The 55,186-nt window shown below is 64.3% G+C and carries 60 protein-coding genes and 1 rRNA gene (1 of these 61 cut by a window edge); 25 read left to right on the top strand and 36 right to left on the bottom strand.

Annotated elements, in window-relative coordinates; translation table 11 throughout:
- From pflA to ercA, 7 genes are all read right to left on the bottom strand, one after another.
- Positions 1-197: the beginning of a pyruvate formate-lyase-activating protein gene (gene pflA / locus BO74_RS06825; protein WP_496441027.1), read on the bottom strand. Its footprint begins 565 nt before the window's first position; only the first 197 of its 762 coding nucleotides appear in the window; it begins with the start codon at positions 195-197; its stop codon lies off the left edge, out of view.
- A gap of 100 nt (positions 198-297) precedes the next feature.
- Positions 298-2,631, bottom strand: a complete 2,334-nt coding sequence (gene pflB / locus BO74_RS06820) for a formate C-acetyltransferase (protein WP_496441026.1) — start codon at positions 2,629-2,631, stop codon at positions 298-300.
- 58 nt (positions 2,632-2,689) lie between these two features.
- Positions 2,690-3,529, bottom strand: a complete 840-nt coding sequence (locus BO74_RS06815; protein ID WP_496441025.1) for a formate/nitrite transporter family protein — start codon at positions 3,527-3,529, stop codon at positions 2,690-2,692.
- Positions 3,530-3,819: 290 nt separating this feature from the next.
- Entirely contained in the window at positions 3,820-4,989 is a 1,170-nt protein-coding gene (locus BO74_RS06810; protein ID WP_496441024.1) for an MFS transporter, read from the bottom strand.
- A gap of 24 nt (positions 4,990-5,013) precedes the next feature.
- The gene (locus tag BO74_RS06805; RefSeq protein ID WP_496441022.1) at positions 5,014-6,213 is read right to left on the bottom strand and encodes a class I SAM-dependent rRNA methyltransferase; all 1,200 of its coding nucleotides are present in this window, start codon (positions 6,211-6,213) and stop codon (positions 5,014-5,016) included.
- 60 nt (positions 6,214-6,273) lie between these two features.
- Complete coding sequence (locus BO74_RS06800; protein WP_496441020.1) at positions 6,274-8,433, bottom strand: putative bifunctional diguanylate cyclase/phosphodiesterase; 2,160 nt, start codon at positions 8,431-8,433, stop codon at positions 6,274-6,276.
- Positions 8,417-9,574, bottom strand: a complete 1,158-nt coding sequence (ercA, locus tag BO74_RS06795) for an alcohol dehydrogenase-like regulatory protein ErcA (RefSeq protein WP_496441018.1) — start codon at positions 9,572-9,574, stop codon at positions 8,417-8,419. The genes BO74_RS06800 and ercA overlap by 17 nt, the downstream gene beginning before the upstream one ends.
- Positions 9,575-9,748: 174 nt before the next feature.
- Between ercA and BO74_RS06790 the strand changes: the two genes are divergently transcribed.
- The 7 genes from BO74_RS06790 to meaB all read left to right on the top strand — a co-directional run bounded on the left by BO74_RS06790 (position 9,749) and on the right by meaB (position 19,331).
- Positions 9,749-10,585 carry a pyridoxal phosphatase gene (locus tag BO74_RS06790; RefSeq protein ID WP_496441017.1) on the top strand — a complete coding sequence of 279 codons (837 nt, stop codon included), beginning with the start codon at positions 9,749-9,751 and terminating at the stop codon, positions 10,583-10,585.
- Positions 10,586-10,721: 136 nt separating this feature from the next.
- Complete coding sequence (gene tkt, locus BO74_RS06785; RefSeq protein ID WP_496441016.1) at positions 10,722-12,725, top strand: transketolase; 2,004 nt, start codon at positions 10,722-10,724, stop codon at positions 12,723-12,725.
- 75 nt (positions 12,726-12,800) lie between these two features.
- A complete protein-coding gene (locus BO74_RS06780) occupies positions 12,801-13,787 on the top strand; it encodes a 1-phosphofructokinase family hexose kinase (RefSeq protein ID WP_496441014.1) in 987 nt (328 codons plus the stop codon).
- An 80-nt stretch (positions 13,788-13,867) separates the two neighbouring features.
- Entirely contained in the window at positions 13,868-15,052 is a 1,185-nt protein-coding gene (locus BO74_RS06775; RefSeq protein WP_496441013.1) for an iron-containing alcohol dehydrogenase, read from the top strand.
- Between the two features lie 14 nt (positions 15,053-15,066).
- Positions 15,067-15,867 carry a sulfite exporter TauE/SafE family protein gene (locus BO74_RS06770; protein ID WP_496441012.1) on the top strand — a complete coding sequence of 267 codons (801 nt, stop codon included), beginning with the start codon at positions 15,067-15,069 and terminating at the stop codon, positions 15,865-15,867.
- A gap of 270 nt (positions 15,868-16,137) precedes the next feature.
- Positions 16,138-18,303, top strand: a complete 2,166-nt coding sequence (gene scpA / locus BO74_RS06765; protein ID WP_496441010.1) for a methylmalonyl-CoA mutase — start codon at positions 16,138-16,140, stop codon at positions 18,301-18,303.
- Between the two features lie 20 nt (positions 18,304-18,323).
- The gene (meaB, locus tag BO74_RS06760; RefSeq protein ID WP_496441008.1) at positions 18,324-19,331 is read left to right on the top strand and encodes a methylmalonyl Co-A mutase-associated GTPase MeaB; all 1,008 of its coding nucleotides are present in this window, start codon (positions 18,324-18,326) and stop codon (positions 19,329-19,331) included.
- Here meaB and BO74_RS06755 read toward each other — a convergent pair.
- A complete protein-coding gene (locus tag BO74_RS06755) occupies positions 19,328-20,425 on the bottom strand; it encodes a sensor domain-containing diguanylate cyclase (RefSeq protein ID WP_496441006.1) in 1,098 nt (365 codons plus the stop codon). The two genes, meaB and BO74_RS06755, sit on opposite strands and share 4 nt — an antisense overlap.
- A 113-nt stretch (positions 20,426-20,538) precedes the next feature.
- Between BO74_RS06755 and BO74_RS06750 the strand changes: the two genes are divergently transcribed.
- The 3 genes from BO74_RS06750 to BO74_RS06740 are packed head-to-tail and all read left to right on the top strand — an operon-like array spanning position 20,539 to position 22,414.
- On the top strand, positions 20,539-21,363 hold the full coding sequence (locus BO74_RS06750; RefSeq protein ID WP_496441005.1) for a mechanosensitive ion channel family protein: 825 nt from the start codon (positions 20,539-20,541) through the stop codon (positions 21,361-21,363).
- Positions 21,360-21,878 carry a nucleoside 2-deoxyribosyltransferase gene (locus BO74_RS06745; protein WP_496441004.1) on the top strand — a complete coding sequence of 173 codons (519 nt, stop codon included), beginning with the start codon at positions 21,360-21,362 and terminating at the stop codon, positions 21,876-21,878. The genes BO74_RS06750 and BO74_RS06745 overlap by 4 nt, the downstream gene beginning before the upstream one ends.
- 8 nt (positions 21,879-21,886) lie before the next feature.
- Positions 21,887-22,414 (top strand): HD domain-containing protein, encoded by a 528-nt coding sequence (locus BO74_RS06740; RefSeq protein ID WP_496441002.1) that lies wholly within the window; start codon positions 21,887-21,889, stop codon positions 22,412-22,414.
- A 22-nt stretch (positions 22,415-22,436) separates the two neighbouring features.
- Here BO74_RS06740 and BO74_RS06735 read toward each other — a convergent pair whose 3' ends face one another.
- Complete coding sequence (locus tag BO74_RS06735) at positions 22,437-22,925, bottom strand: hypothetical protein (RefSeq protein ID WP_496441001.1); 489 nt, start codon at positions 22,923-22,925, stop codon at positions 22,437-22,439.
- A gap of 123 nt (positions 22,926-23,048) precedes the next feature.
- Positions 23,049-23,564 carry a M48 metallopeptidase family protein gene (locus BO74_RS06730; protein ID WP_496441000.1) on the bottom strand — a complete coding sequence of 172 codons (516 nt, stop codon included), beginning with the start codon at positions 23,562-23,564 and terminating at the stop codon, positions 23,049-23,051.
- Between the two features lie 338 nt (positions 23,565-23,902).
- Between BO74_RS06730 and BO74_RS06725 the strand changes: the two genes are divergently transcribed.
- Entirely contained in the window at positions 23,903-24,109 is a 207-nt protein-coding gene (locus BO74_RS06725) for a cold-shock protein (RefSeq protein WP_305075729.1), read from the top strand.
- Positions 24,110-24,215: 106 nt separating this feature from the next.
- Positions 24,216-24,476, top strand: a complete 261-nt coding sequence (infA, locus tag BO74_RS06720; protein WP_496440999.1) for a translation initiation factor IF-1 — start codon at positions 24,216-24,218, stop codon at positions 24,474-24,476.
- A gap of 27 nt (positions 24,477-24,503) precedes the next feature.
- Here the strand turns inward: infA and thpR are convergent, their stop codons facing one another.
- From thpR to napF, 16 genes are all read right to left on the bottom strand, one after another.
- Positions 24,504-25,025 (bottom strand): RNA 2',3'-cyclic phosphodiesterase, encoded by a 522-nt coding sequence (gene thpR, locus BO74_RS06715; protein ID WP_496440997.1) that lies wholly within the window; start codon positions 25,023-25,025, stop codon positions 24,504-24,506.
- Between the two features lie 23 nt (positions 25,026-25,048).
- The gene (gene mog, locus BO74_RS06710) at positions 25,049-25,612 is read right to left on the bottom strand and encodes a molybdopterin adenylyltransferase (RefSeq protein ID WP_496440996.1); all 564 of its coding nucleotides are present in this window, start codon (positions 25,610-25,612) and stop codon (positions 25,049-25,051) included.
- Positions 25,609-26,868, bottom strand: coding sequence for a molybdopterin molybdotransferase MoeA (locus BO74_RS06705; protein ID WP_496440995.1), 1,260 nt, complete (start codon positions 26,866-26,868; stop codon positions 25,609-25,611). Before BO74_RS06705 ends, mog begins: the two co-directional genes overlap by 4 nt.
- Entirely contained in the window at positions 26,865-27,464 is a 600-nt protein-coding gene (gene mobA, locus BO74_RS06700; RefSeq protein WP_496440994.1) for a molybdenum cofactor guanylyltransferase, read from the bottom strand. Before mobA ends, BO74_RS06705 begins: the two co-directional genes overlap by 4 nt.
- Positions 27,461-27,955: a molybdopterin-guanine dinucleotide biosynthesis protein B gene (gene mobB / locus BO74_RS06695; RefSeq protein ID WP_496440992.1), complete on the bottom strand. Its 495-nt coding sequence runs from the start codon at positions 27,953-27,955 to the stop codon at positions 27,461-27,463. Before mobB ends, mobA begins: the two co-directional genes overlap by 4 nt.
- An 8-nt stretch (positions 27,956-27,963) precedes the next feature.
- A complete protein-coding gene (locus tag BO74_RS06690) occupies positions 27,964-28,389 on the bottom strand; it encodes a molybdenum cofactor biosynthesis protein MoaE (protein WP_496440991.1) in 426 nt (141 codons plus the stop codon).
- 1 nt (position 28,390) lies between these two features.
- The gene (locus BO74_RS06685; protein WP_496440989.1) at positions 28,391-28,633 is read right to left on the bottom strand and encodes a MoaD/ThiS family protein; all 243 of its coding nucleotides are present in this window, start codon (positions 28,631-28,633) and stop codon (positions 28,391-28,393) included.
- A complete protein-coding gene (gene moaC, locus BO74_RS06680) occupies positions 28,630-29,145 on the bottom strand; it encodes a cyclic pyranopterin monophosphate synthase MoaC (RefSeq protein WP_496440988.1) in 516 nt (171 codons plus the stop codon). The genes BO74_RS06685 and moaC overlap by 4 nt, the downstream gene beginning before the upstream one ends.
- Positions 29,146-29,161: 16 nt before the next feature.
- Positions 29,162-30,199, bottom strand: a complete 1,038-nt coding sequence (gene moaA / locus BO74_RS06675; RefSeq protein ID WP_496440986.1) for a GTP 3',8-cyclase MoaA — start codon at positions 30,197-30,199, stop codon at positions 29,162-29,164.
- Positions 30,200-30,297: 98 nt separating this feature from the next.
- Positions 30,298-30,951 carry a NapC/NirT family cytochrome c gene (locus BO74_RS06670; protein WP_496440985.1) on the bottom strand — a complete coding sequence of 218 codons (654 nt, stop codon included), beginning with the start codon at positions 30,949-30,951 and terminating at the stop codon, positions 30,298-30,300.
- A gap of 21 nt (positions 30,952-30,972) precedes the next feature.
- The gene (locus tag BO74_RS06665; protein ID WP_496440984.1) at positions 30,973-31,455 is read right to left on the bottom strand and encodes a nitrate reductase cytochrome c-type subunit; all 483 of its coding nucleotides are present in this window, start codon (positions 31,453-31,455) and stop codon (positions 30,973-30,975) included.
- On the bottom strand, positions 31,455-32,303 hold the full coding sequence (gene napH / locus BO74_RS06660) for a quinol dehydrogenase ferredoxin subunit NapH (protein ID WP_496440983.1): 849 nt from the start codon (positions 32,301-32,303) through the stop codon (positions 31,455-31,457). Before napH ends, BO74_RS06665 begins: the two co-directional genes overlap by 1 nt.
- Positions 32,300-33,202 (bottom strand): ferredoxin-type protein NapG, encoded by a 903-nt coding sequence (gene napG / locus BO74_RS06655; protein ID WP_496440981.1) that lies wholly within the window; start codon positions 33,200-33,202, stop codon positions 32,300-32,302. The genes napH and napG overlap by 4 nt, the downstream gene beginning before the upstream one ends.
- A gap of 148 nt (positions 33,203-33,350) precedes the next feature.
- Positions 33,351-35,891, bottom strand: coding sequence for a nitrate reductase catalytic subunit NapA (gene napA, locus BO74_RS06650; RefSeq protein WP_496440979.1), 2,541 nt, complete (start codon positions 35,889-35,891; stop codon positions 33,351-33,353).
- On the bottom strand, positions 35,888-36,187 hold the full coding sequence (locus BO74_RS06645; RefSeq protein WP_496440977.1) for a chaperone NapD: 300 nt from the start codon (positions 36,185-36,187) through the stop codon (positions 35,888-35,890). Before BO74_RS06645 ends, napA begins: the two co-directional genes overlap by 4 nt.
- A complete protein-coding gene (gene napF / locus BO74_RS06640; RefSeq protein ID WP_496440976.1) occupies positions 36,184-36,696 on the bottom strand; it encodes a ferredoxin-type protein NapF in 513 nt (170 codons plus the stop codon). The genes BO74_RS06645 and napF overlap by 4 nt, the downstream gene beginning before the upstream one ends.
- Before the next feature lie 198 nt (positions 36,697-36,894).
- On the opposite strand from napF, the gene BO74_RS06635 reads away from it, so the two are divergent.
- A complete protein-coding gene (locus BO74_RS06635; protein WP_496440975.1) occupies positions 36,895-37,242 on the top strand; it encodes a hypothetical protein in 348 nt (115 codons plus the stop codon).
- Here BO74_RS06635 and ggt read toward each other — a convergent pair.
- Positions 37,236-39,035: a gamma-glutamyltransferase gene (gene ggt / locus BO74_RS06630; RefSeq protein WP_496440974.1), complete on the bottom strand. Its 1,800-nt coding sequence runs from the start codon at positions 39,033-39,035 to the stop codon at positions 37,236-37,238. The two genes, BO74_RS06635 and ggt, sit on opposite strands and share 7 nt — an antisense overlap.
- 75 nt (positions 39,036-39,110) lie before the next feature.
- Entirely contained in the window at positions 39,111-39,233 is a 123-nt protein-coding gene (locus BO74_RS06625) for a hypothetical protein (protein ID WP_496440973.1), read from the bottom strand.
- Between BO74_RS06625 and BO74_RS06620 the strand changes: the two genes are divergently transcribed.
- The 7 genes from BO74_RS06620 (at position 39,232) to arsC (ending at position 45,594) form a co-directional block, all read left to right on the top strand.
- Positions 39,232-40,392, top strand: coding sequence for an efflux RND transporter periplasmic adaptor subunit (locus BO74_RS06620; RefSeq protein WP_496440972.1), 1,161 nt, complete (start codon positions 39,232-39,234; stop codon positions 40,390-40,392). The genes BO74_RS06625 and BO74_RS06620 overlap by 2 nt on opposite strands.
- Positions 40,389-41,084: an ABC transporter ATP-binding protein gene (locus tag BO74_RS06615; RefSeq protein WP_496440971.1), complete on the top strand. Its 696-nt coding sequence runs from the start codon at positions 40,389-40,391 to the stop codon at positions 41,082-41,084. Before BO74_RS06620 ends, BO74_RS06615 begins: the two co-directional genes overlap by 4 nt.
- A 139-nt stretch (positions 41,085-41,223) precedes the next feature.
- Positions 41,224-42,429 carry an ABC transporter permease gene (locus tag BO74_RS06610; RefSeq protein WP_496440969.1) on the top strand — a complete coding sequence of 402 codons (1,206 nt, stop codon included), beginning with the start codon at positions 41,224-41,226 and terminating at the stop codon, positions 42,427-42,429.
- Positions 42,430-42,439: 10 nt separating this feature from the next.
- Positions 42,440-43,642 (top strand): ABC transporter permease, encoded by a 1,203-nt coding sequence (locus BO74_RS06605; RefSeq protein ID WP_496441063.1) that lies wholly within the window; start codon positions 42,440-42,442, stop codon positions 43,640-43,642.
- Between the two features lie 20 nt (positions 43,643-43,662).
- A complete protein-coding gene (locus BO74_RS06600; protein ID WP_496440968.1) occupies positions 43,663-44,511 on the top strand; it encodes an HTD2 family dehydratase in 849 nt (282 codons plus the stop codon).
- A 44-nt stretch (positions 44,512-44,555) separates the two neighbouring features.
- Positions 44,556-45,203 carry a CBS domain-containing protein gene (locus tag BO74_RS06595; RefSeq protein ID WP_496440967.1) on the top strand — a complete coding sequence of 216 codons (648 nt, stop codon included), beginning with the start codon at positions 44,556-44,558 and terminating at the stop codon, positions 45,201-45,203.
- A gap of 22 nt (positions 45,204-45,225) precedes the next feature.
- The gene (gene arsC, locus BO74_RS06590) at positions 45,226-45,594 is read left to right on the top strand and encodes an arsenate reductase (glutaredoxin) (RefSeq protein ID WP_496440965.1); all 369 of its coding nucleotides are present in this window, start codon (positions 45,226-45,228) and stop codon (positions 45,592-45,594) included.
- A 30-nt stretch (positions 45,595-45,624) separates the two neighbouring features.
- On the opposite strand, the gene BO74_RS06585 is transcribed toward arsC, so the two are convergent.
- On the bottom strand, positions 45,625-45,954 hold the full coding sequence (locus tag BO74_RS06585; RefSeq protein WP_496440963.1) for a DHCW motif cupin fold protein: 330 nt from the start codon (positions 45,952-45,954) through the stop codon (positions 45,625-45,627).
- Between the two features lie 26 nt (positions 45,955-45,980).
- A complete protein-coding gene (locus BO74_RS06580) occupies positions 45,981-46,364 on the bottom strand; it encodes a nuclear transport factor 2 family protein (protein WP_496440961.1) in 384 nt (127 codons plus the stop codon).
- 176 nt (positions 46,365-46,540) lie between these two features.
- Here BO74_RS06580 and BO74_RS06575 point away from each other — a divergent pair, with 176 nt between their 5' ends.
- The 3 genes from BO74_RS06575 to BO74_RS06565 are packed head-to-tail and all read left to right on the top strand — an operon-like array spanning position 46,541 to position 48,452.
- Positions 46,541-46,735, top strand: coding sequence for a hypothetical protein (locus BO74_RS06575; RefSeq protein ID WP_496440959.1), 195 nt, complete (start codon positions 46,541-46,543; stop codon positions 46,733-46,735).
- Positions 46,736-46,764: 29 nt separating this feature from the next.
- Positions 46,765-47,622 (top strand): KPN_02809 family neutral zinc metallopeptidase, encoded by an 858-nt coding sequence (gene ypfJ / locus BO74_RS06570; protein WP_496440957.1) that lies wholly within the window; start codon positions 46,765-46,767, stop codon positions 47,620-47,622.
- Positions 47,619-48,452, top strand: coding sequence for a peptidoglycan DD-metalloendopeptidase family protein (locus BO74_RS06565; protein ID WP_496440956.1), 834 nt, complete (start codon positions 47,619-47,621; stop codon positions 48,450-48,452). Before ypfJ ends, BO74_RS06565 begins: the two co-directional genes overlap by 4 nt.
- A 20-nt stretch (positions 48,453-48,472) precedes the next feature.
- On the opposite strand, the gene BO74_RS06560 is transcribed toward BO74_RS06565, so the two are convergent.
- From BO74_RS06560 to BO74_RS06545, 4 genes are all read right to left on the bottom strand, one after another.
- On the bottom strand, positions 48,473-49,291 hold the full coding sequence (locus BO74_RS06560; protein WP_496440954.1) for a DUF4824 family protein: 819 nt from the start codon (positions 49,289-49,291) through the stop codon (positions 48,473-48,475).
- The gene (locus BO74_RS06555; RefSeq protein WP_496440952.1) at positions 49,288-50,364 is read right to left on the bottom strand and encodes a DUF2157 domain-containing protein; all 1,077 of its coding nucleotides are present in this window, start codon (positions 50,362-50,364) and stop codon (positions 49,288-49,290) included. Before BO74_RS06555 ends, BO74_RS06560 begins: the two co-directional genes overlap by 4 nt.
- Positions 50,365-50,439: 75 nt before the next feature.
- Complete coding sequence (locus BO74_RS06550; RefSeq protein WP_496440951.1) at positions 50,440-51,483, bottom strand: pseudouridine synthase; 1,044 nt, start codon at positions 51,481-51,483, stop codon at positions 50,440-50,442.
- A complete protein-coding gene (locus BO74_RS06545) occupies positions 51,483-51,827 on the bottom strand; it encodes an FKBP-type peptidyl-prolyl cis-trans isomerase (RefSeq protein WP_496440950.1) in 345 nt (114 codons plus the stop codon). Before BO74_RS06545 ends, BO74_RS06550 begins: the two co-directional genes overlap by 1 nt.
- Before the next feature lie 135 nt (positions 51,828-51,962).
- On the opposite strand from BO74_RS06545, the gene BO74_RS06540 reads away from it, so the two are divergent.
- Positions 51,963-53,069, top strand: a complete 1,107-nt coding sequence (locus BO74_RS06540; protein WP_496440949.1) for an HD-GYP domain-containing protein — start codon at positions 51,963-51,965, stop codon at positions 53,067-53,069.
- Positions 53,066-53,854, top strand: a complete 789-nt coding sequence (gene tcdA, locus BO74_RS06535; RefSeq protein WP_496440948.1) for a tRNA cyclic N6-threonylcarbamoyladenosine(37) synthase TcdA — start codon at positions 53,066-53,068, stop codon at positions 53,852-53,854. The genes BO74_RS06540 and tcdA overlap by 4 nt, the downstream gene beginning before the upstream one ends.
- A 4-nt stretch (positions 53,855-53,858) precedes the next feature.
- Here tcdA and BO74_RS06530 read toward each other — a convergent pair whose 3' ends face one another.
- Together BO74_RS06530 and rrf are read right to left on the bottom strand one after the other, a co-directional pair.
- Positions 53,859-54,815 carry an MBL fold metallo-hydrolase gene (locus BO74_RS06530; protein WP_496440947.1) on the bottom strand — a complete coding sequence of 319 codons (957 nt, stop codon included), beginning with the start codon at positions 54,813-54,815 and terminating at the stop codon, positions 53,859-53,861.
- Positions 54,816-54,941: 126 nt separating this feature from the next.
- A 5S ribosomal RNA gene (gene rrf, locus BO74_RS06525) occupies positions 54,942-55,055 on the bottom strand.
- Positions 55,056-55,186: the final 131 nt, after the last annotated feature.

The raw sequence follows: 55,186 nt of genomic DNA, 5'->3' as shown, positions 1-55,186 counted from the left end.
AGGTCGGCCGAGGCCACCAGCCGCCCCTGTTTCAGGCGCCAGCTGTCGGGGTTGTGGCAATACAGGCAGCGATGCGGACAGCCCTGGGTGAAAACGACGAAGCGCACGCCCGGACCATCGACGGTCCCCAGCGTCTCGACCGAGTGGATATAGCCATCGACCGATTCGGTCTGGCGCGGACCGGAGCGAATTCTCATGGATCGTTCTCCCGAATCTCCAGAAAGACCGAGGCCGGTTGAGCCTTTGCGTTCAACCGGCCTCGAACAGCCTTACTTTAACAACGGATCAGCGTACCGATCAGACCAGCGCCGGCGTCGACAGCTTGTCGTGGAAGGTCCGGGTGATCACGTCGAGCTGCTGCTCGCGCGTGAGCTTGATGAAGTTCACCGCGTAGCCCGACACGCGAACGGTCAGCTGCGGATACTTCTCCGGATGATCCATGGCGTCCTGCAGCGTCTCGCGGGTGAACACGTTGACGTTGATGTGCTGGCCGCCTTCGCCGAAGTAGCCGTCGAGCAGGCCGACGAGGTTGCCGACGCGCTCCTGGCCGGTCTTGCCGAGAGCCTTCGGCACCACCGAGAAGGTGTAGGAGATGCCGTCCTGCGCATGCTCGTAATCGATCTTGGCGACCGAACGCATCGAAGCCATTGCGCCCTTCTTGTCGCGGCCGTGCATCGGGTTGGCGCCCGGCGCGAACGGTTCGCCGGCCTTGCGGCCGTCCGGCGTGTTGCCGGTCTTCTTGCCGTAGACGACGTTCGAGGTGATGGTCAGCACCGACTGGGTGTGCATCGCGTCGCGGTAGGTCGGGTGCTGGCGCAGCTTCTCCATGAAGCTCTTGACCACCGACGTGGCGATCTCGTCGACGCGGTCGTCGTCGTTGCCGAACATCGGGAACTCGCCGTCGATCTGGTAATCGACCGCCAGGCCCGTCTCGTCACGGATGACATGCACCTTGGCGTACTTGATCGCCGAGAGCGAGTCGGAAACGACCGACAGGCCGGCGATGCCGCAGGCCATCGTGCGCAGGATGTGCATGTCGTGCAGCGCCATCTCGATGCGCTCGTAGGCGTAGCGATCGTGCATGTAGTGGATGACGTTCAGCGCGTTCACATAGGTGCCGGCCAGCCAGTCCATCATGTGCTCGAAGCGCTCCATCACTTCGTCGAAGTTCAGCACGTTGGCGGTGATCGGGGCGAACGGCGTGGTCACCTGCTTGCCGGAGATCTCGTCGCGGCCGCCGTTGATTGCGTACAGCAGCGCCTTGGCCAGGTTGACGCGGGCGCCGAAGAACTGCATCTGCTTGCCGGTGCGCATCGCCGAGACGCAGCAGGCGATCGAGTAGTCGTCGCCCCAGTACTGACGCATCAGGTCGTCGTTCTCGTACTGGATCGAGCTGGTTTCGATCGACTGCTTCGCGCAGAAGTCCTTGAAGCCTTGCGGCAACAGGTGCGACCAGAGCACGGTCAGGTTCGGCTCGGGCGCTGCGCCGAGGGTGGTCAGCGTGTGCAGGAAGCGGAAGCTGTTCTTGGTCACCAGCGGACGGCCGTCGATGCCGATGCCGCCGATGGCTTCGGTCACCCAGGTCGGGTCGCCGGAGAACAGCGCGTTGTAATCGTGGGTACGCAGGAAACGGACCATGCGCAGCTTGATGACCAGGTCGTCAACGAGTTCCTGTGCGTCGAGTTCGGTCATCAGCCCTTCGGCGATGTCGCGCTCGATGTAGATGTCGAGGAAGGTGCTGACGCGGCCCAGCGACATGGCGGCGCCGTTCTGCTCCTTGACCGCAGCGAGGTAGCCGAAGTAGGTCCACTGCACGGCTTCGCGGGCGTTGCGCGCTGGTTTGGAAATGTCGTAGCCGTAGCTGGTGGCCATCTGGCGCAGTTCTTCGAGCGCCATGATCTGGCGCGACAGCTCTTCGCGCAGACGGATCGTTTCTTCCTTGATCACGTCGAGGCGCAGCTCATGCTTCTGCGCGTGCTTGTCCTGCAGCAGACGGTCGAGGCCGTACAGCGCGACGCGGCGGTAGTCGCCGATGATGCGGCCGCGGCCGTAGGCATCCGGCAGACCGGTGATGATGGCGGAGCTGCGGGCGCGCAGCATGTCTTCGGTGTAGGCATCGAACACGCCCTGGTTGTGCGTGCGACGATATTCACTGAATACGCGCTCGATTTCCGGGTCGATCTTGTAGCCGTACTCTTCCAGCGCCTGCGCGGCCATGCGGATACCGCCGAACGGCATCATCGCGCGCTTCAGGGGCTTGTCGGTCTGCAGACCGACGATCTTCTCCAGGCTCTTGTCGATGTAGCCCGGCGCATGCGTCGCGATGTTGCCGACGATATGCGTGTCCGCGTCGATCACGCCGCCCTTGGCCAGCTCCTCTTTGTACAGCTCGAGCACCTGGTTCCAGACGTTCAGCGTGCGCTCGGTCGCCGGCGCAAGGAAGGTGTCGTCGCCGAGGTACGGCGTGTAGTTGCGGTGGATGAAGTCACGGACGTTGATTTCCTTCGTCCAGGTCCCCGCCTCGAAACCTTCCCAGGCGTTTTCACGCACCGGCGCGGCTTCTGGCGCCAGCGCGGCATCCGAATCGGGAACGACCTTTACCTTTGCTGCTGACTTCGTGCTTCTCGCCATGACTTACTCTCTCCTTAGCAGAAAACCTCGCCACACGATGTGGACGTTCAAAGTTTCTCTATTTCTGGATTCGTTTGATCCCGGCATGCGTCACCGCAGCGACGACCGGATCCTTGTGTTCGTTGGCGGCCTCCTCGGCCATTGACGGGCGCGAGGCGTACCAGTACGCAGCGCCCATGAGCAACGCTCCGCTAGCGGTATTGCCCAGGGTCGCCCAAAAGATGTTGTGGATCCAGCCCGCCATATTGACGGTCGGATCGCCGCCGCCCATCACGCCGAGGGTCAGCCCGGTCATGTTGGCGACGCTGTGTTCGTAGCCGCTGGCGATGAAGCCGAGCAGGCACCAGAAGATCAGGATGCACTTGGCCGCGTCGTTGGTCGTCCGCGCCGCCATCCAGATCGACAGGCAGACGAGCCAGTTGCAGAGCATGCCCTTGGTGAAGATCTGCAGCGCGGAGCCGTGCATCTTGTGCCCGACGATGTCGTACAGTACCGTCCCGTCGACCAGGTTGCCGCCACCGGAAACAACGAATAGCGAGGTGACAAGCAGCGCGCCGGCAAGATTGCCCAGCCAGACGATCGCGCACATCCGGATCGAATCGGGCAAGGAAGTGCGCCCGCGCAGCCAGCCGAGCGCCATGTACATCGTATAACCGGTAAAAAGTTCGGAACCCGCGAAGATGACCAGTGTCAGAGAGATCCCGAAACAGGCGCCCATGACCAGTTTGCGGATCGACGGATCGACGTCGTTGCCGAGCGTAAAGATCAGGATGATCGACAGCCCGACGTATGCGCCGGCCATCATCGCGCCGACGAAGAACCCGCCCGGGGATTTTTTCTGGTAGCTGACCTTCTTGGCTGCGGCTTCCGCAAACTTGTCTACGGTTTCGAGATACATCTGAATTCCTGTAGGGGCGTTATTGCGCCCGTCCGCGACACTTCCGCGACGACGGGCTTGGTGCCATCGTTGAACACAAAAAGCAGTGCTGGCTGTACCTGAAAGGTTCGCACAAGCGCGCGAAAACCCATTAAATTCAGATACAAATCAATCACTTACCCGACGGGCTGTGGGGGCAACCGCAGAAACGGGCTATCGAACGCGCGGCATTCTACCTGAACAGTTTATTTTTCGCCATACGAAAAGGCGTTTTTATATGTGAAAAATTTACACGACTGCTTGAGCTCTATTCATTCAGCCCGCGACCAGTATTTGAGCTTCCACGCCGCCCGCGTACAGCCAAGCACGCCGGCGCTCACGGCCCAGAAAACGCTGGCCACGCCGATCGCCGAACCGACGGTGCCGAACACCATCGGCATCAGGATGCTCGACACGTTGATCGACATCAGGCGCAGGCCGAGCGCCTCGCCTTGCCGATGCGGCGGCGTGATCAAATGCAGGGCGCTCATGATCATCGGCTGCACCGAGCCGAGCGACAGCCCGAGCAAAACCGAGCAGAGGAACATCGCCCACGGTGACTGCAACAGCGGATACACGGCGTAGAGTGCCGAAGCGCACAGCATCGCCCCTGCTATCACCGCCCACTCCTGCAATCGGGAGGCGATTATCGGCATGACCAGTCGGACCACCGTAGCGGCGACAGCGAAGGTACCGAGAATGGCACCGATTACCGAGGCGCTGAGTCCGCGTTCATACCCGAGTATCGGCAGGACGAAAGTATGCACATCCCAGCACGAGGTGAGAATCCAGTTGATCAGCAAGAGCTGGCGCATGCGCGGCTCGGCGAGCAGATCCCAGGAGCGGGAAGTTCCCGCAGCCTCCTGCTGCTCCTGCAAAGGAGTATCGCCGGTGGAACGCACCAGCCACCACGAGCACAGGGCCAGCGCGGCCATCGTCAGGAAGCTGGCGCGAAAACCGGCGTGATCGATCACCAGCCCGGCGACGAACGGCCCGACGAAATTGGCGATCGACGGCGCGATGGCCAGCCAGCTGAACACCTGTTTGATCTGCGTCGGATCGTCGGCGAGCCGCCCAGCGTGCCGCTGCAGGGTAATCACCGCCGCGCCGGTGGCGCCACCGGTGAGCAAGGCGGCGACACAGAGCACGGGAAAGATCGGCCAGGCTGCTACCAGCACCGCGCCGAATACGGCGGCGATGGTGCAGAACCCCACCGGACGCTTGAGCGTATTGCGATCGGCGTAACGCCCGGCCGGAATGGCCAGGAACAACTGCACGAAGGCAAACAGCGCGAGCAGGATGCCGACTGTCGCCGCACTGTAGCCAGCGCGCAGGGCCAGCAGCGGCGCCGCCATGCGGATTCCGGCCATGCAGCCGTTCATGCAGATCTGCACGCCGATCAGGCGCAGCAGCGTGGCGTTCAGACGGATAGTGGACTTCATTGTCTATGGCCGATCAATGCGCGCTCAGTCAGCCTGGATCAGCAATCCCTTGAGATACTCGCCCTCAGGAAAATGCAGGGCGACGGGGTGATCGGGGCCGGCGGAGAGCCGGCGCAGGATGCGCGCGTCGCGCCTCGCATCGACCGCCGCGCCGGCGACGATCTTCTGAAAGAGTTCCAGCCCGATACCGCCCGAGCACGAATAGGTCAGCAAGTAGCCACCCGGATTGAGCAGCCGGAAACCGAGCAGGTTGATGTCCTTGTAGGCGCGCGCGGCGCGGTCGGCATGCGCGGCCGACGGCGCGAACTTCGGCGGATCGAGGACGATCAGGTCGAAGCGGCGCGCCTCCTTCCGGAACACACGCAGCGCCTCGAAGACGTCCGCTTCGAGCCATTCGGCGCGCGACGCGTCGAGGTGCGGATTCATCGCCAGGTTGGCCCGTGCGCCAGCCAGCGCCGGTCCGGACGAATCGATCGACAGGACTTGCTCCGCACCGCCAGCCAACGCCTGCAGCGAGAAGCCGCCGGTGTAGCAGAAACAATTGAGCACGCGCTTGCCGGCCGCCAGATCGCGCGTCAGCAGACGGTTGTCGCGCTGGTCGAGGTAAAAGCCGGTCTTGTGCCCGCCGACAACGTCGACACCGAGACGCACCCCGTTCTCGTCGATCGACAGACTGCTTTCCGGTGCCTCGCCGTAGGCCCAGCCGGTGACGGGCTCCAGCCCTTCGAGACCGCGCACGTCGGAATCGGAACGCTCGTAGATGCGGGCGACACCCAACGCCTCGGTCGCCTTGACCAGCGCACCGACGATGGCGTTACGCCACTTGTCCGGGCCGGCGGCGGTCAATTGCAGGCAGATCGTGTCGCCGTAACGGTCGGCGATCACCCCCGGCAGCCCATCCGATTCGCCGTGAATCAGGCGCATGCCGTCCTGACCCGCCAGTTGCGGCATAGCCTGCCGACGCGCCACGGCATCGGCGACACGCCGCTTGAAGAAGGCATCGTCGATAATCGCCTCCGGATCGAAGCTCCACACGCGCGCGCGAATCTGCGACTTCGGACTCCACGCCGCCCGCGCCAGCCGGCGCCCGTCGGCGTCGATCACGTCAACCGTATCGCCCGGCCGCGCGCGACCGTTCAGGCGGGCGACCGAGCCTTCGAAAATCCAGGGATGACGGCGAAAGAGCGAACGCTCCTTGCCGGGGTTGAGTATGAGTTCAGGCATGGGCGGCATTCTACGCCGACGCAGCCCCGTCGTTGTGCCGACGTTACGCCAATGCGGCGCTCAGCGTCCGGTCAGAAACTCCCGGAATGCCGCCGCGGCCATCGGGCGGCCGCAGTGGTAACCCTGAACCTCGTCGCACTCGATCAAGCCGAGCAGATCAAGCACGTGCTGGCTCTCGACGCCTTCGGCGATCGTCTTCAGCCCGAGGCTGCGCGCCATCTGGATGATCGCGCGCACGATCGCCGCATCTTCCGAATTGGGAACCAGATCACGCACGAAGGTCTGGTCGATCTTCAGCTTGTCGACCTCGAAGCGCTTCAGGTAGGCCAGGCTGGAGTAGCCCGTGCCGAAATCGTCGATCGACAGCTTGACGCCCATCTGCTTGAGCCGTTTCACCGCCGCGAGGACGTTTTCGCTGTCGCGGATCAGGATCGATTCGGTCAGCTCCAGTTCCAGCAGATGCGGATCCAGGCCGCTTTCCTCCAGCGCCCGCGCGACGGACTGTTCGATGTCGCCGCGCTTGAACTGGATCGCCGAGAGATTAACCGCCACGATCAACCCACCTTTTCCGGCCTCGCGCCAGCGCATCGCCTCGCGGCACGCCTCGCGCAACACCCAGTCGCCGATCTGCACGATCAGCCCCGTTTCCTCGGCGACCGGGATGAAGCGTCCCGGCGAGACCAGGCCGAGATCCGGATGGCACCAGCGCAGCAGCGCCTCCGCGCCGATCAGCCGGCCACTGGCAATTTCGATCTGCGGCTGGTAGTGCAGGACGAACTGTTCGGCTTCCAGCGCCCGCCACAGGCCGGCATGAATGGTGATCTGCTCGACCGCGTCCTCGTTCATTTCCTCGTTGAAGAAGCGGTACGTGTTGCGGCCGGCGTCCTTGGCACGAAACATCGCCATGTCCGCCTTCTTAAGCAGCGTCTCGAAATCGGCGCCGTCCTCCGGAAAAATCGCCACGCCGACGGAAACCGAGGTGGTCAATTCCTGGCCATCGATCCGGAACGGCTGCTGCAGGTCATCCATCAGCTCGCCGAGAAAGGTCACGATCGCGTCGGGTTCGGAAAGGTTGGAAAGCAGCAGATGGAACTCGTCTCCCCCTTGCCGGCTCAAGGTATCGGTACTCCGCACATGCGTCGAGATTCGCCCGGCGAGGTCGACGAGCAGGCGATCGCCAGCGGCGTGGCCGAGGAAGTCATTGATCGTCTTGAACCGGTCGAGGTCGATGATCATCAGCGCCAGTTTAGTGCCGCTGGTATGCGCAAAGGCCATGGCCTGCTGCATGCGGTCCTTCAACAGCGCCTGATTGGGCAGGCCGGTCAGCGCATCGTGGTACGACAGGTACTCGGCCCGGGCCTCGGCCTGTTTGCGCTCGGTGACGTCGGAGATGATCCAGATGCTGCCCAGCTCCGGTTTGGCCGGATCGACACAGCGCCCGGCCAATTCGCCCCAGAAGGTGCTCCCGTCGACCCGCGCCATCAACTCCGCGAAGGAATAGCTCTGCCCGGCGTCGAGCTGGGCATAGGCATCTTCACCGCTCTCCGCGAAGGCTGCATCGCTGGTGTACAGAATCCGTGTCGATCGCCCGACCACCCTGCCCGGCGGCAAGCCAAGCATTTCTTCAAGGCGCCGGTTGCACGACACGAACACCCGCTCGCGCACCATGGCGATGCCGACCAGCGCGTTGTCGAGCAGGGCCTCCTTTTCGGCAAGGAGCGACGCCACCATTTCGTGCGCCCGCTTCCGCTCGGTGATATCGCGCCCGACGATGACGCCGTAGCTGCGGCCTTCGAGCGTCGCCAAGCGATAGGTCAACTCCAGCCAGACCGACTGTCCGTCACGGTGGAACTCGGTTACGTCGGAATGCGAGGGTATCGCGCCGGAATCGCGCTCCTGACGCGACTCGACGCTCAAGGTCTCGACGATTTCAGCGGCATCCCCCAGCCCCAGCGCCACGAACGGCTCGCCGACCAGCGTCACCGAGGAGCGCCCGAGCAGTTGCCCGAGCGCCGCATTGGCATCGCAGACCGTTCCGTCCGGTAGCGAGATCAGGACCACGCAGTCGCTCGTCCGGTCGAGCAGGGTGCGAAAGCGCTCCAGCCGGTCGAGGTTTTCCCGCAACTGCGGGTAATAGCTTTTGCGGAACGAACGCTCCCCCAAGCCGACGATTTGGCTCTTCTGTTCCTCCCAGTCGCGCGGATCAGAGGGCTTCGCCATAAATCGCCTTGACATCGCCGACGACAACGCGGCGCGGGTTGGTCACGATGCATGCATCGTTGATCGCGTGCCGGGTCAGTTGTGGAATATCCGTGACGCTGACCCCACGCGCCGCCAACGCGTCGACGATGCCGACCCGCCGGCGCAGCGACGACAACGCTTCCGTGATTCTCCGTGAGAGTTCCTGCTCCCCCATTCCGCGCGAATCGATCCCGATCGCCTCGCCCACCCGGCGGAAGCGCTCGATCGCCGCTGTCATGTTGAACCGTGTGACATGCTCCAGGAGCAGGGCATTGCACTCGCCGTGCGGCAGGTCGAGATAGCCGCCGAGGGAATGCGCCAGGGCATGCACCGCCCCGAGGCTCGCGTTGGAAAAAGCCAACCCGGCCTGCAGACTGGCCAGCAGCATGTTTTCCCGCGCTTCGACCCGATCCGGAGACAACACCGCCTGTTCAAGGTTGTTCCAGACCAGCCGGATGGCCTCCAGCGCATGCACATCGGCCACCGGGGAACTGGCGGTTGACACGTACGCCTCGATGGCGTGCGTCAACGCATCGAGCCCGGTACACGCCGTCAGGTACGGCGCCATGGTCGTTGTCGTTTCAGGGTCGATCAGCGCGACGTCCGGGACAACGGTCTTGCTGATGATCGCCATCTTGTAGCGCTCATCCGAGTTCACGATGATGCAGAACTGCGAGACGTCGGCGGCGGTACCCGCGGTGGTCGGTATGCAGATCAGCGGCGGACCGGGAAGCTCGATCTTGTCGATGCCCTCGAACTCGCGCACATCGATCTCATTGGTATGCACGACACCGATGGCCTTGGCACAATCGATCACGCTGCCGCCACCGAGCGCCACGATCACGTCGCACCGCTCCCGCGCGTACAACTCGGCACCGGCCATGACCTCGTAGTCCTTCGGGTTGGGCGTCAGATCCTTGAATACGACCGACTCGATGCCGAATTCGGCGAGATCGTCCTGCACGTCCTTCAGCCAGCCGGCGGCGATCACCCCGGCATCGCTGACGACAAGCACCCGCCGCGCCATCATGTTCTTGGCGTAGAAGCCGACCCGCCGCCGCGATCCGACTCCGAAGATGAACTCCGGCGCGACGAACTTGCGCATCTCGTAAAGTGCCATTGTTCAAGCCTCTGCCCGTAAAGCCTCCGGCTGAGAACGCCGGAAGTATTTATCTTTACCCTGTTTCAATACTAGCCTCCGGAAATACGAAGGAGCAAGCCGGCTTTGCCTGTCTTTACCGGTATACTCGTCGGTTGTGCCATCCCCGCGCGCACTTCTTACTCCGGAGACCCCATGACGTTCCGCCTGGTTGCCCTCGATCTGGATGGCACGCTGCTCGACAGCAACCTGCAGATCCGGCAGCAAACCCTCGACGCTCTGCAACACATCCGGAAACGCGGCGTGCAGGCCATGATCGTCACCGGCCGCCACCACACGGCAGCCCGCGCCTACTGGCACCAACTGAATCTGGAACTGCCCGCAATCTGCTGTAACGGCACCTACGTCTATGACTTTAGTAATAATAAGCCACTCACCGGTAATCCACTAACCCGCAACGAGGCCCGCCTGCTGCTTTCGATCGTCCGCGAGCATCCGGTGCACGCCATGATTTACATCGACGAGGCGATGACCTACGAGACGCACGGCGCGCACATGACCGGCCTGCTCGGCTGGGCGGCCACGCTCCCCGAGCCGCTCCGCCCACGGGTCGAGCCGGTGGATTCCTTCGAGCGGGTGATCGACGAGGCCGGCGTGCTCTGGAAATTCCTGGTCGCCAGCGAAGACGTCGCCGCACTCGAACATTTCGAAAAGGTCATCCGCGGCCGCCCCGAACTGAGCTGCGTAAGATCCGCGGGCAATCGCCTCGACATCTCCCGCGCCGGGATCAGCAAGGGCCACCGCCTCGCCGAATTCATCGCTCAGCGCGGAATCGAGGCGCACGAAGTCATCGCCTTCGGCGACCAGAACAACGACAAGGAGATGCTCGAACTCGCCGGTCTGGGCGTCGCCATGGGCAACAGCCGCCAGGAAGTGCGCGACAGCGCCGACTGGGTGACCGGCTCCAACGACAGCGACGGCATTGCCGACGTGTTGCACCGTTTTGTCCTGGAGACCGCCGAGGCTTGCTGACAAGACAGTAACATTTGGATAAAATAAAATACTTTTGTAAAGCCACAAATCGTTAGCCTGGCCGATCCGACATCGCGCTGTTTTCGAACGCCGGCGGCCTGTTCCGTTTTCTTTCTCGCTTCAGGAGTGATGACACATGGTTTCTCAGGCTTCGCTGGCGAACGCCATCCGCGTTCTGTCGATTGACGGTGTACAGGCAGCCAACTCCGGTCACCCGGGCGCCCCGATGGGCATGGCGGAAATCGCGGTGGCGCTGTGGAATCGCCACCTGCAACACAACCCGGCCGACCCGAAGTGGGCCGATCGCGACCGCTTCGTTCTGTCGAACGGTCACGGCTCGATGCTCATCTACTCGCTGCTGAACCTGACCGGCTACGACCTGCCGCTCGACGAGCTGAAGAAATTCCGCCAACTGCACAGCAAGACCCCGGGCCACCCCGAAGTCGGCCACACCGCGGGCGTCGAAACGACCACCGGTCCGCTCGGTCAGGGCATCAGCAACGCCGTCGGCATGGCGCTCGCCGAGAAGCTGCTCGCCGCCGAGTTCAACCGCGACGGGCACGCGATCGTCGACCACTACACCTACACCTTCCTCGGCGACGGCTGCATGATGGAAGGCATCTCGCATGAAACCTGTTCGCTGGCCGGCACCTGGAAGCTATCCAAGCTGATCGCGCTGTACGACGATAACGGCATCTCCATCGACGGCCACGTCGACGGCTGGTTCACCGACGACACGCCGAAGCGCTTCGAAGCCTATGGCTGGAACGTCATCCGCAACGTCGACGGCCACGATGTCGACGCCGTCGACCGCGCCATCGCTGCCGCCAAGGCGCAGAACGACAAGCCGACGCTGATCTGCTGCAAGACCGTCATCGGCAAGGGCTCGCCGAACAAGGCCGGCACCCATGACGTGCACGGCGCCCCGCTCGGCAAGGACGAAGTCGCCGCCACGCGTGCGGCGCTGGGCATCACCGACGGCCCGTTCGAAGTGCCGCAGGACGTCCGCGCCGCGTGGGACGCACGCGACTCCGGCGCCAAGGCCCAGGCCGTGTGGAACGAGAAGTTCGCCGCCTACCGCGCCGCCTTCCCGGAACTCGCCGCCGAATTCGAGCGCCGCATGAAGGGCGAACTCGCCGCCGACTACGCTGCCAAGTCCGCCGAGACCCTGAAGGCCATCGTCGAGAAGGCCGAAGTCATCGCCACTCGCAAGTCCTCGCAGAACGCCATCCAGGCGCTCGCGCCGCTGGTTCCGGAATTCCTTGGCGGCTCGGCCGACCTCGCGCCGTCCAACCTGACAATGTGGAAGGGTTGCCGCGACGTGACGCCGGGCAGCATCGACCAGGGCGGCAACTACATCCACTACGGCGTGCGCGAATTCGGCATGGCCGCGATCATGAACGGTGCCGTCCTGCACGGTGGCTTCCGCCCCTACGGCGGCACCTTCCTGATGTTCTCCGAGTACGCCCGCAACGCCATCCGCATGGCCGCGCTGATGAAGATCAACCCGATCTACGTGTTCACCCACGACTCGATCGGCGTCGGCGAAGACGGCCCGACGCACCAGCCGGTCGAGCAGACCGCCACCCTGCGCATGGTGCCGAACCTCGACGTCTGGCGTCCGTGCGACAGCGTCGAAGCCTTCGTCGCCTGGCAGGTCGCCCTGGAGCACCAGCAGACCCCGACCGCGCTGATCCTCACCCGCCAGAACCTGGCACACCAGGCACGCGATGAGGCGCAGATCGCCGCCATCCGCAAGGGCGGCTACGTGCTGAAGGACTGCGCGGGTACGCCGAAGGCGGTGATCATCGCCACCGGTTCGGAAGTCTCGCTGGCCATCGAAGCACAGAAGGCACTCGCCGAGAAGGGCGTGCCGGTGCGCGTCGTCTCGATGCCGTCGCCGTTCCTCTTCGACCAGCAGGACGCCTCCTACCGCAGCGACGTGCTGCCGCGCGGCGTTCCGCGCGTCGCCGTCGAAGCCGGCGTCACCGGCTACTGGCGCCAGTACGTCGGCCTCGAAGGCGCGGTCGTCGGTATCGACCGCTTCGGCGAGTGCGGCCCTGCCGCGCAGGTCTTCGAATACCTCGGCGTCACTGCCGCCAAGGTCGCTGAAGCAGTCGAGGGCGTGATCGCCGCCTAAGGCAACGACAGCTCCGCTGCAAAGACCCGGTATGTTTTGCCGGGTCTTTTTTCATCCAACACACGGAATCTCTTCATGATTCTTTGCATCTGCCTCAGTCCCGGCCTGCAACGCACCGTAACGATCGACGCGCTGACTCTCGGCGAGGTCAACCGCCTGCAAAACGTCGTTGTGGACGTCGCAGGCAAGGGAGTCAATGCCTGCCGGGTACTCCAGCGCCTGGGACGGAATGCCGTCTGCCTGGGCCAGGGAGGAGACAACGGCGAGGAGATCCTAGCCCTCGCCGGCAAGGAAGGCCTCAACCTCCGACTGGTTCCGGCGTCCGGCATGCTGCGCACCTGCACCTCGGTCATCGAGATGAACACGAACGGCGGACGGCGGGTAACCGAACTCGTCGAACCCACCGCCCCTGTCGATGAGGCAAGCGTCAGGGCGATGGATGCCGCCTTCGCCGAACTGCTTCCCGACACGGGAGCGCTGATCATCGCCGGTTCGATGGCCCCCGGCTTTCCCGCCGGCTACCAGACACGTCTGGCCGAGCAGGCCCGGGCACGCAGCACCCCCGTCGCCATCGACCTGCAACAGGCGGCCCTGCGCGATGCGATGCAGACCGAGCCGGCATTGGTCAAGATCAATCTCGCCGAGTTCGCCGCCGCCTTCCTCGATGCGTCGTTCGCCGGCGGGGAGCACAGCGGCGTGCTGGCCGACACCACCCTCGCCCCGGAACTGGCAACGGCCGTAGCCGACGTCTCCCGCTGCTACCCGGCAACCACCTTCGTCCTCACCCGCGGCGCCAACAGCGTTCTCGCCGCTTCGTGCGGATGCCTGCGGGAGCACCCTGTACAACCGCTACCCGTCACGGAAACGCTCAGCACCATCGGCTGCGGCGATACTTTCCTGGCCGCACTGGTGTCCACGCTGCTTGCCGGGAACCAGCTGTCCGGCTCGCCCATCCCCGAAACCACGCTCGCCGCCGCCATCGACTTCGCCGCACACTGCGCCCAGTCGAGCGCGCGCACCCTGCGTCCCGGGTTCATGGAAGCGGGATTTCCACCCGCATGAGTGCGTCCGCGCCGGGCGCACATGACATAGAATCCCGGGCTTCCCCCGGATTTTTTTCAGCCTTTCACACTGTGCCCACCATGATCGACATCGCCGACTTCAGTTTCACCCGCATGCCGGAAATTCATTTCGGCCCCGGAAGACTTTCACTACTGCCAAGACTGATCGCCCAACACGGCAGGAACGTTCTGCTGGTCACCGGATCAACATCCTTCCTGCGTTCTGGCCACCATCAACGCCTTACTGACGAAATCGCTGCGGCCGGCATCCAGGCCCACCACTGTGCGGTCACCGGCGAACCCTCTCCCGAGTTTGTCGACACGACGGTCGCCAGTTTCCGCGACGCGCACATCGACTGCGTCGTCGGCATCGGTGGCGGCAGCCCGCTGGACGCCGGCAAGGCCATCTCGGCCATGCTGCCGCAGGAGGGGTCGGTCGTTCCGTTCCTCGAATGCGTCGACACGCGAAAACACGACGGGCGCAAGACTCCCTACATCGCCGTGCCGACCTCGTCCGGAACCGGTGCCGAGGCAACCAAGAACGCGGTACTGAGCAGCATCGGCGCGGACGGCTACAAGAGTTCGCTGCGCCACGACAACTTCGTCCCGGACATCGCCCTCGTCGATCCGGAGCTGACACTGAGTTGCCCGGCCGATGTCACCGCCGCCTGCGGTCTCGATGCACTGACCCAACTGCTCGAAGCCTATGTGTCGAGCAAGGCCTCGCCGATGACCGACGCCCTGGCGCTGAGCGGGCTGGAACACGTCGCCGCGGGATTCCTTCCAGCATTTGAAAATGGCGCGAACGATCTCGTCGCGCGCAGCCACATGGCCTACGCCGCCCTGCTCTCGGGCATCGTGCTGGCCAACGCCGGACTCGGCGTGGTGCACGGTTTCGCCGGGCCGATCGGCGGCTTCTTCCCGATTCCCCACGGCGTCGTCTGCGGCACGCTGATCGGCGCCGCCACGCAGGCCAACCTCCAGGCCCTGCGCCGTGATCCTGCAACAAACCGGATCGCGCTGGAAAAGCACGCCCGGGCCGGCGCCATCCTCTCGGGTGAAGCGCCGGCGACCACCGAAGCCGGCTGCGACCTGCTGCTGCAGACGCTCGACCGCTGGATCGCCGCCACCGGCATCGCAAAACTATCGGCCTACGGCGTCAGCCGCGACGATCTGCCGCGCATCCTCGACAAATCGAACAACAAGAACAGCCCGATCACGCTCGACCGTATGCAGATGCAGGCGATCCTCGAAGCCCGGCTGTAACGACGGAGAACACGATGGAGTGGTGGCTGGCCTACGTTGGACTGGGCGTTTTTTCTGGATTTTCAGCGGGGTTGCTGGGCATTGGCGGCGGACTGATCATGGTCCCGACCCTGACCATGATCTTCGCCTCGCAGAGCGGCTTCCCTGCCACCGAAGCCCTCCATATGGCGCTCGGTACCTCGATGGCCGCCATTCTGTTCACCTCGATTTCGAGCCTGCGCGCCCATCACCGGCACCGGGCCGTCCTCTGGCCGGTCGTCATGCAGATTGCCCCGGGCATCCTGGCCGGCACGCTGCTCGGCACGCAACTCGCTTCACGCGTGCCCTCGCGCCCACTGGCGATTTTCTTCACCGCCTTCGTCTGCTTCGTCGCGGCGCAGATGATCCTCAACCTAAAGCCCAAGGCGGCGAGGGAATTGCCCGGGCGTTTCGGGGTTTTCTGCACCGGCGTCGGCATCGGCTCGATTTCCTCGCTGGTGGCAATCGGCGGCGGCGCGCTGACCGTACCTTTCCTGAGTTGGTGCAACGTCAAAGTACAAAAGGCGATCGGCACCTCGGCCGCCGTCGGCTTCCCGATCGCCGCCGGCGGCTCGCTGGGTTATATCTACAACGGCTGGAGCCAACCGCAGTTGCCACCAGGCAGTTTTGGCTACATCTACCTTCCGGCACTGCTCTGGATGATTCCGTTCAGCATGCTCGCCGCCCCCTTCGGAGCGCGGACAGCGCACCGTCTCCCGGTCGCCACGCTGAAGCGGATCTTCGCCGGACTGCTGATCGTTCTGGCCGGACGCATGTTGTGGAAACTTTTCGCCTGAACGTGTAGTCCACCCGGCTCATCGTTTCCGCAAGATCATTATTCGCGCGACTACCGAATCGCTGCCTGCACGCCCATCTTTACCTACTTCGGATTTCCGCATTTGCTTGCTGGAGACTGGCTTTCGCCTTGCCTCACCCCACCCGGAAGAGTAGCATTGCGGGCTCACGGCGAGGTTTCAACCGCGTTACGGCGCCTGCTGCATCCGACTGACGACCGCATTTCTGGTTGAAAAAACGCCCAAAGTTTTTACTTCCTGAAAGGTAAAGTCATGTCCACCGAGAACAAGCCAGTCTTCGCGGATTCGTCGAATCTGGATGCATGGAAAAAAGCCGCATCGAAAACCGCTCCCGGCGGTGACGTAGAAAACATCAAGTGGGTCACCTCCGAAGGCATCACGGTCAAGCCGCTGTATACCAAGGCTGACGTTGCCGACTTGCCCTACACCGACACGCTGCCGGGCCTCGCCCCGTACATCCGCGGCCCGCAAGCCACCATGTACGCTGGTCGCCCCTGGACGATCCGCCAGTACGCGGGCTTCTCCACCGCCACCGAATCCAACGCGTTCTACCGCAAGGCGCTGGCCGCAGGCGGCCAGGGCGTCTCGGTCGCTTTCGACCTCGCGACGCACCGCGGTTACGACTCCGACAATCCTCGCGTCGTCGGCGACGTCGGCAAGGCCGGCGTGGCGATCGACTCGGTCGAGGACATGAAGGTGCTGTTCGACGGCATCCCGCTCGACAAGGTCTCCGTCTCGATGACCATGAACGGCGCCGTTCTCCCGGTCCTCGCCGGCTACATCGTTGCCGCCGAAGAGCAGGGCGTTCCGCAGGACAAGCTGTCCGGCACGATCCAGAACGACATCCTCAAGGAGTTCATGGTTCGCAACACCTACATCTATCCGCCGAAGCCGTCGATGAAGATCATCTCGGACATCTTCGGGTACACCGCGCAGCACATGCCGAAGTTCAACTCGATCTCGATCTCCGGCTACCACATCTCCGAAGCCGGCGCCAACCAGGCGATCGAACTGGCCTTCACGCTGGCCGACGGTAAAGAGTATGTCCGCACCGGTATCGAATCGGGTATGGACGTTGACGTCTTCGCTGGCCGCCTGTCGTTCTTCTGGGCCGTCGGCATGAACTTCTACCTCGAAATCGCCAAGATGCGCGCCGCCCGTCTGCTGTGGCACCGCATCATGTCCGGTTTCGGCGCCAAGAGCCCGAAGTCGATGATGCTGCGTACGCACAGCCAGACCTCCGGCTGGTCGCTGACCGAGCAGGATCCGTACAACAACGTGATCCGCACCACGATCGAAGCCATGGCAGCCGTCTTCGGCGGCACCCAGTCGCTGCACACCAACGCGCTCGACGAAGCGATCGCCCTGCCGACCGAATTCTCGGCACGTATCGCCCGCAACACGCAGATCGTCATCCAGGAAGAAACCAAGATCTGCAACGTCGTCGATCCGTGGGCCGGCTCCTACATGATGGAAAAGCTGACCCAGGAAATGGCCGACAAGGCGTGGACGATCATCGAAGAGATCGACAAGATGGGCGGCATGGTCAAGGCGGTCGAATCCGGCTGGGCCAAGATGGAAGTCGAGAAGTGCGCGGCCGAAACGCAAGCGCTCATCGACTCCGGCAAGAAGGTCATCGTCGGCGTCAACAAGTACAAGCTGGCCAAGGAAGACGCGATCGACATCCTCGACATCGACAACCACGCCGTGCGCGAGTCGCAGATCGCCAGCATCAAGAAGATCCGCGAAACGCGTGACGCCGCCGCCGTTCAGGCAGCCCTCGACGCACTGACCAAGTGTGCCGAGACCGGCGAAGGCAACCTGCTCGACCTGACCGTCAAGGCCATGCGCCTGCGCGCCACGGTCGGCGAAGTCTCGGATGCGCTGGAGAAAATCTTCGGTCGCTTCCGCGCCAACAACCAGACCATTTCGGGTGTTTACGGAGGTGTCGTGCAAGGTATCGAAACCTGGGAATCGATCAAGGCGGATGTCGAGCAGTTCGCCGCCGAGCACGGACGCCGTCCGCGCATCATGATCGCCAAGCTCGGCCAGGACGGCCATGACCGCGGCGCCAAGGTGGTGGCTACGGCCTATGCCGACCTCGGCTTCGACATCGACGTCGGCCCGCTCTTCCAGACTCCGGAAGAAGCCGCCCGTCAGGCCATCGAGAACGACGTGCATGCCATCGGCTGTTCGTCGCTGGCCGCCGGTCACAAGACCCTGGTCCCGCAACTCGTCCAGGCTTTGAAGGATCAAGGCGCCAACGACATCATCGTCTTCGCCGGCGGCGTCATCCCGGCACAGGACTACGATGCACTGTTCGCAGGCGGCGCCAAGGCCGTCTTCGGACCGGGTACCCGCGTCGAAGATTCCGCCCGCAAGGTTCTGGAAGAAATCAAGAAGGCCGCCAAGGCCTAAGCAACTAGGAGTAGCAGCAGATGGACGCGAGTGTTTCGACCACAGGCACACTGGAGGCCGCCGACCAACACCTGGTAGACGGCGTTCTGGCAAAACAGCGGCGAGCACTCGCTAAAACCATCACTCTGATCGAGTCTACCCGGGCGGATCACCAGCGGCGCGCGCAGAAAGTCATCGGCGCGCTGCTGCCGCACACGGGGCATGCCATCCGCGTCGGCATTTCCGGCGTTCCTGGCGCCGGGAAATCGACGTTCATCGAAGCCCTCGGCAATTACCTGATCGATCGGGGCCATCATCTCGCGGTTCTCGCGGTTGATCCTTCTTCTTCGGTTTCCGGGGGTTCCATTCTCGGCGACAAGACGCGCATGGAGTCCCTCTGTCAGCGCGTCGAGGCGTTCATCCGGCCCAGCCCGTCAGCGGGCTCGCTCGGCGGCGTCGCAGAAAAGACCCGGGAAGCCATGCTGGCCTGCGAAGCGGCCGGCTACGACGTGATCATTGTCGAAACGGTCGGTGTCGGGCAAAGCGAAACCACCGTCGCCGGCATGGTCGACATCTTCACGCTGGTCCAGTTGCCGAACGCCGGCGACGACCTGCAAGCCATCAAGAAAGGCATCGTCGAAATCGCCGACCTGGTGGCCATCAACAAATGCGACATCGATCCCAAGGCGGCAGCCGTCGCCCGCGCGCAATGGAAGCAGGCACTGCACATGCTGCGCCCCACGTCGCCCAACTGGCGCCCGCCGGTCATCGGCGTCAGCGCGCTCCACAAGGAAGGCATGGCCGAATTCTGGGGCGAAATCGAACGCTACCGGGAGATCACCACCCAGACCGGCGAACTCGCGACCAAGCGCCAGAAACAGGCGCTCGACTGGATGTGGAGCCTGATCGAATCCGGCCTGCATCAGATGTTCAAGCATCACCCGCAGGTGCACACGGCACTGCCGAAACTGTCCGCGCAGGTCGCCGACGGCGTCACCACGCCGAATGCCGCGGCACAGCAGTTGCTCGCCTACCTGGCCAAGCCCTAGCGCACGGCGCCAGGCTGGCCGGCGCCCACTCCATGCATCGCCTGACTAACTGACGATGGCATCTCGCCGCCGTCGCTGATGCAAACACGGTTGCGTCCCGACTGTTTCGCCCGGTAAAGCGCATTGTCTGCGCGCAATAGTGCCGCCTCGATGGTCGTTTCATCCGCCCCTACGCGCGACACGCCAATGCTGACCGTAATTTCCGGTAGTCCGCCGCCGAAATCGTGCGAGGCGATGGTCTCGCGCAGTCGCTCGGCGTGATGTTCCGCCGCAACGATGTCGGTTTCAGGCAGCAGGACCGCAAGTTCTTCGCCACCGATCCGCGCGGCCAGGTCGGTGTGCCGCAGGTTATCGCGCAGGATACCGGCGATCGCCCGGATGACGTTGTCGCCGGCGGCATGGCCGAAACGGTCGTTGATCGACTTGAAGTGGTCGATGTCGAGCATCTGCAAGGACAACGGATGGCGATAGCGCCGCGCCCGGAGAACTTCGGCACCGGCCTGCTCAAAAAAACACCGCCGGTTGGCGAGCGCAGTCAGACTATCCGACCGCGCCAGTTGCTCCAGCACGCGGTTGGCCTCGCGCAAGTCGGCATTGGCCTGGTTCAGCGCCTGCGTCCGCTCGGCCACGCGCGCCTCGAGCTGCTTGTTCAACGCTTCCAGGGCCCGTTGCGCCTGCAGGAACTGGCTCAGATCGCGCCCGGTCCCGCAGATGTGCGTCACCCGCCCCCGCGCGTCGGTCACCGGCACCAGCAGGGAGTGGAAGAGGCGCTCGACACCATTGATGACGGCTTGCTGACGAAAAAGCACCGTCCGGGCAGTATCACGGCATTCGAAGTAACCGGAAAGCAACTCATCCGCCTCACTGCCTTCGCCGAAGTAGGCGCGAAGCGACAGGCCCGGAACGATGCTTGCGTCGACCAGCCCTTCGGCCGGATTGACCGCAATGACCACGAAATCGTCGCCGACACATTCGCATAACCAGAATGGATCGTTCGATTTCTCCCACAGCTGGCGAAAGAAATCGAGCTCGACGTTCTGAGCCAAAGGGAAGTCCATGATTGCAGGAAGCACGGTCCGTTGTTTTTCCGCCATGATCGTTGTTTTGCCGTGGTCTGGCAACCTGACTGTCGACCGCAGCACCGGCACGGCCTCATCCAGCTGCGCTACACTTGCATCCTGCATTCTTCCAATAAAGGGCAAACATCATGGGAGACCAATTCCATTCGCTGGATCAGGCCAGGGCGTCCGCCATCGACATGGCGGTCAAATTCGGGCCGAAGCTGCTCGTCGCGGCCCTGATCCTTTTCGCCGGCTACCTTGCCGCCCGCTGGTGCGGGAAAATGACCGGCCGTCTGCTTGAGCGTTTCCGGCTCGAATTGCCGGTACGCGCACTGTTCGAGCGCATCGCCGAGATCGTGGTGTTCGGCCTCTTCGTGATCATGGCCATGCAGAACCTTGGCGTCGAACTCCTGCCGCTGGTCGCCGGCCTCGGTGTTGCCGGCGCTGGCGTCGCGCTGGCCCTGCAGGGCGTGCTCGGCAACGTCGTCGCCGGGTTGACCATCATCTTCACGCAACCCTTCCACATCGGCGACTACATCTCGATCGGCGACGAAGAAGGTGAAGTGCTCGAAATCAACCTGTTCACTACCACCCTCGGACACCCCGACCGGTCGCGGGTGGTCATTCCCAACCGCAAGATCGTCGGCGAAATCCTGCACAACTGCGGGCAGATCCGTCGTCTTGCCCTCTCCGTCAGCGTCGCCTACGGTACCGATATCGACGCGGCCCTTCAGCTGATCGAGTCGGTCCTGCAGAACAACCCGCGGGTGCTGCAGGATCCGAAACCGGTGATCGGCGTGGCCAGGCTGGCCGATTTCAGCATCGCGCTCAACATCAACCCCTGGGTGGCGGTCCCGGATTTCGAGCGCGCGACAAGCGAGATAAACCAGGCTGTGCTGTTATCCTTCCGCGAACATGGCATCGCAATTCCGTTCCCGCAGCGCGAAGTGCGCATGCTTCCGGCCACATGACAGCGATCTACCTTGCCGGTCCGGATGTATTCCGTCCCGACGCCGGGGATCTGGCGCTTCGCCACAAGGCCCTGTGCCAGCGTTATGGCTACGCGCCGCTCCATCCGTACGACCAGTCGGCCACAACGTCCGCGGGAATTTTCCGGACGAACGTGGCCATGATCAACGAGGCCGATGTCGTGCTGGCCAATCTGGATCCCTTTCGCGGACCGGAAGTCGACTCCGGCACCGCATTCGAAGTCGGCTTTGCTTCAGCGCTGGGAAAGCCGGTGATCGGCTATCTCACCCGGGGTGAAACACTGCGGGAGCGCGTTGCCCGGCTGCATGGCGAAACCCGTTACGACGCAGCACGGCAGGACTGGCGGGACCGCGACGAGCAACTGATCGAAGACTTCGGCCACCCGATCAACCTGATGCTCGCCGAAGCCTGCGCAGCCGTTGTCGTCGGCGGTCTCGAGGAAGCCCTGCACTGGCTGACCGAGCATCGCGCCGTTGGAGCTGCCGAAATCAGATGAACACACCGATGAACAGACTGATCTCCGCCCTGGCGTTTGCCGCCCACAAGCACCGCGACCAGCGACGCAAGGACATCGCGGCATCGCCTTACATCAATCACCCGATCGCCCTGGCCAACGTACTGGCCAACGAGGCCGGAATCGATGACGAAGCAGTGCTGATCGCCGCCGTCCTGCACGACACGATCGAGGACACCGACACGACCGTCGAAGAACTGACCAGCGAGTTCGGGCAGGTCATCGCCGATCTCGTCATGGAGGTCACTGACAACAAATCGTTGCCCAAGGCGGAACGCAAGCGACTGCAGATCGTTCACGCCGCGACCATCAGCAGGCCAGCGCAACTGGTCAAGTTGGCCGACAAAATCTGCAACCTTCGCGACATCGCCCTCAGCCCTCCGGCGGGCTGGTCGCTGGTCCGACAACAGGCTTATTTCGACTGGGCCCGCGCCGTCGTTGACGAGATGCGCGGCGTCCATCCGCGCCTCGAACTACTGTTCGACCGCGCCTGCGCCGAAAAACCGGTTTCGCCCTGAGATGCCACCCAGTCCGTCAGGCCTACCGACCCGAATCCTCGTCTGAATCGGGTTGTTCCTTCGAACAGGACAAACCCGGGTTTGTCGCCAGGTAGCCGGCCTGCATCGTATCGACTGCGGCCGACTCTGCAGGAGACAGGGGCCGGTAGTTGCGGCCGTACTTCCAGCCGTACCCCCAGCGATAGCTGGTATAGAAGTACGGTCCGCCACCGGCCCGAACGCCGGCGAACATGACGTCGGCCAAGGCGCGATTGTGGGTTGTCGCTTCGACACAATCGCGCAAAGCCTCATCGGCGGCAAGGCGCTCTTCCGCCGTGCCGCCGCGCCAGTAGGCCAGATCGTGAGCAACGCAGCAATGGCACCAGTCGTGGTTCGAGATGAGCGAATGGTCGGGGAACCGGCTGCATCCGTCGGTCGTGAATTTCCTGATCTCGATCTTGTCGCCTGAGGCAGCGCAGAGCAACGGGAAGGAAACGGCGAAGAACAACAACAGGGCACGGGAAGCGGACATAACGATGGAAACGGTTGGCCAGTGGCAACGAGTGGATTGGACGAATGACGAGGGCGCATCGTGCCCTGATCCAAACTGAATATCAACGCGTCACCCGCCGAATACCCCGGCCGCAGACAAACATCACATCGCGGCGGCGTCCCGCCATACCAGCCAGACGCGAAGATCGAACTCGAGCTGCGCATACGCCGGCTCCATGTGCCGGCAGAGCTGGTAGAACTCCTTGCCGTGGTCACGCGCCCGGAGATGGGCCAGTTCATGCACGACGATCATGCGCAGAAACGCCTCCGGCGCCTCGCGAAAAATCGAGGCGATGCGGATTTCGTTTTTTGCCTTGAGCTTCGCACCCTGCACGCGCGAGACACGCGTGTTCGTCCCCAGTGCCTGCCGGACGAGCTGCAGCGAATTGTCATAGACCACCTTGCTCAGCGGCGGCGTGTTGCGCAGGCACTCGTTCTTGATGGTCAGCACGTAGTCGTAAAGCACCCGGTCCGAGCGCACGGCATGGCGATGCGGGTATCTGCGCTGCAGTTCCTCGCCCAGCCGGCCGTCGGCAAGCAGATGCAGGACAGGCTCGACGAGCCCGACGGGATAGCCGGCGAGAAGTTCGGGGGTAGCGGACGAGGCAGATTGACTCATGGGGTGGTGCCGTCCGAGACGCACCCTGGGTGCTACGCAGGGGCGGGACGCATCCAAGTGTGATACGGCCCCGCATGATAACAGTGACTCCCGGCGAGAAGCCGCGAACGGAGAAAAACCCCATTCGCTTGCCGAATTTTATATAAATCAACAATTTATTTGCACAAACCGTTTTTTTCGTGCATAGTGTCGGCCAGCGATTGTCAAGTTCGTGTTGTTGTTCTCTGGTTAGCCCCTGCAGTTCTGCAGACCTCTTCCCCGTTTTCTGCCTCGCTTTCTTGATCCTCGCCTTCAAACAAGGGCTCGCCCCTTTCTACATTTTTTGGAAATACAGGAATATGGCAACAGGTACAGTCAAGTGGTTTAACGATGCCAAGGGCTTCGGCTTCATCTCTCAGGACAACGGCGGCGAAGACCTCTTCGCGCACTTCTCGGCGATCCAGTCGAAAGGTTTCAAGACCCTGAAAGAAGGCCAGCGCGTGACCTTCGACATCACTGAAGGACAAAAAGGCAAGCAGGCTTCCAACATCCGCGAAGCCGACTAAACCGCACTGCGGCCCATTTCGGCGGACAGCGTCCGCCCTTCTGCGCCACCGAGCAAACCCGGCCTATGCCGGGTTTTGTTTTTTCATTTTTTCCGGAGGCGTTCACATGGCCAAAGAAGAACTACTCGAAATGCAAGGCGTCGTCATGGAAGTTCTGCCCGACGCACGCTATCTCGTCCTGCTCGAGAACGGACATAAGCTGGTCGCCTACACGGCCGGCAAGATGCGCAAGCACAGCATTCGCATCCTCGCAGGCGACAAGGTGACGCTTGAACTCTCGCCATACGATCTGAGCAAGGGGCGCATCAACTTCCGTCATATCGAGGGCCGTAGCCCGGCCCCGGCGAGGACCCAGCGCCGGCGCTAAAGCCGCCCTCAACCGCGCCTTGAACCGCTATCCCGCCAACGGGAATTCGGCCACGGTCGCATACCCTGCTCCGCTCGTGCCGAGTTGCGAGCGCACCAGGACGAAGCGATCGCACTCCCAATTCATCGGGGCGGGTTCCGGCAACGCGGGATGGCTGTCGCCGACCTTGCGTACCAGAGTAAAGTGCGGCACGAACGACTGCGAGGCATCGCATGGCAGGGACGCCGCGAGCAATCGCTCGCGCAGGGCGTCCGCCAGTGCCTGCAATTCCGGAGGCGGTGACGCCCCCCCCACCCAGATCAGGCGGTTGTGGCGCCAGAACCCCAGACGGTCGACGGTCAGTTCAAAAGGCGTTGCCTTCACCTCGCGCGCCACATCCAGCACCGCCGGCAGTTGCGCCTCCTCGGCGTCGCCGAGAAACGCCAGTGTCAGATGGATCGTTTCCCGCCGGGTCGCGCGGCCGCCGAACCTTTTCGCGAGCATGGCGGCTTGCCCGGCGAGCGCTTGCGCGACCGACGCTGGCGGCCAGAGGGCAAAAAAGAGGCGCATGAAAGTCGAAAGTCAGTCGGCGCTCACTTCTTTGCGTGCGCCGGTCGAAACGCCTTGCAGAAGTCCGGATCGGCCTCCAGCCAGGCACCCTCGATCAGGTCGATGCAGTAGGGGATGGCCGGAAAGACCGCCTGCAGGCAATCGTCGATCGCCGAGGGTTTGCCGGGCAGGTTGACGATCAGGCAGCGGCCACGGATGCCCGCGGTCTGGCGCGAGAGAATCGCGGTCGGAACGAACTTCAGCGACGCCGTGCGCATCAACTCGCCGAAGCCCGGCAGCATCTTGCTGCACACGGCCTCGGTGGCCTCCGGCGTCACGTCGCGCAACGCCGGCCCGGTGCCGCCGGTCGTCACCACCAGGCTGCAGCCCTCCTTGTCCGCCATCTCGATCAGCGCCGCCTCGATCAAAGGCTGTTCGTCGGGAATCACCCGCGCGACAGCCTCCCACGGATTGGCAAGTGCCTGCGTCAGCCATTCACGGATCGCCGGTCCGCCCTTGTCCTCATAGTCGCCGCGGCTGGCGCGGTCGGAGACGGTCAGGATACCGATCCGGGCTTTCGTCGTTGCGTGCATGTTTGCCGTGTTCATGCTGCCACCTCCACAAAACCGGCCGCGTGCTGGTACAGGCTGCCGTCGAGCAGCTGCACCTGTACAACGTCGCCTCCCGCAAGGTTGCCGCTTTCCGCCGGAACGACAAGCAGGCCGTCAGCGCGGGCCATCGAGCAAAGATCGCCGCTGCTCTGCGAACCGGTGGACGTCGCCACCAGGCGGCCGTTTGCCTCCGTCGCCAGCGTGACACGGATGAATTCCATCCGTCCCGGGCGATGCTTGAGCGGGTGCGCCAGCGTCGCCACGACGATGCGCCGAAACAGGTTCGGATGGCCCATCATCCGGCGCAGCGCCGGCAGGACGAACTGTTCGAAGCAGACCATGCTCGACACCGGATTGCCGGGCAGGCCGAAGACCAGCGTACCGCCGCGCGTGCCGAAGGCCAGCGGGTGCCCGGGCTTCATCTCGACGCGCCAGAAATGCATGGTCACGCCGAGCGACTCGAGGGTCGGCCGCACGTGGTCGTGCACACCAACCGACGAGCCGCCGGAAACCAGCAGCACGTCGTAGTCAAGCCCCTGCCGGAGAAAGGCGGCAAGCTCCGCCGGGTCGTCGTGGGCAATGCCGAGGCGCACCGGCTCGATGCCCAGCGCCTGCAGTTGCGCCATCAGCGCATGGCTGTTCGATTCGGGGATCTTGTCGGCGTCGAACGGCGCCTCCAGCGCTTCGAGTTCGTCACCGCTCGAGAGGATCGCCACCCGCGGCCGGCGATAAACCGTGACGCGGGCGCGCTTGACGGTCGCCAGCAGGCCGATCACCCCCGGGGTGATTTCCGTGCCGGCGTGCAACACGACGTCGCCGAGTCGCATGTTCTCGCCGCGCACGCGGATGTCGTTGCCGGCCTTGACCGGCACGCTGATCTCGACGCTGTCGTCGGCAAGCATCCGCGTATCCTCGACGCGGATCACCGCATCGGCGCCGGACGGCACCGGCGCGCCGGTCATGATGCGCGCGCACTGGCCGCCGGCCACACTCTTCTTCGGCAGGTCGCCGGCCTTGATGTCCTCGATGACGGTCAGCAGCACGCCGCCGGTCGTCAGGTCGGCGCTGCGCACGGCAAAGCCGTCCATCGCCGAAACGTCGTACGGCGGCTGGTCGCGGTTGGCATGCACCTCCTCGGCCAGCACCCGGCCGAGCGCGCGCTCCAGGGGGATCTCTTCTCTGCCGCCGGTCTGGGCGAAGCCCAGGACGCAGGCTTGCGCCGCGCTGACCGACAGGTTGGTGTTCTCGCTCACTGTTTCACCTCATCTTCATGACGCCTCGCCGCCGCCAGATCGGCCGGCGTGTCGAGGTCAAAAAAACTGTGCAGGCCGGGATCGATCGCCTGCAACGTGCCTTCATCGACAAGGCAGACGCGCAGCCGGTCCAGCGCGGCGCGCAGACTGTGCTTGCCCGGCGCATCAAGCAGCGCACGGATCACCGGCAGCGCGTTCGTCGCATAGTAGGCCGCCAGCGGCTGCGGCACCCCCGCAATCACCGGCACGACGGCCTGAACCCCCTCGCGGCACATGGCCAGCTGCCGGATCACGTCCCGTTGCAGGAAAGGCATGTCGGCGGCGACGGCAAAGACCCAAGGCGTTTCCACCGAAGTCAGGCCCGCGCAAAGCCCGGCAAGCGGCCCGCCCGCAGACTGTTCGTCACACACCTGCGGCACGGCGACGTCGGGTCGCGGCGTGCGCACACTGACGACGACGCGTGGGAAGACGTCCTGCATCCGCCCGACCACGCGGTCGAGCAGCGTCATCCCGCCGAAGTCCAGCCCGGGCTTGTCCACGCCCATCCGGCGCGACTCGCCGCCGGCCAGCACCAGCGCCGTGCAGTCGGCGATCACGACGCGCGGGAGAGCAGGAACTCGGCCACCCCCGCCGCGTCGTCGAGCGCGAAGTGCGGCAGCTCGGGATAGACCTCGGGGCAGTCGGTGACGATGGCGATCAGTCCGTCCTCGATGGCGCAACGCGGCGGCTTGTCGTTGGCGCGGCGCAACACCTCGATCTTGGGACCGGCGGCGTGCGAGAACCCCTCGGCGAGTACCACGTCGGCTTCGCCGAGGAAGCGTTCCGCCAGCTGCAACGGCTCGCGGCGATCAACGGCGTCGGCCACCAGCTGCAGCGCGGTGGTGGTCACCAGCATGCTCATCTCGGCCCCGGCGTTCTTGTAGCGCCAGCTGTCCTTGCCTTCTTTGTCGAGCTCGACCTTGTGATGCGCGTGCTTGATCGTCGCCACCCGCCGGCCGCGCTCCGTCAGCTTCGGAATGAGTTTTTCGACGAAGGTCGTCTTGCCGGAATTGGAGTGGCCGACGAAGATGAATACGGGAGGGATCATAGGGTTCCTCAGGGATGCGGCGTCACCCACGCGTCGCCGCTCGGGGTGATTTCCTTCTTCCAGATCGGCACGCGTTCCTTCAGCTCGTCGATCAGCCAGCGGCAGGCCTCCAGCGCCGGGGCGCGATGTTCGGCGCCGGTGGCGATGAAGACGATGTTGTCGCCAGCGCGGACGGTGCCGAGCCGATGCACTATGCGCGCGTCGAGCAGGCCAAAGCGTTCGATGGCCTCGGTGCGCAGTTTCTGCAACTCGGCCAGCGCCATCGGGCGGTAGGCGTCGAAGCCGATCTCGCAGACCTCGCGGCCTTCGGAGAAGTCGCGCGCGCAGCCGAGAAAGGTGGCGATGCCGCCCATGCGCGTGGAACTGGCGCGCAGGGCGCGGACTTCCTCGTCCTGAAAAAAGTCCTCCAGTTGCAGTCGTACCGCGTCGCTCATCTCAGCCTCCGGAAAAACGCGACATGAAGACGATCTCCGCGCCGTCGGCCAGCGGCGTGTGGACGTCGTCGCGCACCCGTTCGCCGTTCACCGCGGTAATCGAGACCAGCGCGAAGGCTTCGGGATAACGCGGCTGCAGTTCATCGCGGACGTCCTGCCAGCACATCCCGGCGCGGAACGGCACGGCGATCTGGCGCTCGCCGACGCGGTCAGCCACCGGGCCGAAAAACAGTACCGTGATCATTTCGTCTCCCCGCGCACCCATACGCCGCTCTTGCCGCCGCGTTTCTCGTCGAGTTGCACGTGTTCGATGCGCATGCCGCGGTCGATGGCCTTGCACATATCGTAGATAGTGAGCAACGCGGCACTCACCGCGCACAAGGCCTCCATCTCGACGCCGGTCTGCCCGACGCAGGTCGCCGTTACCGTGGCCCTGATCCCGACGCAGCCTTCGCGGTCGCCTTGCGCAATTTCGGCAAAAGCCACCTCGACGCCCGAGAGCGGCAGCGAATGGCACATCGGGATCATCTCCGGGGTGCGCTTGGCGGCCATCACCGCAGCGACATCGGCCACGGCCAGCACATTGCCCTTGGCGAGCGTGCCGGCACGAATGCGTTCCAGCGTTGCCGGCTGCATGCGCAGGACCCCGCTGGCGATGGCGACGCGGCGGGTCTCGTCCTTGCCGGAAACGTCGACCATGCGCGCCCGCCCGGTCGCGGAAAAATGGGTGAAATCCTGGGTTTCGTTCAAGGCCATTCCTGTCTGGCGGCGCTCAGCCGCCGATATACGACATTTCGATTTTCTTTACCGGCAACGCTGTCGCCTCATGGCGCAACTGCGAGTAGCGGTCACCCCGGCGCGACCAAAGTGCGACGACTCGCTCGCGCAACTGGTGATCATCCTCGCCGCCGCGCAGCGGCGTACGTAGATCGTAGCCCTCGTTGGCGAAGAGGCAAGTATAAAGGCGACCATCGGTCGACAGGCGCAGGCGGCTGCACTCGTGGCAGAACGCCTGGGTCACTGAGGCAATCACGCCGATCTCGCCGCCGCCGTCGGCGAACGCCCAGCGCCTGGCGACTTCGCCGACGTAGTTCGGATCGACCGGCCGCAGCGGATGCTCGCGGTCGATCCGCGCCAAGATGTCCTGCGCGGTCACGACGTCGTCGAGGCGCCAGCCGTTGGTGGTGCCAACGTCCATGAATTCGATGAAGCGCAGGATCACGCCGCTGTGCCGGAAGTGCCGCACCAGCGGCAGGATCTCGCTTTCATTGACACCGCGCTTGACCACGGTGTTGACCTTGACCGGGGCGAGGCCGACGGCCTGGGCGGCGGCGATGCCGTCGAGGACACGACCGACGGCGACGCCAGAGTCGCTCATCTGCCGGAGCACCTCCGCGCTCAAGGCATCGAGACTGACGGTGAGCCGCGTCAGGCCGGCGTCCTTCAGGCTGCGCGCCTTGGCGGCGAGCAGCGTGCCGTTGGTGGTCAGTGCGATTTCGACGGGGCGGCCGCGGCCGTCCTCAATCCGGGCCAGTTGTTCGACCAGCCGCTCGACGCCGTGGCGCAGCAGCGGCTCGCCGCCGGACAGGCGCAGCTTGCGCACGCCTAGCCCGACGAACAGCCGCGCCAGCCGGGTGATCTCCTCGAAGCTGAGCAGTTCGGCACGTTGCAGAAAAACGAAATCCTTGCCGAACACCTCCCGTGGCATGCAGTACGTGCAGCGCATGTTGCAGCGATCCGTCACCGAGATCCGAAGATCGCGCAACGGGCGATGAAGAGTGTCGGTGACGAAGGGAAACGCCTCGCTCAATCAGTGCTCCATGCAGAAGTCAGGAGGGCGGCTTCGGCATACGCATTACAACCGCCCGGGTCAGGTCGACCCATCCCGATCATGGCAGGTTCCCTGCCTTACTTTCCCTTTTCCTCGCCCACTCCCAGCGGTGCCGGGTGGAAAATTTCCTGCGTCACGCCGCCCTTCTCAGCTCCGATCGACTGCTCGACGCTCGGCAGGCGGTGGGCGATACCCTTGTGACAGTCGATACACGTCTGCCCCGCGTTCAGCCCTTCCTGGTGGACTTCCGCCGCGCGACGGCTCTGCTTGGCGTAGTCAAAACTCTGATCGTCGTGGCAACCGCGGCATTCGCGCGAATCGGTCTCCTTCATTCGTGCCCACACGGCTTCGGCCATCTTCGAGCGATAGGCATCGAATTTCTCCGGCGTGTCGATGGTACCCAGGATGTTGTGATAGACGTCCTTCGAGGCGCGGATCTTGGCATACATCTTCGGCCCGAACGCTTTCGGCACGTGGCAGTCCGGACAGGTCGCCCGCACGCCGGTGCGGCTGGAGGCATGCGTGGTCAGACGATATTCCTCGTAGGAGTTCACCCGCATCTCGTGGCAGGAGATGCAAAACTCCTCGGTATTGGTCGTTTCCAGCGCGTAGTTGAAACCGATCCACGACGCCATACCAGCGACGAAGAGCAACCCGACGCCGATCCAGCCCAGCGCATGAAAGCGCCGCAACAGGCTGGCAGCCACACTCTTGATCTTGTCCATTTTCATGTTTGCTCTCCCTCCGGCGGCTTAACGCAAGCCCGCGCCCGGCTTGAACGTGTTGCCCACCAGCGGCTTGGCGTCGGTCTGCGAGACGTGGCACTGGTTGCAGAAGTAGCGGTTCGGCGCAACGCTCGACATCTCGGCGCCTTCGCGCGACTTGAAGTGCGTGATCGAGATCTTCGTCGCCTTCGCTTCGCCGGCACGCGACCAGGCGTGGCAGTCCATGCACTTGTTGAACTCCTTGCTGACGATGTAGCTCTCGATCGTGTGCGGAATCAGCGGCGGCTGCTGCACGAAGTCGCGCGGCAGCGCCGACGTGTCGGGCGCGTAGCGCGTCCCGTCGCCAGCCGGATCGCTGGCGGTGATGTCGACGCTGCGCAGCGTCTTGAGCTTGACCGGCTCGAATTTATCCTGGGCTGCGACCGGTCCGGAGAACGCCAGCAGCAGGCTCATGGCGATCGCCAAGAACAGGGCGAATGGTCGGGCAAAACTGAAGGTCGGCTGGTTCATCACGCGCTCCTCTGGTCGAATCGGTGGGTCATCTTGAAAACCTGGCGGTCGCATACGTCGATACAACGGCCGCAATTGGTGCAGTCTCCGGAGAGAATCAGCGGGTGCGTCTGACCGGCCTGTTTCAGGGCCGGCCGGATCACCTGCGGCTCGGGGCAGACGGTGAAGCAATCCATGCAGTCGTCGCAGGCGCTGCGTTGCGCGGCCGAGACGCGGATCAGCGCGGCGCGCCCGAGCAGGCTGTAGAAGGCGCCGACCGGGCAGAGGTGACCGCACCAGCCGCGGCTGGCGATCAGCAGGTCGTAAGCGAAGATGCCGGCGATTGCCAGCAGCGAGCCCCACAGGCCGAAGATCAGCGCCCGATGCAGCAGGGAGACGGGATTCACCCATTCCCACACCAGCGCGCCAGTCACGGCGGTCGCCAGCAATATCCCGGCGAGCAGCCAGTAGCGGGTGTTGGCGTCGGGCACACGGCCGGTCTTGATGCCCAGTTTTCTCCGCGACCACGCGGCGGCGTCGGTCACCATGTTCACCGGGCAGACCCAGCTGCAGAACACGCGCCCGCCGACGAGCAGATAAAACGCCAGGACGATCGCCGCGCCGGTCAGCGCCGTGACGTACGGCCAGTGCCCGGCGACCATCGTCTGCAAGGCGAGCAGCGGGTCGGTCAGCGGAATGGTGTCGAGGATCAGCGACGCAGAGAGATTGCCCTTCAGCACCCAGACGCCAAACCACGGCCCGGCCAGGAAGAGCGCGAGGATCGTCAACTGGCTCGCGCGGCGCAGCAGAAGCCAGCGCTGACGGGCGAACCAGGAACGCGGCGCGGATTGCGAGGAGGGCGTGCTCATGGCTTCCACCGCGAATTAAGGGTACCGGCCTTGCCGGGGGCAGAGACAGGCACATCCGGCACGATCGGCGCCGCCGGGGCCGTCGGCGCGACAACCGTCTCGGTCGCCGAACGGCCCGCCGTCGTGCCCTCGAAGCCGCGCACCGGCAGCTTGATCTGTTCGCCGATCAGCGATTCGCCTTGCCGCGCCTTTTCTTCCCAGCCCTTGCGGTAGTGCGCCGGCAAGGCGCCCTGCGCCAGCTCGCGCGGGAAGACCTTGATCGCCGGTTCGGGCAGCACGCACGATTTCTCGCACTTGCCGCAGCCGGTGCAGGCATCCGAATGGACGGTCGGCAGCAGCAGCGCGTGCCGGTCGGAGCGCGGGTTGTGCCTGAGTTCCAAGGTGATCGCTTGGTCGATCACCGGGCAGACGCGATAGCAGACGTCGCAGCGCAGGCCGAGGAAGTTCAGGCAGTTCTCCTGATCGACCAGCGCCGCAAGGCCCATGCGCGCTTGCGTGATGTCGGTCAGTTCGCGGTCGAGCGCGCCGGTCGGGCAGGCCTTGACGCAGGGAATGTCCTCGCACATCTCGCACGGGATGTCGCGCGCAGTGAAGTACGGCGTGCCGGTCGCCACCGGGTCGCCCAAGTCGGAGAGTTTCAGCGTGTCGTACGGGCAATCGCGCACGCACAAGCCGCAGCGCACGCAGGCCGAGAGGAAATCGTCTTCCGCCAGCGCGCCGGGCGGACGGATCGCCTGCGCCGGCAAGGCCGACGCCTGCCGTGCCAGCAACCCCGCGCCGAGCGCCAGCAGACAGCCGCCGCCGGCCGCAGCGGCGACGCTGTTGATGAACTTGCGCCGCGCCAGCGACGCCGGGGAGGCTTCGTTGGTTTGCTTGGCGCTTTTCTTTGTCGGACTCACGGCTCGTTACTCGGCCACCTTGGCTAAAACCTTCGTCATTCCGGCGCAAGCCGGAATCCAGAAAGGCCGACGAACTGGACCCCGGCCTTCGCCGGGGTGACGGCCTCTTTCAATACTCTGTGCTCAGTGTCTCCGTTGCGAATGGCTTTCAAGCCCTGACCACCTTCACCACCGCCTTCTTGAAGTCGGTTTCCTTCGAGATCGGGCAGGTGGCGTCGAGAATCAGCTTGTTCACCAGTCGCGACTCGTCGAAGAACGGCACGAAGATCAAGCCGACCGGCGGCTTGTTGCGCCCCTTGGTTTCGATGCGCGCGGTCATCTCGCCGCGCCGCGAGATCACCTTGACCAGCATGCCGCGCTGCAGCTTGCGCTTCTTCGCATCGTCCGGATGCATGAAGACCTGCGCCTCGGGAACCGCCTTGTGCAGTTCCGCGACCCGGCGGGTCATCGACCCAGTGTGCCAGTGCTCGAGCACGCGACCGGTGCATAGCCACAGGTCGAATTCCTTGTCCGGCATCTCGGGCGGATCCTGGTACGGCAGCGCGAAGATCACCGCCTTGTTGTCCTTGTGCCCATAGAACTTGACGCCCTCGCCGGCCTTCACGTACGGGTCGTAGCCCTCACGGAAGCGCCACAGCGTCTCCTTGCCGTCGACCACCGGCCAGCGCAGGCCGCGCGCCTTGTGGTACATGTCGAACGGCGCGAGGTCGTGCGCGTGACCGCGCCCGAATTTCGCATATTCCTCGAACAACCCCTTCTGCACGTAGAAGCCGAAGGCCTCGGACTCGTCGTTGGTGTAGTCCTTGATGGCGTGCGCGTTGACCTTCTGCAGTTCGTCCTTGCCGAACTTGTTGACAACGCCGTTGGCGTACAACACGTCGTACAGCGTCTTGCCCTTGTATTCCGGCTTCTTGTCGAGCAACGCCGCCGGCCAGACCTCTTCCACCTTGAAGCGCTTGGCGAACTCGATGTATTGCCACAGGTCGGACCGTGACTCGCCCGGCGCCTTGACCTGCTGCCGCCAGAACTGGGTGCGCCGCTCGGCGTTGCCGTAAGCGCCCTCCTTCTCCATCCACATCGCCGACGGCAGGACCAGGTCGGCCGCCAGCGCCGAGACCGTGGGATAGGCATCCGAAACGACAACGAAGGTGTCCGGGTTACGCCAGCCGGGGTAGATTTCCTCGTTGATGTTCGGGCCGGCCTGCATGTTGTTGGTCGTCGTCGTCCAGTAGCACTTGAGCTTGCCGTCCTTCAGCGCGCGGCTCTGCGCCACGGCGTGCAGGCCGATCTTCTCGTTGAGCGTGCCTTCAGGCAGTTGCCAGAGTTCCTCGGTGTGCTTGCGGTGTGCCGGGTTGGTCACCACCATGTCGGCCGGCAGGCGATGCGCGAAAGTGCCGACCTCGCGCGCCGTGCCGCAGGCCGAGGGTTGGCCGGTCAGCGAGAACGGCCCATTGCCCGGTTCGGAGATCTTCCCGACCAGCAGGTGCACGTTGTAGATCATGTTGTTCACCCACGTGCCGCGCGTGTGCTGGTTGAAGCCCATCGTCCAGTAGCTGACGACCTTCTTCTTCGGGTCGGCGTAGAGCTCGGCCATCCGCTTGAGTTTTTCCGGCTCCACGCCGGACAGCTTGGCAACCTTCTCCAGCGTGTACTCGCTGACGAACTTCTTGAACTCCTCGAACGTGCTCGGCTTCGCATCGTTCGGATTGTTCTTCGGCTTGCCGTCGGCGCCGGGATAGCCGTTGAACTTGGCGTCCTTTTCCAGCGCGTGCGCCGGACGCAGGCCGAAGCCGATGTCCGTCTCGCCGACCTTGAAGTTGACGTTGCGCTTGACGAACTCCTCGTTGACCTTGCCGCTCTGGATGATGTGGTTGCAGATGTAGTTGAGGATGGCGAGGTCGGTCTGCGGCGCGAAAATCATGCCGTTGTCCGCCAGCTCGAAGCTGCGGTGCTCGAAGGTCGACAGCACGTGCACTTCCACATCGGTCTTGGTCAGGCGGCGGTCGGTGATGCGCGTCCACAGGATCGGGTGCATCTCCGCCATGTTCGAGCCCCAGAGCACGAAGGCGTCGGCCTGCTCGATGTCGTCGTAGCAGCCCATCGGCTCGTCGATGCCGAAGGTGCGCATGAAGCCGGCCACGGCCGAGGCCATGCAGTGGCGGGCGTTCGGATCGATGTTGTTGGAGCGGAAGCCGGCCTTGAACAGCTTGGCCGCGGCGTAGCCTTCGAAAATCGTCCATTGCCCCGAGCCGAACATGCCGACGCCGGCCGGGCCGTCGGACTTCAGCGCCGCCTTCCACTTCTCGGCCATGATGTCGAAGGCCTTGTCCCAAGAGATCGGCGTGAACTCGCCCTCCTTGTCGTACTTGCCATTCTTCATGCGCAGCAGCGGCTGCGTCAGGCGGTCTTCGCCGTACATGATCTTGGAGAGGAAGTAGCCCTTGATGCAGTTCAGCCCGCGATTCACCTCCGAATCCGGGTCGCCCTGCGTCGCCACCACGCGCCCGTTCTGCACGCCGACCAGCACCGCGCAACCGGTGCCGCAGAAGCGGCAGACGCCTTTGTCCCAGCGCACGGCGGAACTCGGCGGCGCCTTTTGCTCGGCCACGGCAGGCAGGGCGATCCCGGCGCTGGCAGCCGCGGTGGCGATGGCCTGGATCTTTATGAATTCGCGTCGGTTGATTGTCATGGCTGAGCCTCCTGGCAGGGCAGATTCCTCGGTGTCGGGATAGGGGGGATCGGGATTATCGGAATGGAGTTGTCGGTATGTTCGTAGGCCAGCGTCGCGGCCAGCACCTGCGGCACGCGATGAACGGCGATCAGCGTGTCCGACATGGCCGCGCCGGGCACGTCCTCGACGGTGACGATGAGTTTGCCGTCGTCGCTCATGTGGTGGCACTCGACGCCGGGCAGCGCGCACAGCGCGGCTTCGGCCTCGGCACGCGTTTCGGGACGGATGCGCAACACCAGGCTGGCGATGTTCATGACAACTCCGCAGGAAGAAGAGATGGAAGTGATGGACGAGCCACACGCGCAATGGCATTGACCGGACAGGGAGCAAGACAGGCGCCGCAGCCGGTGCAGGCAGCATGGTCAACCTCGGGGCGCGAAACCCCGCCAAGCGTCGGCCGAAAACGGATCGCCCCTGCGTCGCACAACTCGCCGCAGACGCGGCATTCGACGCGCTGATGCGCCAAGCAACCGTCAGCAATATGGATGGAGAAGGACCAGGGCGCCGGCGCAAGCTCTCGGGCAATCGCCGTCGTCGCACAGGCATCCGAACATTCGCCGCAGAACGTGCAGGCCGCGCTCGCGAAGTCGGCCACCGGATAGCCGCCGTCACCGCGCTTCAACAACCCGGTCGGGCAAGCGGAAACGCAATCGTCGCAACGCGTGCAGGCGTCAACGAACACCGCCTCCGCCATGCTCCAGGGCGGCCGGAAAGGCGCAACGCGCGTGCGACTGCCAAAAAAGCGGCGACGGGACAGATCCATGATTCACAAGACCTCACAATGAACCGGCAATCTACCCGTCAGGATAGGAGGAAACTTTGATCTTTGCTAAAAAAAAGGTCACGCCCGCTTCGTTTTGTAAGGGGAAGCACGGACAGACACGACAAAAACCGGCCGCTAGACTCTGCTGCAGGTTCATCAAAGGCGGTAACGCCCACCCGGCGAAGGTCAGAGGTCCGCATGGTCACCAGCAATTTGCAAAAGAAGCGCCCGGCAACGGCAATACCATCGTCCGCGGATGAACCGCCCCTGGTGCTGTCCCCGGCGCGCCGGGCCCGGCGTTGCATTCTGACCCTGCTTGCCTTGCTGCTTGTCGGCGTGACCGCCTACGTCGGCCTGCGCGACGCACCACAGCCAGCCCGTCTTGATCCCGGCGCAGACACTCCGGCCACAGCCTCGCCAGAAGTTCCGGGCGACACGATCGACACCGCGCAATCTCCAGCCGCTGGAACCGACTCCTCGGTGCTCCGGATTTCAGCCGTAGCCCGCACCAGCAAGACGCCTGCAGGCCGGCTGAGGCGTCAGTAACCGATCGCCGCTCCCGCCGGCCGGCGCGGATCGTTGGCGCCGTAGATGAACCCTTCGCGGACCTTGCCGGACACTGCGCCATCGTTGCCTGAACTGGCGGGCGCCACACCAGCCGCACCGGGCACTCCGTAGAGGATCACCTCGGCCGCGCCCCACGGCGTCTGTTCGGTCATCTTGTAGCCCATGACCTTGAGTTCCTTGAGCGTATCCGCGGAAAGACCGCGCGTTTCGTAGTACACCTCGTCGGGCAGCCACTGGTGGTGGATGCGCGGGGCGTCGACGGCCTCCTGCGGGGTCATGCCGTGATCGATGACGTTGAGCGCGGCCTGCAGCGTGATGCTGATGATCCGCGAACCGCCCGGCGAACCGAGCACCATGAAGGTCTTGCCATCCTTGGTGATCAGCGTCGGCGACATCGACGACAGCGGCTGCTTCTTCGGGGCGATGGCGTTGGTTGCGCCCTGCACCAGGCCGTAGAGATTCTTCACGCCCTGCTTGATGGTGAAGTCGTCCATCTCGTTGTTGAGGAAGAAGCCGGTTCCCGGCGCGATGACCACCGCGCCGAAGCGGCCGTTGATCGTGTAGGTCGTCGACACCGCGTTGCCGTCCTTGTCCACGATCGAGTAGTGCGTCGTCTCCCTGGATTCCTTGGATTCGACCGGCGCGTGCGGCACCTTGCCCGGCTTGATCTCGCTCGACGGCGTCGCCAGGTCGGTTATTTTCTTTCTGATCTCCTCCGCATACTTCTTGGCGAGCAAGCGATCGAGCGGGTTCTTCACGAAGGCCGGATCGCCGAGGTAGGTGTTGCGATCCATGTAGGCATGGCGCATCGCCTCGGTCATCAAATGAACGGTCTCGGCCGAATTGAAGCCCGTAGTCGTCAGGTCGTAACCTTCCAGCGTGTTGAGAATCTGGCACATCGTCGTGCCGCCGGAACTCGGCGGCGGCGCCGAATGAAACACGTAGCCCCGGTAATCACAGGTCAGCGGCGCGCTTTCGCTGACTGAATAGTCGGCGAAATCAGCCGCGCTCAGGATACCGCCGCCCTTCTTCGCCGCCGCCTCGACCGCTTTCGGAATCCGCCCCTTGTAGAAGGCGTCCGGGCCGGACTTGGCGATGGCTTCCAGCGTACGCGCCAGATCCTTCTGCACCAGGCGGTCGCCCGGCTGCAGCGGCGTGCCGTCCTTGCGCAGGAAGATGCGGGCGGCTTCCGGATCCTGCCTGAAGCGCTCGATCGTCGTGTCGAGGATATCGGTATCCGCCCGGGTGAGGACGAAGCCCTCGCGCGCCAGCCGGATTGCCGGCGCCATCACCTTCTCGCGGCTCAGGGTGCCGTATTTCTTCAGCGCCGTATCGAGCCCGAGCACCGTGCCCGGCACGCCGACGGCCAGATAGCCGTACAGACTGGCGTTCTTGACGACGTTGCCCGCGGCATCGAGGTACATGTTCGCCGTCGAGGCGGTCGGCGCCTTTTCGCGAAAATTGAGGAACACATCGCGCCCGTCGGCCAGGTGGATGGTCATGAAACCGCCGCCGCCGATGTTGCCGCAGCAGGGATTGACCACCGCCTGCGCATAGCCCACGGCCACCGCCGCGTCGACGGCGTTGCCGCCCGCCTTGAGAATCTCGGCGCCGACCTTCGACGCCAGATGCTGCGAGGCGACGACCATGCCGTTTCTGGCTTCCACTGCAGGCAGTGATGCCGCCAGGATGGGTTCTGAAAAACAGACGGAAAAAACCGCGAGTACCAGCGCGTTCGTCACCACGCGCCGGACCGATCCTGCGACAGCCATGCTTGTCTCCTTGAAAAACCTGCCAAATGCGCCTTGCCGGAAAGGGGCTGCGGCGCAAAACCACCAAACGGCATTTTACGAGAACTGCGCAAGGATGACTTCGCTATCCTGCTGCAGGCGCGATGGTCCCTTGCCTCCACCGTTCTTTTCCCCGAACATGCCGTTCTGATCTGTTCGCCGCCACATCGGATTCTTCATGCCCCTCCTGATTCGCCGTCTGCTCATCGCCCTCGTCATCATCGCCGCACTTGCCGCGGCGTTCTGGTGGTTTACCCGCCCCAAGCCGATCGCCGTCGTCGCCAGCGAAATCGATCGCGGCACGGTCGAAGCGAGCATCGCCAATACCCGCGCCGGCACGGTCGAGGCCTGCCAGCGCACGAAACTGTCCACGATCATGGGCGGACGCATCGAGGTGCTCGACGTCAAGGAGGGCGACCGGGTCAAGAAGGGGCAGTTGCTGATGAAGCTGTGGAACGACGACCAGCAGGCGCAAAGCGCGCTGGCGCTGACCCAGGTGGCCACGGCGCGGCAACGCGCCGCCGAGGCCTGCGCGCAGGCGGCCAATGCCGAACGCGAAGCGGACCGGCAGACCGCGCTGCGCGAAAAGGGCTTCGTGTCTACTTCGCGCGAGGAAGCCGCGCGCACCGAAGCGGAGGCGCGCCGGGCCGGCTGCAAGGCCGCCAGGGCGGACGTCGTGCAGTTCGAGGCCAAGGTCGCCGCCACCCGCGTCGAGCAGGGGCGCACGGTCCTCTATGCGCCGTTCGATGGCATCGTCGCCAAGATCGTCGGCGAAGTCGGCGAGTACTCGACGCCGTCGCCGCCCGGGGTACCGACGCCGCCGGCGATCGACCTGATCGACGACACCTGCCTCTACGTCGAGGCGCCGATGGACGAGGTTGACGCGCCGAAGATCCGCCCGGGCCAGCCGGTACGCATCAGCCTCGACGCACTGCCGAAGCAATCGTTTCCCGGTACGGTCAAGCGCATCGCCCCTTACGTGTCGGCCGTGGAGAAGCAGGCGCGCACGGTCGACATCGAGGCCACCTTCGACGACCCGAAAGCGCCGGGCAAGTTGCTGGTCGGCTACAGCGCCGACATCGAAGTGGTGCTCGAAGCGCGCGAGAACGTGGTGCGCGTGCCGACCGCCGCCCTGCTCGAAGGCGGCCGCGTGCTCGTCGCTGGCAAGGAGGGAAAACTGGAAGAGCGGCAAATCAAGGCCGGCCTGTCCAACTGGGAATTCACCGAGGTGCTGGAAGGGCTGGAAGCCGGCGAACGCGTCGTCACCTCGCTCGAACGCACCGGCGTCAAGTCGGGTGCGCACTACACGCTGGAAGCAGGCGTAACGGACAAACGATGACGATGAGCGCGCCGCTGATCGAGTTGTCCGGCATCGAACGGGTCTTTTACCTCGGCGACAGCGAGGTGCATGCGCTGCACCAGCTCGACCTCGGCATCGCTGCCGGCGAGTACGTGGCGGTGATGGGGCCGTCCGGCTCGGGCAAGTCCACGCTGCTCAACCTGCTCGGCCTGCTCGACCACCCCAATTCCGGCACCTACCGCCTCGAAGGACGCGACGTGACGACCCTGACGCCGGAAGAGCAGGCGCGGGTACGGCGCGAACGCATCGGTTTCGTCTTTCAGAGTTTCCATTTGGTGCCGCGGTTGACCGCGGCGGAAAACATCGCCCTGCCGATGGTCCTGGCCGGCATCGCGCCGGCCGAGCGCAAGGCGCGCGTGGAACAGGCGCTCGATGACTACGGACTCACGAACCGCGCCGATCATCGCCCCAACCAGCTCTCCGGTGGCCAGCGCCAGCGCGTGGCGATTGCCCGCGCGACGATCATGCAGCCGGCCGTCCTGCTTGCCGACGAGCCGACCGGCAACCTCGACCGCGCCACCGGCGAGGACGTCATGCGCCTGCTCGAAGAATTGAACGGGAAAGGCGTCACCCTGATTGTCGTCACCCACGACGCCGCCCTCGGCGCCCGCGCACGCCGGCAGCTGCGCATGGAGGACGGCGAGCTGCGGCACGATTCGGCCAGGCAGTGAAAACAAACGACGCCATTTCATGCCCCGTCATTCCGGCGCAGCCCGGAATCCAGCCGGGCGTTAACAGAATTCCGGACCGGCCGAACTGGACCCCGGCCTGCGCCGGGGTGACGAAGCTCTTGCCGGGCGATAAAGCAAGATGCGCGCTCCCGACCTGATCCGCTTCGCCCGCGACGCCGCCGCCGGCAACCCGTTGCGCACCTTCCTGCTGGTGCTGGCGATGTCCATTGGCGTCGCCGCCGTCGTCGTGCTCACCGCGCTCGGAGACGGCGCACGGCGCTACGTCGTGAACGAATTCGCCTCGATCGGCACCAACCTGGTCATCGTCCTGCCCGGACGTTCCGAAACCGGCGGCTTCAATCCGGGCAACGCGATCACCAACACCACCCGCGATCTGACCATCGACGACGCGCAGGCGCTGCTGCGCGGCAGCGCCGTGCGCCGGGTCGCGCCGCTCGCCGTCGGCACCTCGGAGATCAGCTACGGCGGCCGCTTGCGCGAGGTCTTCGTCGCCGGCACCAACGCGCAGTACCAGGACATCCGCCATCAGGAGATGGCGCAAGGCCGTTTCCTTTCCGCTGGCGACTGGCGACGCGGCGCGCCCGAGGCGGTGATCGGCGCGAATATCCGCGACGAACTGTTCGGCGCGCAGCCGGCGCTCGGCCAGTTGGTGCGCATCGGCGACCGGCGCTTCCGGGTCGTCGGCGTGATGGCTTCGTCGCAAGGGCTGGGGATGAACACCGACGAGACGATCATCGTGCCCGTGGCGCTGGCGCAAGCCATGTTCAACAGCAACACCCTGTTTCGCATTCTCGTCGAAGCCAACAGCCGCGAAGCGATCGAAACCGCCAAGCGCCAGGTCACCGAGATCATCAAGCAACGCCACGAAGGGGAAGAGGATGTAACGGTGATCACCCAGGACGCGGTGCTGTCCACCTTCGACAAGCTGCTCGGCACGCTGACCCTGGCGGTGGCCGGCATCGCGGCGATCAGTCTGGCGGTGGCCGGCATCCTGGTGATGAACGTGATGCTCGTCTCGGTAACGCAGCGCACCTCCGAGATCGGCCTGCTCAAGGCGCTCGGCGCCACCGGCGGGACGATCCGCACCGCCTTCCTGACCGAGGCGGCGATGCTGTCGCTGGCCGGCGCGCTCCTCGGCTTCCTGCTCGGCCACGCCGGTACCGCCGCCATCCGCCTGCTGTATCCGGCGTATCCGGCCTATCCGCCCGACTGGGCGGCGCTGGCCGGACTCGGCACGGCGCTGGTCACCGGCATCATCTTCGGCGTTCTGCCTGCCCGCCGCGCGGCACGGCTCGACCCGGTCGAGTCGCTGGCAAAACGGTGAGTCCGCCATGATCCGCCCGTCCGACTCGATCCACCTGGCCTGGCGCGCCATTACCGCGCACCGCCTGCGCAGTTTCCTGACGTTGCTCGGCATCGCCGTCGGCATTGCCGCGGTGATCCTGCTCACCTCGATCGGCGAGGGCATCCACCGCTTCGTCCTGGCGGAGTTCACCCAGTTCGGCACCAACCTGATCAACGTCGCGCCGGGCAAGGTGAAGACTTCGGGACCGGCGCCGACGGGCATTCCCACCTCGGTGCGACCGCTCACGCTTGACGATGCACGGGCACTCTCCCGCCTGCCGCACATCACCGGGATGACGGCGGTGGTCTGGGGCAACACCGAGATCAAGGGCAACGGCCGGCTGCGGCGTTCGATCGTCTACGGGCAAAGTGCGGACATGCCGAAGGTGTACCGGATGAAGCTCAGCAGCGGCCAGTTCCTGCCGGCCGACGACTCGGACAGCGCCCGCGCCTTCGTCGTGCTCGGGGCCAAGGTAAAGACGGAGCTGTTCGGCGCCGAGAGCGCCCTTGGCGCCAAGGTCAGCATCGGCAACTTCCAGTTCCGCGTGATCGGCGTGATGGAACCGAAAGGCCAGTTCCTCGGCATCGATCTCGACGATTCGGCCTACATCCCGACCGCGCGCGCCCAGGAGGTGTTCAACCGCGACGGGCTGATGACCATCGACCTGGCCTACGAAGAAGGCATCCCGGCCGCGCGCATCGCTGCGTTGATCACTTCGACGCTCAAGGCGCGCCACGGCCGCGAGGACTTCACCCTGACCACGCAGGAGGACATGCTGCGCACGCTGTCCAACATCCTCGACGTGCTGACCATGGCCGTCGGCGCCCTCGGCAGCATTTCGCTGCTCGTCGGCGGCGTCGGCATCGTCACGATCATGACCATCGCCGTCACCGAACGCACCAGCGAGATCGGCCTGCTCGTCGCGCTGGGGGCGCCGCGGCGAACCATCCTCAGCCTGTTCCTTGGCGAGGCGGTCGCCCTGTCGGCGCTCGGCGGGCTCGTCGGCCTGCTTGTCGGCATCGGCCTGGCGCAGCTCATCCATCTGCTGGTGCCGGCCCTGCCCGTGCATACGCCGTTCGCCTTCGTGGTAATCGCCGAAGCCATCGCCATGAGCATTGGCCTGCTGGCCGGCGTGCTTCCGGCGCGGCGCGCGGCGCGGCTGGACCCGGTCGACGCCTTGCGGGCAGAATGAAAACGAGGGAGGACACAAGCATGAGCCAGATCGACATCGAGCACCTGCGCACCTGGATCGGCAAGACGCAGGTCGACGAGGACGTGATTTCAACACGCCACGCCCGGCTGATGGCCGCCACCGTGGCCGCCGATGCCGCGCGGATTCGCGACGGCGCGCCGTTGCCGCCGCTATGGCACTGGCTCTACTTCCTCGAAGGACGGCCGCCCGGCGAACTCGGGCGCGACGGCCACCCGGCGCGCGGCGGTTTCCTGCCGCCGGTGCCGCTGCCGAACCGGATGTGGGCCGGCGGACGCGTCGCCTTTCTCGCCCCGGTTCCGATCGGCTCGCGGGTACGCAAGACGTCAAGCATCCTCAAGGTCGAGCACAAGGTCGGTCGCTCGGGAGACCTCGTCTTTGTCACCGTGCTGCACGAACTGGCCTCGCCCGAAGGCCAACCGCTGCTCCGCGAGGAACACGACATCGTTTACAAAGCGGCGACCCGGCCGACGCCACCGACGGCAAACACCGAAACCGTGTCCGCGCCGTTCAGCAAGACCTTCACCCCGACATCGACTACGTTGTTCCGCTATTCGGCGCTGACCTTCAACGGCCATCGCATCCATTACGACCTCGACTACTGCCGCAACGTCGAGGGCTACGCCAACCTGGTCATCCACGGGCCGCTGAACGCAACGCTGCTCGCCGGCTTCGCCGAAGAGATCGGCGGGCGCCCGCTGCGCGAGTTCAACTACCGCGGTCTCGCCCCCGCCCTGCTCGGCGAGACGATCACCCTCGCGGCAACGCGCGATGGCGAGCACGTCACGCTGACGGCGATCCTCGGCAACGGCGTGCGTTCGATGGAGGCAGAGGCCTTGCTGGAACCCTGAACGAGGAATTTCGGTCAGACTCCCGTCGCAACCAAGGGAATACGATGTTTTCCATCTACGGCATCAGCGGCCCGGTGTTCCAGGGCACGCTCGAAACATTGCCCCGCGTGGCGGCAATCACCCGGCGCGCGCCTGTTTTTTCCGCCCGTCGGGTCGGCGACCAGCTTGAAGCCGGCGTTGAAGGGCAGCCCCCCCTCCAGGGAGCCACCGCCGGCCACTCGCAACAGGTAGTGGACGCCTATCAGGCGATGCTGCCGGAGAGCCTCGAACGCGGTCCGCTGTATCACGCCAACCAGATCATGCAGCCCGAGGTCGTCACGGTCGGTGTCGACGACGACGTGGCCCGCGCCTGGAAGACGCTGGTCGACCATCAGATTCATCAGGCGCCGGTACTGGACGCCGGGCAACGCCTGGTCGGCATCGTCAGCGAACGGAACCTGCTGATGGTCCTCAATGTCGACAACGGCGAAGTGCGCGATGTCCTGCGCCGACGCGTTGGCGACGTGATGAGCACGCCGGTCGTCGCCGCCACGCCGCTGACCGACATTCGCCGGATCGCCCGCGTCATGCTCGAACGCGGCGTGGACGGCGTTCCCATCGTCAATGACGGCGGGGCACTGCTCGGCTTCGTGTCGCGCAGCGACATCCTGCACGCCGTCGTCACCGATCCGCCGCTGAGCGTCTGGCGGTGACACAACACCACGAGGAAATTCAATGAACAGTCAAAGCACTCCGGTCGTCATCTACCACAATGCGCGCTGCTCGAAGAGTCGCTCGGCCTGGGAGCTCGTCGCCGGCCAGGGCATCGAAGCGACGATCGTCGAGTACCTGAAGACCCCGCCGAGCAGGGAGGAACTGCGCGCGCTGCTGCAGAAGCTCGATATGAAGCCGGCAGAACTCGTCCGCCGCGGCGAGGACGTCTTCAAGGAACACTACGCGGGCAAGGCGCTCGACGACGAGCAGTGGCTCGACGCGCTCACCGCCCACCCGATCCTGATCGAACGCCCGATCGTCGTCCGCGGCGACAAGGCGATCATCGGCCGGCCGCCGGAACGCGTTCTCGAATTGCTCGACACGGTCTGAGATCCGCCTTGGAAATCCGGGCGAAATCCCTCAATCGACGATGAACAGCTTCGCCCCGCACGGCGTCGATGAGCGGTGCGCTTCGGCGTTGTCGGCGACCTGGTAACTCATCCCCGGACGGAGGACGAAGGTGCGTCCGTCGTCCAGTTCGGTATGCAGCTCCCCTTCCAGACACAACAGGATGTGCCCCTTCGAACACCAGTGATCGGCCAGATAGCCCGGCGTGTAGTCGACCATGCGCACACGGATCGTGCCGAACTGGCAAGTCCGCCAGAAGGCCTTGCCGGATTCGCCGGGATGTTCCGTCGGCGGAATGGCGGACCAGTCGGTCGTCCCGAAGGAGATGCCGGACATTTGCATCGTGTTCTCCCGAACGCGTGAAAAGCTCAGAGCATACGCGGGATCTGCGAGGAGTGATGATGCAGGATCGGTTTCTCGCGCGCGAGATCGAGCATGTAGCTGAAGCGTGCCTCGAAGCTCAGCAGTTCGCCATCGACGGCGAAGCGCCAGCAATAAATGCCGTTCATGGCATGGACGTTACCGCCGACATCCTGGATGTGCAGCGTCTTCTCGTGCAGGGCGATGCTCAATTCCTCGCGGCTGCACAGCTTGGTGAAATAGTCGCAAATGGCCTCGGGCTTGATCAGCAAGCGGTTGGAGAAGGTCGGAATGAGCACGGCGCTGTCATCGTAGAGCGCCAGCAACCCTTCCAGATCACCGGCATTGACGGCGTCCATCCAGGCTTTGAGGATCGTTTGAGGTTCTTTCATGGTCGCTATGTTCCTTGTTTTCTTCCATTTTTTTGCAGCGCACGCCAACGGCGTGCCGTCGGATGGACCGCGAGGGCCGGGGATAATTCAATCGCCGAGCCGCCACAATACCGCCTCTTGAACAGTGACGCCGAAGCGCGGAGAATCGAGGTTTTCCTGACTCAAGGCAGAAGACGATGACCGGTGGTGGCTGGAGTTGCCCGCACGAACTTGACGGAAAATGCAGCAAGGTCAAGAACCTGCCCTGCGATCCCGGCATGAAAGGCTGCGAACTGTATGGACGGTACGTTTTCTTCGACGGCAGCAAGAACGAGCGCCTGGAGCAGAAAAAGGCCCGCACCGAGAAGCCGTCCGAGCCAACGAATGACTGACTTCCGCGCCACACGAGACGAGGTATCCGATGCGCCTGGATGACCAGCAGGAAAGCAGCAACGTCGAGGACCGCCGCGGCAGTGGTGGTTTTGGCGTGCGGCGTGGCGGCCTGGGCATCGGTTCGATCGTCGTGGCACTGGTCGCCAGCTACTTTCTCGGTATCGACCCGATGGTCGTCCTCGGCCTGCTGTCGAACGTCGACGCGCCACCGATGCAAGTCAGCACGCGCACGCTGCCGGTCGGCGATGAAATGGGGCGCTTCGTGGCCAAGGTGCTGGGCAGTACTGAAGAAACGTGGGAGCAGATTTTCCGCGAGAACGACGCCCGCTATCGCGAGCCGAAACTGGTGTTGTTCTCCGGTTCGACGCCTTCCGCCTGCGGCACTGGCCAGGCCGCAATGGGCCCGTTCTACTGCCCCGCCGACCAGAAGGTGTACATCGACCTGTCGTTCTACAGCGATCTCCGGGAACGCTTCCACGCACCAGGCGAATTCGCCCAGGCCTACGTGATCGCCCACGAGGTCGGCCACCATGTGCAGAATCTTCTCGGCATCTCGGACAAGGTGCGCGAAGCGCAGCAAGGCATCAGCCGCTCCCGAGCCAACGCCCTGTCAGTGCGCCTGGAACTGCAGGCAGACTGCTTCGCGGGTGTCTGGGGGTACCGTGCCGATGCGGCGAAGAACATCATTGAACCGGGTGAAATCGAGCAGGCGCTGACCGCAGCGGCAGCCATCGGCGATGACCGGCTGCAACAACAGTCGCAAGGGAGCATCGTGCCGGAATCATTCACCCACGGCACCTCCGAGCAGCGCATGCGCTGGTTCCGCCGCGGGCTGGACTCCGGCGACCTGCGTCAGTGCGACACATTCAAGGGCGCCGCCCTGTGACGCGAAGCCACCTCGCTGCGCTGGCCGCGGCCCTGATGTTGCTCTTGCTCCGCCCCGCCATCGCGTTGCCGGTTGCATCGAATGTGGCCGGCGGCATTGCCCTGGTCCCGCTCGGCACCCTACTCGACAGCCCCGAGCCGCCCGAGGCGTGGCTGGGCGACCGGCACGTGTGGGTCGCCGCCGAGGACGGTCACTGGATCGCCGTCGTTGGTGTGCCGCTTGAAACACGGGCCGGCACGCAAGCGCTGCGGGTTCGCGCCAACGGTGGAGAGCGTGCGGTGCGTTTCGCCGTCGGTGAGAAGCACTACGCCGAGCAACGCATCACGCTCAAGGATTCCAGCAAGGTCACCTTGTCACCCGAAGACGAGGCCCGCGCGCTGGCCGAAATCGAGCGCATTCAGGCATTGAAAAAACACTGGCGACCGTCCGCCGAAACCGGGACGGACTTCGTCAAGCCGGTCACCGGGCGGCTGGCCAGCCGTTTCGGCCTGCGCCGGATCTTCAACGGCGAGCCGCGCGCGCCGCACAGCGGACTGGACATTGCCGCGCGCCGCGGCACGCCGGTCCGAGCGCCCGCCACGGGGACTGTCCTGGCCATCGACGATTACTTCTTCAACGGCAAGACGGTTTTTCTCGACCACGGCAACGGGCTGCTCAGCATGTATTGCCACCTCGACCGCATCGACGTGAAGCCCGGCGAGATCCTCCGGAAAGGCCAGACGCTCGGCCGGATCGGCGCCACCGGCCGCGCCAGCGGCCCGCACCTGCACTGGAGTGTGGTGCTCAACGGGACGATGGTCGATCCCGAACTTTTCCTGAAACGCCGCTGAATCGGAACCCGCACCGCTGCTCAGCGACCAGACACTGTCACCTGCTCGATCCACGGTTCGAGGCGCCGGCCAAAGGCGACGGTCGCCGAAAACGTCTTTTTCTCCCCGCCATCCGGCAGCAGCGGCCGCAACACATGCGGCACGTTGATCGCGCCGATGGAAAGATTGCTGACGTAGCCGCGCACGGGATCGCCCTCGCGCCCCCGCCACGCCGGTCGAATCTGCCCCTGCACAATCGCGTAGCGGGCGCGGTCGGAATACTTCGTGCGCAGCGTCGCAGAATCGAGCCCGGCATCGATCACGAACAGCCGGCTGCTTTCGTTCTCCTCGCGGGCCAGTTCGTTGTCGAGGTTTTTCCGGCGATTCTCTTTTTCCTTGCCCTCGGGCAGCACGGCCAGTTTCAGTTCTTCCGCCGCACGCCGCTGCTGTGCCCGTTCGAGCGACCGACGGAATGCCTCGCCATCGAGTTCCAGCACCAGCAGGACATCGCGCGCCAGTTCCGGCACCTTGCGGCCAGCCGAAGCGGAATCATCCGGAAAAGCGAAACCGAGGCTCTCCAGCTTCGCCCGATCCAGCCACCGGGGCGAGCGGCCATCCTGCCGATCCAGGTACGAATCATCGGCATCGAGGGCAACGCCGACCCGCCAGACCAGCGACAGCGCCAGACCGCTGCTCTCGCGATCAGCGCCGCGATACGGCACGCGCAGTTCGCGCTGCGAGAGTTCGAGCCGGCTCTCCGCCTCACCCGAGCGATTCCACCAAGCCCCGCCAAGGGCCACGGCGTTGGTGAAGACGACCACCAGCAGCGCACCGATCGACAAAAAAATCTTTCGTTTCATGGCGCCTCACCCTCCGCGAACGCCGCCGGCCGCCGCACGCGCTTCATCACCAGCAGGACCAGCACGGCGGTCAGGCCGAGTACGAGGAAGAACAGGTACTTCGGTATCAGCTCCCACCACCAGTCGTAGAACTTGGTGTAGAGGAAGATCACGAAGAACACGACGCCGGTATTGGCCGTTTCCGTCCATTGCCGACGCAGGCCAAGCCAGATCACCAAGGCACCGAAGACGAAGCCGGCGATCTGGTAGACGTGCTCGATCGTCGCCGCCGACCAGGAGAGATAGCTACCCTGCCCCCAATGCGACAGGATCAACACCGGCAGGAAGAAAGCCAGCAGTCCGACCAAGCGATAAATCGCCGGAAACTGGTCGTGGCGCTCATGCCTAAAAAGCACAGGCAAGACGAACAGGGCCAGCGAAGCAGGAAGGAAATTTTCCGGGCGCTCGCCGAAATGGATCCAGTACACGCCGCTCCAGGTACCGACACGCGCCGCAATGAAAGCGAGCAGGCAGACGAGGCCGACCGCCAGCAGGAGGCGCAGGTCGCACAGATAGGCGAGCAACAGGCCATACACCGCCCAGGGCAGCGAGGCCTTGTCCGACGGCGTGATGTTGAAGATCTGCCCGATCATCGCCACGTTGAGCACGAAGCAGGCGAAGGCCACCATCGCGCACAGCTTGGTGAAATAGCCCGTCGTGTCACGCTGGCGGGTGATCAGGGTGGCGGCGAAGGTCGCCAACGAGGCGCCCACCAGGACGCCGACCTGGGTCGATTCGGGAAACAGCCCCCAGAACTGGCGGAACAGGAAGAACACGCTGGCGGCCAGGGCGAGGGCGCCGAGCAGCGAGGCGATCCGCATCCCCCATGACAGCTGCCGCGAACGCACATCGCCGTCGATATCGAATTCGCGGGCGAGTTCCGCCAGGAGCGTCTCGTGGTGCGCATCGAGACGCTGGCGCTGCTCCACGCCCAGTTGCAACACGCCTTCGGCGGCAAGTTGGTCGAGTTCGCGGCGAAAGTGCTGAATCTGGTCGGCCCGCTGCTGGGCCGTATTGCGCGAGAGAGGGGTCATCGATCAGCGATATCTGGCCGGACGAACACGTCCGTCATAACGATACCGGCTCGCCATGCCGCCGGCAATCGTTCATCAGAACGCCTCATGCTCCCGCAGGTACCGCCATTTGCCGAGCGGCAGGTCGCCGAGCCGGACGCGGCCGATGCGCACCCGTTTGAGCCCGACCACGCGCAAGCCGACCAGTTCGCACATGCGGCGGATCTGCCGCTTCCGCCCCTCGTTGAGGATAAAACGCAACTGGTCGTCGTTCAGCCATTCGACCTTGGCCGGCTTCAACGGCTTGCCGTCGAGCGCCAACCCGTGGTTGAGCAGCGCCAGTCCGTTGTCGACGAGTTGCCCCTCGACGCGGACCAGGTACTCCTTCTCGACCTTCGAGTTCTCGCCGATCAGTTGCCGAGCCACGCGTCCGTCCTGGGTCAGGACCAGCAGGCCGGTCGAGTCGATGTCCAGCCGCCCGGCCGGCGCCAAACCCTTGAGGTGCGACGCATGAAAGAGCGCCGTATCGGGGCTGCGCTGCTGGTTTTCTGGCTTGATCAGCACCACCGCCGGTTCGCACCCCGGTTCCGGCTGGCCGGAAACGTAACCGACCGGCTTGTGCAGGAGCACCGTCATCTGGCGCTGCTGCGCCGCGCGAGCTTCCTTGTCGAGCGAGATCTTCGCGCCCGGATCGACGCGGGTGCCAAGTTCGCTGACGCGCTCGCCGTCGACATAGACCCAGCCGCGCTCGATGAAATTGTCCGCCTCGCGCCGCGAGCACATGCCACGCTCGGCCATCAGCTTGGAGACGCGGACGCCAGCAAGCGCAGTCGAAACCTGCGTGGAGGGAGCCTGCTTTTCCGGATTGCGATGCCCCGAAGGTTTTACCTGGACCGCCTCGGGGGCCTTCCGCTCCGGCTTCGCGGCTCGCCCGACCGGTGTCTCCTCGCGCTTACTTTTCGACTTGTTGCGCCAGTCGACCTTCTTGGCCGGCTCGGCGCTCGTCTCCTCTGCGACTTGAGGCGGACGACGAGCGCCAGCGCCCGTGCCACGCAGCGGCTTGCGCTTCGGATTGGGCGGCCGTTCCTCGCCTTCCGCCCGAACTGGCAGGCGAAGCGTCTTGCGCGGTGTTTCGGCCATTAGAGGATATCGAGCAGTTCGACTTCGAAAACCAGCGTCGCATTCGGCGGAATGACGCCGCCGGCGCCGCGCGCACCATAGCCGAGCTGCGGCGGAATCGTCAGCTTGCGGACGCCGCCGACGCGCATGCCTTGCACGCCTTCGTCCCAGCCGGCGATGACCATGCGCTGCCCAAGCGAGAACTCGAACGGCTCGTCACGATCCTTGCTCGAATCGAACTTGCTGCCGTCGGTCAGCCAGCCGGTGTAATGCACGCTCACGAACTGGCCCGGCATCGCCTCGTCGCCGTTGCCCACGCGGAGCTCCTCGATCTGCAGCCCGGATTCTGTCGTCGTTTTGGACATGATGTGTTCTCCTTGGAAAGAGTGCGGAAGTTTAGACCACGGGCGCGGTACGGGCCAGTTCAATTTCACCTTCGCCATCGGCGTCGGGAACGCTTTCGGCTAAACTTGGCGGACAATTATTTCGTGGGAGGCGACATGGACATCCGATCGATCATCGCGCCGGCGGTCACCGATTTCACCGCGCTGGAGGAATTCATCGAGTCCCTGAACGACCTCGCCCCGGGCATCGAGCGCGACATCTCGCGCCTGCGGAGCGCACCCGACGATCGCGAGATCATCGGCAGCCTCTTCCGCTCGCTGCACAACATCAAGGGCGATGCGACGCTGTGCAAGGTCGAGTTGGCAGTCACCATCGCGCACCCGATCGAAACGCTGCTGGCCCGCCTGCGCAATGGGGAGCTGGCCTTCAGCGACATACTTGCCGAAGCGATTCTCCTGGCCATCGACCGGCTCGAACTTGCCGCGGAAGGCCTGCGCTCCCGCCGCTCGCTCGACAACCTGCGGCTCCTCGCGCTGGTCAACGGCCTGCAGCGGCTCGCCGATGCCGCGGCTGCGGATATCGAACGCGAAGCGGTGGAGGTCATCACGACCGTCACCGGCTTCCGGCCGACGACCGAATCGGTGCAATTCGGCCGCGGCCGCTCGCCGAGTGCGATCAGCAAGTCCCCGGCGCAGACGAGCGACGATTTGCGCTTCTTCCGCTCGCTCGCCGACCAGCTGGAGAACCGTTCACCGCTGTTCAAAGGCCGCACCCTGCGACTCCTGCGGCTGGCCAGTGAAACCAACCAGATCAGAGGCAAGCCAGTTGATCCCGTGCAGCTTGAGGCCGCGGTGTACATGCACGACATCGGAATGATGTTCCTGCCGGAATCGACCTGGCTGAAGGTCGGCAACATGACGCCGGATGAAAAGGAAGTGATGCACAACCATCCGGGACACGCCGCCGGACTGCTCGGCCGGATGGCTGGTTGGGAGGACGCTGCGAAAATGGTGGCACAACACCATGAGACGCCCGACGGTCGCGGTTACCCCGAAGGGCTCGTCGGCGCGCGAATTTGCGACGGCGCCAAGATCCTGGCCATCGTCGACGCATTCGAGTCGGTCATGCTGAAGCACGCCCACCGCGGCAAGAACCGCTCGGTACTGCGGGCCATCGCCGAAGTCAACGCCTGCGACAACCAGTTCGCCAAGGACTGGATCGAGCCGTTCAACCAGGTCATTCATCGTTCGGTCAACGCATGACGATCACTACACTCACCGAATCTGCTGATCTTGAACGTCGCTTCGGCGGCGTGCGCCGCCTCTACGGAGACGACGGCTTCCAGCGCATCCAGCGCGCCAACGTCTGCATCGTCGGCATTGGCGGCGTCGGTTCCTGGGCGGCAGAAGCGCTGGCCCGTTCAGCGGTAGGCCACATCACGCTGATCGATCTGGACATGATCGCTGAATCGAACGTCAACCGGCAGATCCACGCTCTCGACGGCAAATTCGGAAAAGCCAAGACGGACGCCATGGCCGAACGCATCCGCGAAATCAATCCGGCGTGTCAGATCGAAACGATCGAGGATTTCGTCACCCCCGAGAATCTGGGTACGATGCTCGATGGCGGCTTCGACTACATCGTCGATGCCATCGACCAGGTCCGCACCAAGGCCACGATGATTGCCTGGTGCGTTGAAAAAAGAATCCCCATCGTCACCGCCGGCGGCGCCGGCGGCCAACTCGATCCATCGCGCATCGAAATCGCCGACTTGTCGCGCACCGTGCAGGATCCGCTTCTGGCCAAGGTCCGCTCGCGTCTGCGCAAGGAATACGGCTTCCCCCGCGACCAGAAACGTAAATTCGGCGTCCCCGCGGCCTTCTCCAGCGAGCCGCTCCGCTACCCGGAAGCTGGGGCTGCGTGTGATCTGCCATCATCCCCCGCCGGACTCAACTGTGCTGGCTACGGCTCGTCGGTTTGCGTGACAGCGACATTCGGGCTGATCGCCGCCAGCGTCGCATTACGCCGGATCGCCGGCCACGAGTAAGCGCTCAACCCGCACGACGCGAAGCGCTATCGAGCCAGACACTGAGGCCCTGAGCGTTGATTTCGATGTCGCCCCCCAGCAGTTCGAGAACCTGGGCAGAGGCAAGCGTGCCACCCATCGCATCGACTTCGTCGAGCATCAACCGGGCAAGATCATCGCGGATGCGCGTGTGACGCTCGCCTCCGGCCTCCCGGTGCCGAATGGCGATTCCCACGTAGGCATCGATCAGCCGATGCAAATCGCCCGCAGCCCCCGCCGGATCACCGACCCGGCCGAAGTGCGTCAGGTAGACAGCCCCCGGGGCAAGCGCCATCAAGCGGTCGATGGATGCATGCATCGCTTCGGGTTCGAACTGCACCGGCGTGGTTGCCGGAAAGACAAACTGCCGCCCCTTCACATCAAATTCGGGATAAGAGAGGCCGAACGTGTCGCCGGTAAAGAAGTGTCCTGTCGTTTCGTCAAGAAAACAGAGATGATGCCGTGCGTGACCAGGCGTATCCAGTGCGCGCAGGCGACGCCCGCCGAATTCAAGGGCCGTCCCGTCCGGCGCCTCGACAACCCACGCCTTATCGACGGGTAGGATTTCACCGTACAGCCGATCCATCTCCGCCGCCCCGTAAACGGCGGTCGCGCTTTCCACCACGCGCGAAGGGTCGATCATGTGCCTCGCTCCGCGGGGATGCACCACCAGTTGCGCTCTGGGAAACGCCCGCATCATCGCGCCGGCTCCCCCGGCGTGATCAAGGTGAACATGGGTCAGGCAAATATAATCAACCGACTCTTTGGTCAGTGCGAGTTCGCTCAGCGCTGCAGAGACCACATCTAGTGACGCGTTGGTGCCAGTATCGATCAACGCAACCCGGCCGTTCTCGACAAGCAGATGAACCGCCGCCATGCGGGGTCGCACATACCCCGAATCGATTGCATGGATCCCGTTACCGTAGGAGATTACGTTCGTCATCGCTTGCTTCCCAGAACCGAAAGCGCGGAATTATCCGTCATCGGCTATCCGTGTTCTGCGGCATTTTTTTCTTAGGAAGTAAAAAAGCCCTCGAGCTGGATAGCTGGAGGGCTTTTTTGTTGGGGAGCCTGGCGGTGACCTACTTTCGCACACGAGCTGTGCACTATCATCGGCGCGACTTCGTTTCACGGTCCTGTTCGGGATGGGAAGGGGTGGGTCCAAAGTGCTATTGCCGCCAAGCATAACTTGTCCGCATGACCGGGGTCATGCGCAAAATGGGAAGAAGGTTTGGTTCGTTGTAATTGCAGCGTCTGAGTTGCGCTTAAGGTTATAGGATCAAGCCGCACGGGCAATTAGTACTGGTTAGCTTA

This window comes from Propionivibrio pelophilus DSM 12018, assembly GCF_059569095.1.
Note: the sequence above shows the minus strand (reverse complement) of the source record. Positions and strands in the feature narration are given on the sequence as shown.

Excerpts from the sequence above, each read along its gene's own strand:
- BO74_RS06690 (WP_496440991.1), bottom strand. The coding sequence starts at position 28,389 with ATGAGCGACGCGGTACGACTGCAACTGGAGGACTTTTTTCAGGACGAG.
- napA (WP_496440979.1), bottom strand. The coding sequence starts at position 35,891 with ATGACAATCAACCGACGCGAATTCATAAAGATCCAGGCCATCGCCACC.
- BO74_RS06585 (WP_496440963.1), bottom strand. The coding sequence starts at position 45,954 with ATGCAAATGTCCGGCATCTCCTTCGGGACGACCGACTGGTCCGCCATT.
- BO74_RS06540 (WP_496440949.1), top strand. The coding sequence starts at position 51,963 with ATGGACATCCGATCGATCATCGCGCCGGCGGTCACCGATTTCACCGCG.
- BO74_RS06750 (WP_496441005.1), top strand. The coding sequence starts at position 20,539 with ATGGGAGACCAATTCCATTCGCTGGATCAGGCCAGGGCGTCCGCCATC.
- thpR (WP_496440997.1), bottom strand. The coding sequence starts at position 25,025 with ATGCGCCTCTTTTTTGCCCTCTGGCCGCCAGCGTCGGTCGCGCAAGCG.
- BO74_RS06600 (WP_496440968.1), top strand. The coding sequence starts at position 43,663 with ATGAGCCAGATCGACATCGAGCACCTGCGCACCTGGATCGGCAAGACG.
- tkt (WP_496441016.1), top strand. The coding sequence starts at position 10,722 with ATGGTTTCTCAGGCTTCGCTGGCGAACGCCATCCGCGTTCTGTCGATT.
- BO74_RS06560 (WP_496440954.1), bottom strand. The coding sequence starts at position 49,291 with ATGAAACGAAAGATTTTTTTGTCGATCGGTGCGCTGCTGGTGGTCGTC.
- ggt (WP_496440974.1), bottom strand. The coding sequence starts at position 39,035 with ATGGCTGTCGCAGGATCGGTCCGGCGCGTGGTGACGAACGCGCTGGTA.
- BO74_RS06775 (WP_496441013.1), top strand. The coding sequence starts at position 13,868 with ATGATCGACATCGCCGACTTCAGTTTCACCCGCATGCCGGAAATTCAT.
- tcdA (WP_496440948.1), top strand. The coding sequence starts at position 53,066 with ATGACGATCACTACACTCACCGAATCTGCTGATCTTGAACGTCGCTTC.
- napF (WP_496440976.1), bottom strand. The coding sequence starts at position 36,696 with ATGGATCTGTCCCGTCGCCGCTTTTTTGGCAGTCGCACGCGCGTTGCG.
- BO74_RS06625 (WP_496440973.1), bottom strand. The coding sequence starts at position 39,233 with ATGAAGAATCCGATGTGGCGGCGAACAGATCAGAACGGCATGTTCGGG.
- infA (WP_496440999.1), top strand. The coding sequence starts at position 24,216 with ATGGCCAAAGAAGAACTACTCGAAATGCAAGGCGTCGTCATGGAAGTT.
- arsC (WP_496440965.1), top strand. The coding sequence starts at position 45,226 with ATGAACAGTCAAAGCACTCCGGTCGTCATCTACCACAATGCGCGCTGC.
- BO74_RS06780 (WP_496441014.1), top strand. The coding sequence starts at position 12,801 with ATGATTCTTTGCATCTGCCTCAGTCCCGGCCTGCAACGCACCGTAACG.
- BO74_RS06550 (WP_496440951.1), bottom strand. The coding sequence starts at position 51,483 with ATGGCCGAAACACCGCGCAAGACGCTTCGCCTGCCAGTTCGGGCGGAA.
- BO74_RS06610 (WP_496440969.1), top strand. The coding sequence starts at position 41,224 with ATGCGCGCTCCCGACCTGATCCGCTTCGCCCGCGACGCCGCCGCCGGC.
- mog (WP_496440996.1), bottom strand. The coding sequence starts at position 25,612 with ATGAACACGGCAAACATGCACGCAACGACGAAAGCCCGGATCGGTATC.
- BO74_RS06815 (WP_496441025.1), bottom strand. The coding sequence starts at position 3,529 with ATGTATCTCGAAACCGTAGACAAGTTTGCGGAAGCCGCAGCCAAGAAG.
- BO74_RS06615 (WP_496440971.1), top strand. The coding sequence starts at position 40,389 with ATGACGATGAGCGCGCCGCTGATCGAGTTGTCCGGCATCGAACGGGTC.
- BO74_RS06810 (WP_496441024.1), bottom strand. The coding sequence starts at position 4,989 with ATGAAGTCCACTATCCGTCTGAACGCCACGCTGCTGCGCCTGATCGGC.
- BO74_RS06755 (WP_496441006.1), bottom strand. The coding sequence starts at position 20,425 with ATGGCGGAAAAACAACGGACCGTGCTTCCTGCAATCATGGACTTCCCT.
- ypfJ (WP_496440957.1), top strand. The coding sequence starts at position 46,765 with ATGCGCCTGGATGACCAGCAGGAAAGCAGCAACGTCGAGGACCGCCGC.
- BO74_RS06730 (WP_496441000.1), bottom strand. The coding sequence starts at position 23,564 with ATGAGTCAATCTGCCTCGTCCGCTACCCCCGAACTTCTCGCCGGCTAT.
- BO74_RS06635 (WP_496440975.1), top strand. The coding sequence starts at position 36,895 with ATGGTCACCAGCAATTTGCAAAAGAAGCGCCCGGCAACGGCAATACCA.
- BO74_RS06645 (WP_496440977.1), bottom strand. The coding sequence starts at position 36,187 with ATGAACATCGCCAGCCTGGTGTTGCGCATCCGTCCCGAAACGCGTGCC.
- BO74_RS06530 (WP_496440947.1), bottom strand. The coding sequence starts at position 54,815 with ATGACGAACGTAATCTCCTACGGTAACGGGATCCATGCAATCGATTCG.
- BO74_RS06575 (WP_496440959.1), top strand. The coding sequence starts at position 46,541 with ATGACCGGTGGTGGCTGGAGTTGCCCGCACGAACTTGACGGAAAATGC.
- BO74_RS06800 (WP_496441020.1), bottom strand. The coding sequence starts at position 8,433 with ATGGCGAAGCCCTCTGATCCGCGCGACTGGGAGGAACAGAAGAGCCAA.
- ercA (WP_496441018.1), bottom strand. The coding sequence starts at position 9,574 with ATGGCACTTTACGAGATGCGCAAGTTCGTCGCGCCGGAGTTCATCTTC.
- BO74_RS06790 (WP_496441017.1), top strand. The coding sequence starts at position 9,749 with ATGACGTTCCGCCTGGTTGCCCTCGATCTGGATGGCACGCTGCTCGAC.
- BO74_RS06770 (WP_496441012.1), top strand. The coding sequence starts at position 15,067 with ATGGAGTGGTGGCTGGCCTACGTTGGACTGGGCGTTTTTTCTGGATTT.
- BO74_RS06685 (WP_496440989.1), bottom strand. The coding sequence starts at position 28,633 with ATGATCACGGTACTGTTTTTCGGCCCGGTGGCTGACCGCGTCGGCGAG.
- BO74_RS06725 (WP_305075729.1), top strand. The coding sequence starts at position 23,903 with ATGGCAACAGGTACAGTCAAGTGGTTTAACGATGCCAAGGGCTTCGGC.
- BO74_RS06745 (WP_496441004.1), top strand. The coding sequence starts at position 21,360 with ATGACAGCGATCTACCTTGCCGGTCCGGATGTATTCCGTCCCGACGCC.
- BO74_RS06735 (WP_496441001.1), bottom strand. The coding sequence starts at position 22,925 with ATGTCCGCTTCCCGTGCCCTGTTGTTGTTCTTCGCCGTTTCCTTCCCG.
- moaC (WP_496440988.1), bottom strand. The coding sequence starts at position 29,145 with ATGGCCTTGAACGAAACCCAGGATTTCACCCATTTTTCCGCGACCGGG.
- mobB (WP_496440992.1), bottom strand. The coding sequence starts at position 27,955 with ATGATCCCTCCCGTATTCATCTTCGTCGGCCACTCCAATTCCGGCAAG.
- pflB (WP_496441026.1), bottom strand. The coding sequence starts at position 2,631 with ATGGCGAGAAGCACGAAGTCAGCAGCAAAGGTAAAGGTCGTTCCCGAT.
- napH (WP_496440983.1), bottom strand. The coding sequence starts at position 32,303 with ATGAGCACGCCCTCCTCGCAATCCGCGCCGCGTTCCTGGTTCGCCCGT.
- scpA (WP_496441010.1), top strand. The coding sequence starts at position 16,138 with ATGTCCACCGAGAACAAGCCAGTCTTCGCGGATTCGTCGAATCTGGAT.
- BO74_RS06595 (WP_496440967.1), top strand. The coding sequence starts at position 44,556 with ATGTTTTCCATCTACGGCATCAGCGGCCCGGTGTTCCAGGGCACGCTC.
- BO74_RS06620 (WP_496440972.1), top strand. The coding sequence starts at position 39,232 with ATGCCCCTCCTGATTCGCCGTCTGCTCATCGCCCTCGTCATCATCGCC.
- BO74_RS06805 (WP_496441022.1), bottom strand. The coding sequence starts at position 6,213 with ATGCCTGAACTCATACTCAACCCCGGCAAGGAGCGTTCGCTCTTTCGC.
- BO74_RS06670 (WP_496440985.1), bottom strand. The coding sequence starts at position 30,951 with ATGAAAATGGACAAGATCAAGAGTGTGGCTGCCAGCCTGTTGCGGCGC.
- BO74_RS06665 (WP_496440984.1), bottom strand. The coding sequence starts at position 31,455 with ATGAACCAGCCGACCTTCAGTTTTGCCCGACCATTCGCCCTGTTCTTG.
- BO74_RS06740 (WP_496441002.1), top strand. The coding sequence starts at position 21,887 with ATGAACAGACTGATCTCCGCCCTGGCGTTTGCCGCCCACAAGCACCGC.
- BO74_RS06555 (WP_496440952.1), bottom strand. The coding sequence starts at position 50,364 with ATGACCCCTCTCTCGCGCAATACGGCCCAGCAGCGGGCCGACCAGATT.
- BO74_RS06580 (WP_496440961.1), bottom strand. The coding sequence starts at position 46,364 with ATGAAAGAACCTCAAACGATCCTCAAAGCCTGGATGGACGCCGTCAAT.
- BO74_RS06545 (WP_496440950.1), bottom strand. The coding sequence starts at position 51,827 with ATGTCCAAAACGACGACAGAATCCGGGCTGCAGATCGAGGAGCTCCGC.
- meaB (WP_496441008.1), top strand. The coding sequence starts at position 18,324 with ATGGACGCGAGTGTTTCGACCACAGGCACACTGGAGGCCGCCGACCAA.